The following is a 57,671-nucleotide window of genomic DNA, read 5'->3' as shown; positions in this document are numbered from 1 at the left end:
AGTTATCCCAATCTTACAGGCAGGTTACCCACGTGTTACTCACCCGTCCGCCGCTAACCTCAGGGAGCAAGCTCCCATTGGTTCGCTCGACTTGCATGTATTAGGCACGCCGCCAGCGTTCGTCCTGAGCCAGGATCAAACTCTCCAATAAAGAGTTGATGTAGCTCATAAAATTTGTACTATATAGTACGTTTTTTTGTTAATAAAAATTAACGTTGGCACGCTTGGTTTTGTTTAGTTTTCAAAGATCATTGTTTAACAACAACTTTTATATTATAACAAACTTCAAAACTTAAAGTCAACAGTTTTTTTATTTGTTATTTATGTGTTATCTGCCTGTTTCGCAGCAACGTATTCTAATATACCATCGTAAACAAACTTACGCAAGTACTTTTTTGAAAAATTTAAACCCCTGCGTTTTTTGCAGGGGTTCTTTCTTAACGATGTCTCATTTGCGGGAATAGCAATACATCACGAATAGAAGGAGAGTTCGTTAAAAGCATTACTAAACGATCAATTCCAATTCCTAATCCACCAGTTGGAGGCATTCCATATTCTAGAGCTTCAATAAAGTCTTCATCCATCATATGAGCCTCATCATTACCTTGCTCACGCTCTTTAAGTTGTGCTTCAAATCTTTCCTTTTGGTCAATTGGATCATTCAGCTCTGTGAAGGCATTTGCATGTTCACGAGCAACGATAAACAACTCAAAACGGTCAGTGAAACGATCATCATCATCGTTTTTCTTAGCTAAAGGAGAGATTTCAACCGGGTGACCGTAAATGAAAGTAGGTTGAATTAGTTTCTCCTCTACTTTCTGTTCAAAGAATTCATTTACAATGTGACCATATTGCATATGTTCAGCAATCTCTACATTATGTTCTTTTGCAAGACTTCTAGCTTCTTCAATCGTCATTTCCTTCCAGAAGTCAGCACCCGTATGTTCTTTAATGGCATCTACCATATGAAGTCTTGTCCATTTTGGTTCGAGATTTACTTCATACTCTCCATATTGTACAGTTGTTGTTCCTAAGACTTCTTTTGCACAATGAGCTATGACATTCTCAGTTAATGTCATGATATCTTGATAATCAGCATAAGCCTCGTAAAGTTCAATCATTGTAAATTCAGGGTTATGACGAGTAGATATTCCCTCATTCCTGAACACACGACCGATTTCATAAACTTTTTCTAATCCACCTACGATTAAACGCTTTAGATGCAATTCGATAGCGATACGCATGTATAACGGCATATCTAATGCGTTATGGTGTGTAATAAACGGGCGTGCAGAGGCACCACCTGGGATAGAGTGCATAGTTGGCGTTTCAACTTCTAAATATCCTTGGTCATCTAAATAACGTCGCATTGCTTGAATAATTTTACTACGTGTAATAAATGTTTTCTTGCTTTCAGGACTCATGATTAAATCTACATATCTTTGACGGTAACGTTGTTCAATATCTTTTAAACCATGGAATTTATCCGGTAGTGGACGTAATGCTTTTGTCAGCAATTCGAACGATTTCACTTTAATCGATAGCTCGCCAACCTTAGTTTTAAATACTACACCCGTTATTCCAATAATATCTCCTAGATCAGCCGTGTTGAAAATCTCATATGCTTCTTCACCAACTGCATCTTTTCGAACATAGATTTGAATTTGACCTGATAAGTCTTGGATATGAGCAAAGCCTGCTTTACCTTTACCACGCTTCGTCATAATTCTTCCCGCTATTGTAACTGTTACTTCTTTTTCATCTAGTTCTTCTTTTTCTAATCCTTCGTAGTTAGCAATGATATCTTCCGTTTGATGTGTTCTTTCAAATCGCTTACCGAATGGATCTAACCCTTTTTCTCTTAAATTATGTAATTTCTCACGTCTAACTTTGAGTTGGTCACTCAATTCTTCTTGATTCATTTCTTCCTGACTCATACTAACACTCCTATCTATACAAATTGAAAAGCAGAAAACTGCCAGGAATACTGGCAGTAAAAACAGCAAAACAATAGATACTACTAAACTGAATATTTAACCTGCTTGGCTAGCACTATCTTCTTTTGCTTCCATCTCTAAAACAAACTCATCTAATAGATTAACAAATTCATCTCTAGTGTTCATTAAATTGATGTCATTACGGACCTTTGCATTACCTCTAATACCCTTTAGGTACCAGGCAGCATGCTTTCTCATTTCTCGAACTGCTACATTTTCATTTTTTAACGATATTAGGCGATCTAGATGAAGCTTGCACACTTCCATCTTCTCACGCACATCAGGTTCATCCATCAATACGCCATTTTCTAAAAATTTAACCGTACGATAAATCATCCATGGATTCCCTAGTGCTGCACGACCGATCATAACACCATCAACACCTGTTTCATCTAACATGCGCTTAGCATCTTGAGGTGTTGTAACATCACCATTTCCTATTACAGGAATGTTAACAGATTCTTTTACTTCTTTAATGATATCCCAATTTGCTGTACCTTCATACATTTGTACTCTGGTACGACCATGAAGAGCCACTGCTTTACCACCTGCGCGCTCTATCGCTTGGGCATTTTGAACGGCATAAATATGATCATCATCCCAGCCCATGCGCATTTTAACTGTAACTGGCTTATCTACCGCTTCTACAACTGCCGATACCATGTCATAAATTTTGTTTGGATCTAAAAGCCATTTTGCCCCTGCATCACATTTTGTGATTTTCGGAACTGGACATCCCATGTTTATATCAATAATATCAGCTGTTGTATTTTTATCAACAAATTTAGCCGCTTCAACAAGTGTATCCTTTTCACCACCGAATATTTGTAAGCTTAGTGGCTTTTCACGTTCATCAATATATAGCATTCCCATTGTTCTTGCATTTTTTAAAAGGATAGCTTTATCACTTACCATTTCAGCACATACTAATCCAGCGCCAAACTCTTTAACTGTTAATCTAAAAGCTGCATTACATACTCCTGCCATTGGGGCTAAAACGACTCTGTTCTTTAATTCAATATCGCCAATCTTAAACATTCTGCATACCTCCTTTTGCTTGTAGTTTAGTTTGGGGTTAATTCCTCTACTGTTACATTAAGGGATTTTGCTACATCCTCTATAAACTCTTTGCTGGGTTCGCGATTTCCTCTTTCTATTTCGCCTAATACAGAAACAGAAACACCAAGATCCTTGGCAAAACTCTCTTGGGTGTATCCTTTTAATTTTCTAAAAGCGCGAATACGTCTACCCCATTTTTCTGCTTCCATATTCGTACTCCTTCTTTATCTTGTAATTGATCTATGATAGTTGAAATTGGTTTATCTAAAGTAGGAATGCTTATGTCTTTGTTTAATTCATACAAAGGGATAAGAACAAATGCTCGTTCATGCATTCTAGGATGAGGAACAATTAATTGTTCTGCTTCAATATTTTCATGATTATACAACAAAATGTCAAGGTCTAAAGTTCGTGGCCCCCACTTTACTTCCCTTTTTCGGTCAAGTAGTTTTTCAATTTCTTGGAGAGAAAGAAGAAGCTGATATGCTGTTAAATCAGTGTTAGCACGAATAACCATATTTAAAAATTGGTCTTGGTCTGTGAAGCCAATCGGATCTGTTTCATAGATCGAGGAAATATCTACCACACTTATAGAAGGATGTTGATTGATTTTCTTTATAGCATCGAGAAGATATCTTTCCCGATTCCCCATATTCGAACCAAGTGCTATATAAACATCATTTTTCATGTTCTTCCCCTTTTAATTTCAACAGCAACTTCCTTATAATGTCCAGGAATTGGAGGGTCTGGCTTAATCACTTTCACTTCACAAAAATGAATAAGCGGAAATTCTGTTAGTAATTTTTGTGCGATTTGTTCTGCCACAGATTCTACAAGCTTATAAGGCTTACCTTCAACTATTTCCTTGCAGCATTTATATAAAGATGCATAGTTCACACTATACTCTAATTCATCTGTTTCCCCAGCCTTTTTTAAGTCTAACTCAACAGCTAGGTCTACTCTAAACCGTTGACCCAGCTTATTTTCCTCTTGAAATACACCGTGGTATCCGTAAAAGTCCATCCCGTTTACATATATTTTATCGATTGTTTACTCCTCCCTTCCCAAGCATAACGTCCATCATTTTAGCCATTCTGGACATCTCTAACACATCATGTATTCTCACAATATGACATCCCTTTTGGATTCCTAAACAAACAGTTGCACCAGTTCCCTCCATACGTTCTGTTGGAGGAACATCCAGAATATGTCCTATAAACGATTTTCTTGAGGTACCTAACAACACAGGATATCCTAGTTGGACGAAAGCATCGAGATTTCTCATCACTTCAAGGTTATCATCCATTGTTTTCGCAAAACCGACCCCTGGGTCAAGAATGATTTTCTCATCCTTAACTCCCGCTTCTTTTGCAATCGCCACAGACTCCATTAAGTCTACAATCATATCAGGTATAAGCTGTTCATAATTCTTATTTGCTCGGTTATGCATAAGAATAATCGGTACATCGTATTCTGCAGCAACCTTTGCCATATTTGGATCTGCCTTCGCTCCCCAAACATCATTAATGATCGATGCTCCTGCTTCTATTGCTTGTTTAGCTACTTCCGCTTTATAAGTATCAATTGATATTGGAGCTTTAATGACTCGTGAAAGATTTTTTATAACAGGAATAACGCGATCTAACTCTTCCTCCTGAGTGACAGTACTAGCTCCAGGTCTAGTTGATTCTCCACCAATATCAATAATATCTGCACCATGTTGTAGCATTTCCTCTGCACGTTCAATCGCAAGGTCTATGCTGCTAAACTTTCCACCATCAGAAAATGAATCAGGTGTTATATTTAAGATCCCCATGATTAAGGTTTTATCATGATAATTAAGAGCATAGTCACCACATTCAATAATCTGTTGCTTCGTTAAAGTCTTCATTTTCCTCAATCCTTTATAACTCTTGTATACTTAATAGTTTGGTCTTATAGTGATTATACAAGTCAGTTAACTTCTTACTGTACTCCCCTTCATTCCCTTGGAAATATTGATCATCTATTTTTTTAACTGAAACAATCTCTTGAGAGGAATTTGTTAAGAACACCTCAGTAGATCCAAACAAATGTTCTTTATCGTAAAAACCTTCATATAAAGGTATTTCTAATTTCTCCAAACACTTGATGATAAACTGTCTTGTGATTCCATTTAAAATTCCTGTTTCTAATGTTGGTGTGTACAAAGTGCCTTTCTTCACCCAGAAAATATTAGAAACAACCCCTTCTGCCACGTACCCTTTTTCAGTTAGAAAAATACCTTCCAAATCTGGAGTTACTTGAAGTTCACGCTTTCCTAAAATATTGTTTAGGTAGTGATGGGATTTTAATCGTTCCCTTCCTTCAGGTGTGTTTCTTCTTAATTTAAGTATCGCCGCTTCCTTTTCGATCCTATTAACTGATGGAGCTTTTCTAATAAAACACATAATGGTTGGCTTATCATAATCCTGAAGTAGTTTCCCAACTTCTCCAATGCCAGCTGAGATGTTTAACCGAACTGTAACATCTTCATTTTGACAAGCGTTTATCCTTAAAAGCTCCTGAATCATCTCATACATTTCTTCATAATCAATTTGATATGTGATCCCTAATTCATCAACTGCATGTTGGAGCCTTGCTAAATGATCAAGTAGTAAAAAAGGAAAACCCTTATAAATTCTAAAGGTTTCAAAAACCCCTAATCCATAAAGAAAGCCATGATCAAATGGAGAAATCGTGGCTTCTGAATCTTTTATAAACTGTGAATTAATGTATATATACACACCTATTAGCTCTTTTCTACAGGTTTATATTGAGTAATAAAGTTTCTAAGAAGGTCTTTACCGAATGTTGTCATAATTGACTCAGGATGAAATTGCACCCCTTCAATTGGTAATGTTTTATGGCGGAGGGCCATAATTTCATTTTCATCCGTCCATGCTGTTACTTCTAAGCAATCCGGTAACGTTTCATTTTTTACAATTAATGAATGATAACGCGTAGCAGTAAATGGATTCTCCATTTCTTTAAAGATTGTCTCGCCGTTGTGATGCATCTCAGATGTTTTCCCATGCATCAAACGCTCGGCACGTACTACATCGCCACCGAATACTTGTGCAATTGACTGATGACCGAGGCACACTCCAAAGATAGGGATTTTCCCAGCGAAATATTCAATTGCTTCCATGCTAATACCAGCTTCGTTAGGGCTACATGGTCCAGGGGATATCATTAAAAATTGCGGATTCAACTCTTCAATTTCTGCGATCGTGATCTCGTCATTTCTCTTAACAACCAATTCTTCCCCTAATTCACCTAAATACTGTACTAAGTTAAATGTAAATGAATCATAATTATCAATCATTAAAATCACTATACTCACCTCAACCTAATATTTTCTCTTCTTTGCTCAACTCAATAGCTTGAACTAACGCTCTTGCCTTCTTTAAAGCTTCTTTATATTCATAATCTGGATTAGAATCAATAACAATCCCAGCACCAGATTGAACATACCCAAATCCATCTTTCGTGATCATTGTACGAATGACAATATTTAATTCCATATTTTCATCAAAGCCGATCCAACCTATTGAACCTGTATAAATTCCTCTTCTGGTTGGTTCAAGCTCTTCAATAATTTCCATTGTTCTTACTTTAGGTGCTCCTGTAATTGTACCACCTGGGAAGGTCGCTTTGATAACATCTGCATAATTTGCTTCTTTTTTTAATGTCCCTTTCACATTTGAAACAATATGCATCACATGTGAGTATTTTTCAATAACCATAAATTCATTTACATGAACAGAGCCATACTCACAAACTCTCCCAAGGTCATTGCGCTCCAAATCAACAAGCATCACATGTTCGGCTCTTTCTTTTTCATTTTCAACCAACTCATTTGCAAGTTTTAAATCCTCTTGTTCATCTTTCCCTCTTGAACGAGTACCTGCAATTGGTCGTGTACTTACAACATCACCTTGTCTTTTAACAAGTAATTCCGGGGAGCCACTTATTATTTGAAATTCAGGAAAATGTAAATAAGCCATATATGGAGACGGATTGACTTTACGCAATGTCTCATAAATTTTAAATGGATGGTTTTCCAATGCAAAATGCTGTCTTACAGACAAATTAACTTGGAAAACATCTCCTTGACTAATATAGGTTTTAATTGCTTCAACAGCTTCTTTAAATCCCTTTTCAGAGAATGTTATTGGGTTAGACGATGGTTCAATTACCATTGACTCTGGTTGTTTGATAATCTTCACTTCAGAGGTCCAACTATCCTTTATTTTCTGCAGTTTATTTTCTGCCTGCTGTTTTTCTTGTTCATGATAATAGTGAGTGATTAACCATAGCTTGGACGTTTGATGATCATAAACAGCTACATCATCAAAAAGAAGAAAATATATATCAGGTGTTTCTAAATCATCTACAGCTACAGCAGGTAATTTTTCAAAATGACGCACACAATCATAGCTAATAAAACCAATGGCACCACCTTGAAAATCTGGGAGATTAGGATCTGATTCAGTATAGTACTGTTTGAACCAATCTTTAAAAAGATCAAGAGGCTTCCCCTCTTTTACAATGGTTCCTTTTTCATTCGTTATCTTAAGCTGATCATTTTTTCCCATTACCGAGGCTATAGGCTTAATACCCGCAATACTATATCTTCCACCACGACCACTTTCTAGGATGGCATGCTGTTCTTCATCTTGTGTAAGGTATTTATATTGATTAAAGAAATCTTGTTCATAATCAAAATGTATACTTAACGATGCCCGTCTGTGTTGCATGACTAATCTCTCCTTTAAAACTCTTATATCCATTTTACATAATTGTGTGAAAGAAAACATAGTATTTTAGCTTTTTCTTATAAAATTAGTATGCTGCTTACCTAGAGGAAATATAAAAACACAACAAGCTTAGGGATCATTAAAATAAAAAAGGAGCTGACAAAGTCAACCCCTTCTATAAATTAAATTTATATTAATCAAATTGATATAAAGGTGTACTTAAGTAACGCTCACCATTACTTGGAATAACAGCTAATACTTTTTTACCTTTACCTAATTCTTTAGCTACCTTTAAAGCTGCAAAAATTGCTGCACCTGAAGAGATACCGCCAAGAATTCCCTCTTCTTTAGCTGCTCTTCTAGCTGTTTCAAATGCTTCTTCGTTTTTAACAGTGATGATTTCATCATAAACATTTGTATTTAAGATATCTGGTACGAATCCAGCACCAATACCTTGGATTTTATGTGGACCTGGTTTTCCGCCTGAAAGGACTGGAGAATCTGTAGGCTCAACTGCATAAATTTTAATAGATGAATAGTTTTCCTTTAAAACGGAACCAGCACCTGTGATTGTCCCACCTGTACCAATACCTGCGATAAATCCATCTAGTTGATCGCCCATTTGTTCAACAATCTCTTTACCAGTTGTTAAACGGTGTACTTCAGGGTTTGCTTCATTTTTAAATTGTTGAGGCATAAAGTAACCATGCTCTTTTGCAAGCTCTTCAGCTTTACGAATTGCTCCTCCCATACCTTCAGCTCCAGGAGTTAGCACTAATTCTGCTCCATATGCACGTAGCAGGTTTCTACGCTCTAAGCTCATTGTATCAGGCATAACTAAAATTGCCTTTATTCCCTTAGCTGCTGCTACCATCGCTAAACCGATTCCAGTGTTACCACTAGTAGGCTCAATGATTGTATCGCCAGGTTTTAAATCACCCTTCTTTTCAGCAGCTTCGATCATAGCAAGTCCAATACGATCTTTAACACTACTTCCAGGGTTCATAAACTCTAGTTTTAGGTATACATCTGCACTATTATCATCAACAAGTCTGTTTAACTTTACAACCGGTGTTTCACCAATTAATTCATGTATAGAATTTGCTACACGTGCCATACTATTCCTCCTCTATCCCGAGTAAATTTATTGGATTTATAAGAGTAATATATCAATTTAATTCAAAATTGTCAAAACCTTTTATGCTATTCGTACTATTTTTTTCCTATTTCATCTTCATAAAACCAAGATACACCAATCTCTTGCCACAATGGGTCTGCAGTCACAGACCCTTCCATTTGCTCAAGAGCTATTTGTCTGCGGATTTGGTCCTTTACCTCGTCATACGAATACGTTTTACCAACCAATTTTTCCTTCAAGAGTAGAACAGCATAACCCATATTCACCTTTATCGGTTGACTCCAGTCTCCTGCAGAAAGCTCAGGAGCAATTTCCAAGTATTCCTTCGAGACATAATCATTGTCTGTAGAGATAAAGCCGATATCTCCACCCTGATTTGCTGTGAATTCATCAATTGATGCCTCGATTGCCAAGGCTTCAAAGCTAGAACCTCCAGCAATTTCTTTGATAATGGCGTTTGCTTCTTCTTCTGTTTTGACAACAATATGTGATAAGTGATAGATATCTTTTATATCATAGAGTTCTTTATTATTTTCATAAAATGAGCGAAGATCTTCTTCAGGAACCTCAACATCCTTTGTTAAAAGCTCCTCTAATAAAATACTATATCGGATTTGCTCTTCCCAATTTTGCTCTTCGGAAAATTGTTCTTCATCTAGAGATGTATACATTGATTTGTAAAAAGTTAGTTCCCGTTCAATAACCTCATCAGATACTGATAGATCATACTTTTCAGCGAGTTCCTCAACAACTTTCAAGTTCACTAATTCTCTTAGTGTGTCTTTGCCATAGCGTGTTTCCATCTCGGCCATCCATTGCTCTCTTGTGATGGTTGTTTCACCAATCGTTGCAATGACTTCATCTTTCTGTTCATCACTATTAACAGGAAGCACTCCATAAGGATTAATAAAATATGCAACTGTTAAGCAATTTAGAATGACTAAGCTGAAAATAACACTCCACAATGTTTTCCCGCTCACTCTCTCCAACTCCCGATAAAACTTATCGTTATTGACTTGCGGCTTTCTTTAATTCCTCTAAGTCCTCTCTTGTAAGCAGGTAAGTTTCATTACAAAAATGACACTGTGCTTCAGCTTGACCTTCATCATCAATCATTGACTGAATCTCGTCTACTCCCAAACTAACGATCGCATTTTCAATTCTTTCTTTTGAACACTGACAATGGAATGTAACAGGTTGTTTTTCGAGAATCTTTACATTTCCTTTACCAAGCACTTCATCTAAAATCTCTTCAGGTGTTAAACCTCTTTGGATTAACTTAGAGATTGGCTCAATACTGTTTAATCTATTTTCTATTTCAGTAATTGTTTCATCATCCGTTCCTGGGAGTAACTGAATAATAAATCCACCTGAAGCCAGGATTGTATTATCAGGATTAACTAAAACTCCTACTCCTACAGAGGAAGGAACTTGTTCAGATGTAACAAGATAATATGTAAAGTCTTCTCCTAATTCACCAGAAACAATTGGTACTTGTCCAGAAAAATTATCCTTTAATCCAAGATCCTTCACGACTGTTAGCATTCCATCCGTTCCAACAGCTCTTGCAACATCAAGCTTACCCTGAGCATTTAACTCAAAATGAGTTTGAGGGTTTGTCACATATCCCCTTACTTCACCTTTTGAATTGCTATCTACAAGGATAACGCCAATCGGGCCTTTTCCTTCAACCTTAATGGTCAGCTTTGCGTTACCTTTTAACATAGATCCCATCATAACTCCTGCCGTCATAGCACGTCCTAGAGCTGCAGATGCTGTAGGCCATGTTTGATGTCTTCTTTGAGCTTCGGCAACTGTTTCTGTCGTTCTTGTTGCATATGCCCTTACTTGATTGTTATATCCCATGGCTTTTATTAAATAGTCGTTCATAGTTAACTCCCTTCTTTTTGTACCCTGTAACGGCACCTTAGAAAAAATACTTATGCTTGAACATTACGTTCATAAATTAGTTGCAAACCTCTTAATGTTAAAAATGGATCAACAATATCAATACAATCAGATTCCTTAGCAATTAAGGAAGCAAGTCCTCCAGTCGCAATAACTTTAGGTACCTTATTAGATTGTTCTTTCATCCGTTTAACAATACCTTCAACTTGACCAACATATCCATATAAAATACCTGCTTGCATAGCACTTACTGTATTTTTCCCAATGATATGATCAGGTCGCGTAATTTCTATTCTTGGAAGCTTAGCTGCTCTTGAATAGAGAGCCTCTGTGGAAATATTTATTCCCGGCGCTATAGCACCACCCATGTATTGCTTTTCCTCATTCACATAGCAGTATGTAGTAGCTGTTCCAAAATCAACAATAATAAGGGGGCTTCCATAATCCTGAATGCCAGCAACAGCATTGACAATTCTGTCAGCTCCAACCTCGCGGGGATTTTCATATTTTATGTTTAAACCTGTTTTAATCCCTGGACCAACAACAAGCGGTTTTATTTCAAAATATTTACTACACATTCTTTCTAGCGCAAACATAATCGGTGGTACAACCGATGAAATAATAATACCTTCAATTTGCTTGAAGGATATATTCACATGTTCAAATAGGTTCTTTATCAACATACCAAACTCATCTTCTGTTTTGTTTCGACTCGTTTCTATTCTCCAATGGTGCTTTAAAGCATCCTGTTCATACACACCCAAAACAGTATTTGTATTTCCTACATCCAATACAAGAATCAAAAGGATCACCACTTTATCTGTTCTATTTTATATTGACATTCCTGTTATATTTTATCATAAAGTTACTCTACTTCCATATTTGAGACTACCGTGAATAGGTAAGAATAGCAAAAATGTATATAGGTTAGTAGGTTAAGCTTCTTATTCATTTTTTAAAACACAAAAAAGATCGACAACAGTATTTGTCATCGACCTTTTTTTATTATTTCTCAGAAGATTGCTCATCTTCTTTTTTACTGTTAATATTCACTTTTACATCTTCTGAACTTTCACCATTTTCCTGGTTACTTGTTACCGGACGATCTGGAAGCTTGCCTTTTTCAACAAGACTTGAGATTTGAGCTGCATCAAGTGTTTCAACCTCTAATAATGTTTGAGCAACCAATTCAAGTTTCTCACGATTATCAGTAAGTATTTGTCTTGCACGCTCATAACTTTCCTTGATGAAACGTTGAATTTCCATATCGATTTCATGTGCTATAGCATCACTATAGTTTTGCTCATTATGGATATCGCGTCCCAAGAACACTTGACCACCCTGAGATTGACCAAATTGCAATGGACCAAGTTTTTCACTCATTCCATATTCAGTAACCATTTTACGAGCAATGTTGGTAGCTCTTTGGAAGTCATTATGTGCTCCTGTACTTACTTCACCGAAGATAATTTCCTCAGCTACACGACCACCTAGTAAACCAGTGATTTTATCAAGTAATTCAGGTTTTGTCATAAAGTAACGATCTTCTTTAGGTAGCATAACCGCATAGCCACCTGCTTGACCACGAGGGACAATGGTTACTTTATGAACCATATCTGCTTCATCTAACACGACACCAATTATTGTATGTCCTGCTTCATGATAAGCAACAATATTACGTTCTTTTTTAGAAATAACACGAGTCTTTTTAGCAGGACCAGCAATTACTCGGTCTGTTGCTTCATCAAGATCTGTGTTGTCAATTTTCTTTTTATCCTGTCTTGCTGCAACAAGTGCTGCTTCATTTAACAGGTTCTCTAAATCTGCACCCGAGAATCCAGGTGTACGAGCAGCGATTGCTTTTAAATCAACTGACTCATCTAACGGTTTATTACGAGCATGAACTTTAAGTACTGCCTCACGACCAATTACATCTGGACGGTCAACCGTAATTTGACGGTCAAAACGACCTGGACGTAATAACGCAGGGTCAAGAATATCAGGTCTGTTTGTAGCGGCAATAATGATAATACCTTCATTAGCTCCGAAACCATCCATCTCAACTAGTAATTGGTTAAGGGTTTGTTCACGTTCATCGTGCCCTCCACCTAAACCAGCACCACGTTGACGACCAACAGCATCAATTTCATCAATAAAGATAATACATGGAGCATTTTTCTTCGCATTCTCAAATAAATCACGAACACGTGAAGCCCCGACACCGACAAACATCTCAACGAAATCCGAACCACTAATTGAGAAGAACGGCACTCCCGCTTCACCTGCAACTGCTCTTGCAAGCAATGTTTTACCTGTACCTGGAGGTCCTACTAATAGAACACCTTTAGGAATTCTTGCGCCTAGCTCGGCGAATTTACGAGGATCTTTTAAGAATTCAACAACCTCGACTAGTTCTTGCTTTTCTTCATCAGCACCCGCTACATCTTTAAATTTAACCTTTTTCTTTTCCTCACTGTAAAGCTTGGCTTTACTTTTACCGAAGTTCATAACACGGCTACCACCGCCCTGAGCCTGGTTAAGTAAGAAGAAGAATAAAATAAAGATAATGACGAATGGAATGATGGATGTGAAAAATGTAACCCATCCACTTGTTTCTTCAGCTGGCGCAACATCCAATTTGCTTACATTGTTTGCTTCAGCAGCTTTATCAACACGATCCAATCCTTGTTCGGTTGGTATGTACGTTAGAAAGGTTTCGTCTTCTGAATAACCTTTCATTTTACCTCTTACTTCAAATACACCTCGAACCGGTTGTACAGTCATTTCTGTTACATTTCCATTATTTAAGTCAGAAATGAATTCATTATACGTTATTTGCTCCGTTTTAGGATTAGCACCTGTAAAGAAGCTAACAACTCCAATGATGACTAAAAATATTAGTAAATAAAATATGGTATTACGGAAGATCCGATTCATTCCTTACCTCCTCCCACAGTAAACACGACTATTTTAAATAGTATCATAGAAAATCATGGTAATACAACAAATTAGAAATTGAGATTATTTTTGATAAATCTCAGGCTTTAACACCCCGATATATGGAAGATTTCGATATTTTTCCACATAGTCTAATCCATACCCTACAACAAATGCGTCTGGTACTTCAAAGCCTACATAGTCTGCGTTAATATCAGCTTTTCTTCCAGTTGGTTTGTCAAGCAGTGTAACAATCTTGATTGATTTTGCTTTACGATAGCGGAATAGTTTAACAAGATAGCTTAGTGTTAAACCACTATCAATGATATCTTCAATGATCAGGATATCTCTTCCCTCAACTGAAGTATCTAAGTCCTTGATAATTTTTACTTCTCCAGAAGAAACTGTTGATGTTCCATAACTTGAAACATCCATAAAATCCATTTCCAAATATGTATCAATATTCTTTAATAGGTCGCCCATAAAAGGCATTGCCCCTTTTAGAACACCTATTGCAAGTGGAAATGAGTCCTTATAATCCTCTGTTAGGATCGCTCCAAGCTCTTTTACCTTTTCTTGGATTTGCTCAGATGTAACTAAAATTTCTTCAATGTCTTGTCTCATTAATGTGTGCCCCCTAGAAGATTAGCTCCTAAATTGTAATACAATACATCCATCCCCTTCTATATTCTCAGCCTCATAACTAGACTTTTTTAGACCAGGAATCCAAAGGATGTTCCCTTTTCCATCTTCTACGATTGGCCATGAATGCCGGCTATGTAATGGGATTTTCTCATCAATAAATATATCTTTTACCTTTTTTGTACCGTTCATGCCTTTCAATTTCATTTTATCTCCCTGTTTTCGTGTTCGTACGATTAAAGGTTCATATAGATCCTGACTATTAAGTAGAAAAATGTCGTTGCCCTTTGCCTGAACCCCAGCTTCACTAACAAAACTGCAGGATATGCTGCCATTTCCGTTTGGGATTGACAAAACAGAAGGGATAGTAAGATCTAAGCAATATTCTGTTGCTTCTTTATGTTCAAAAGTAAACAAACACATATGATATGACTTTATCACTTTTAAACCGTCTGGGTAATCCAGTGAACCTGAAGGGTGATTCTGCGAGAGCAGCGCCTGCAAACTCTCAATATGTATAGAAGAAAGGGAAGATGGAATATTTACATATAGATAGTTTAATATTAGTTTAATCCCTCTTCTTTGTAAAGGCAAAGGTAGGCTTAAGAACCTTTTGATATCCATTTCAACAGCCGATTTTTCTTTTCTTTTGATTACTTTATTCATGCTTTCCTCGGTTAATACCTGTAAATACGATTCATCCTCTAATAAGGTTTCACTAAAATAACGAAATCTTTCATGAACAAGCGGATTTTCTTGTTTTAAAAAGGAAAGAACATGCTTTCTAAATCGATTTCTAGTGTAATCACTTTTCTCATTACTTGGATCAAATCTTGGCATTAACTCATTTTCTTTACAATAGTTAAGAATTTGCTGCTTAGAATAGGCTAAAAGAGGTCTTATTAGAAACCCATTATGATATGGTCGCTTCATTTTCATACCAGCTAATGCCTCACCTGTACTACCTCTTACCATTCTCATTAATATGGTTTCCACCTGGTCATCTCCATGATGACCAAGCGCTAGATAGTCGGCTTGATATTTATCTAAGACTTCTGTAAAAAAATGATAACGACATTCCCTAGCAGCAACTTGAGCACTTATCTTTTTTGTTTTAGCATAAGCAGAAACATTGATTCTTGTTGCTTCACAGGTTATTTGATATGTCTTACAGAAGTTGATAACAAAATGCATCTCATCTTCAGATTGCTTGCCCCTAAACATATGATCAACATGTGCTGCCACAATATTAAGGTTCATTTTTTCTCTAACTTGATAGAGCAAATGAAGCAATGCTAGAGAGTCAGGACCACCAGAAACACCTACTACAATTGTTGATCCAGTCTCAAACAATTGCTGTTTTTGAATAATGGCCTCAAAATTTTTCACCATTTTCCCCTCATTTAACGAATTGCTATGGTTTTAACCTATAATAATCCTACCACTTTTCTGGTAAGAAAAACAAAAAAGAAAGGACTCGTTCACATATTCAACATATTTTTACTACAAATTAACATTTTTACATTAGAACATGGTAAACATAAAGTGAATAGACAACAAAAACACCTATTAAAATAACTAGTGTCTCAAGAACATGACTTCTTTTCTTCTGTTTCTTTTTATTCTGTTTCACTTGTGTTCTAGAATGTTGGGGTTGAGGTTGCGTTTTTTTATTTGATTGCCTTCCTTTTGGAGGGCTTTGTTGTTGCTTGGATACCCTTGTTTGGTACGACTGTGAACGAGGTTTATCTTTACTAGCTTTATTAGATAATAACTGAATAAAGCCTGACTTCATTTCCCGTGCATTAGTGTATTTCCCTAATAATGCTTGTTGTAAAACATCTCTATGTTGATTTAGAAAAGGATGCTGATTGATTTTCTCCATTAACTGAGCTTGTCCATCGCGATCACTCATTTTCTTAAATCGTTTCGGATAGGCAGCATTAATGATAATCATTGCAACCGAGAACAAGTCATATGTTGGCTCTGCTTTACGGTTACCCATTCCCCAATAGCCTCTATCAAAAAACTCTGTGAACTCTTTAATAGATCGCCCTTGCTGGGTTGTGCCTCCAACATCAATACATCTTATTTTAGGTGGTGGACCTGACACAATTAAATTTTCAGGTTTTAAGTCTCCAAATACCCAGCCTTCCTGATGAAGTTTTTCCAAATTGGTAAGTAACTGAAGTGTGAGTACAGTAGACCACTCTATTCCTCTTTGTTCAACAAATTCAAGAAAGTTTTTTCCTTGTACATATTCCATTACATAAAATGATATTAATTTTTGGGAATGATTTTTCCAATCATCTACATCAAGCAAAGAAGGCCCAAGTGAAGTACCTTGGACCTTAGAAAAATGTTTTAGCACATTTACCTCAGAAGTAATTGCCATGCTATTTTCACTAAGCTTAATTGCTACTTTACCTTGTCTACTATCACCTAAGTAAACATTGCCTGTTGCACCTTGTCCAAGCGCTTTTATAATGGTGTAACTCTCCCCATTCCATTTTCCAACAATCGTTGTTCCTGGTGAAAGATTACATGCCTGATTCATCGTAGTAATCTTCTTCGTTTCTTAATAAACTTTTTAGGGAGCGTTTTTTCTTAAAGTGCTGAATGGCTTCTCTTATTGCTGGGCCAGTCGGCGTAATACCACCTGTAGATAATTTCGGAAAAATAGATGATAAAGACTCTAATTTTGGTGTCCAATCTAGCACTTTTTCAACCTCATCCTTTTTCCCAGGAAATATTAGCACAGCATAACGATTATCACCTATTCTAGAATTCAGACTTATTGATAAATCTAATAATGCTTCCTTTACAGTTGGTAACTTCGGTTTCATACTAGCACTTGTATCAACTAAAATGAGAATTTCTAAACTAGCCTTCTCACCTAGTTCATCCACTACCTCCATAACTTCACCACGTTTTTCTGGTGGCAGCTCTTCCATTGAGGTACTCTTACCTAAAATTTGCTGAAGTTCTTTATTCACAACACCTTGAAGTGTTTGAGTCATAGCCTTTCTTGTTACATGTTGAACAGTTTGTGAAAGCTGGTGTGCATAAACAATTTGGTGTACTCCTCCACCAGACATCGCAATCCCTTCAACTTCTTGGAGTGATTCTTGGTCGATTACATTTTCCTCTAATACACCAATTACATTAACTGTAATTCCTTGTTCATTAGCTAATGCTGCCATTGCAATTGGATCTTCCCCATGATTTGAGCAACCATCAGTGATTAATAAAATTTGTTTTAGATGACCTTTCTCCATGTTTACCCTCCTAGAGAGATGATTTTCATTCTCCAAAATTTTTCCCTTTGCTTAACAGAAAAATAGACTATTACCATACTCGCCAGAAGGGGCTTATTTTATACTCTATGATTATCCTATTTTCTTTGAAGAAACAGGGATGCTTGCCCATTTAGGTGTATTATGCTCAATAGATGAAACAACAACTGTCATATCATCCTCTATTTTGCCTGATCTTGTTCTAATCACCTCTTCCATAATCAAATCAGCTATTTCCTGCGGATCAGTTGTTTTCATTTCACTAATTTTACGCTTCATCCATAGGTCATAATTTTCAACATGTTTAGGACCTTCAAAAATTCCATCACTCATCATAATCAACAAATCTCCCGCTTTAAGCTTCTCGCCAACAACATCAACATCAAAATCCTCAATAATGCCCATAGGTAGATTACTAGCTTGAATTTTTATAATCTTATCCCCACGTTTGATAAAGCTTGGTGTAGAACCAATTTTCAAGAATTTACTGCTACCATCCTGTAAATCAATAATCGCTAGATCCAAAGTAGAGAAAATTTCATCTGTTGTTCTTAAACTTAAAATGGAGTTGATTGTTTTAATTGCCACTTTTTCTTCAATACCAGACTGTAATATTTTCTGAAGCAGCTTAATCGTTTCATTGCTTTCAAAATGAGCTCTAACACCATTTCCCATTCCATCACTTATTGCAACAGCAAACTTCCCAACTCCAAGATCAATCATGGAATAACTATCTCCGGATACTAATCCGCCTCCCTTTGCTGCATGAGCAACACCGGTTTCAATTCGGTATCTTTTAGCTGATCCAAATGAAACATGACAATAACCGTTTGGATAGTTTGCACATTCCTCTTTTTTAACGATAATGGATTCCTCCAAAATATCAGATAACATTGGAGCTATAATTTTTTCACATTCTCCATGTCCATTACAGAAAGGAATACTCATCTCTATATCAACATTTCCTTGTTCTACGCTATAAATATCAACGTTTACAATTTCAATGCCAAAGTTCTGCAATGCATCCAAAATCTGTTCTTCCTGAACAAAATGATTTTCTCTTTCTCTTTTAATTTCCTTTGAAAGATCTCCCATCACATTTGATACACCTAATAACTGTTCAGCAACTAATCTGCGACTTTCCTGAACCTCTTTTTTCAGCTTTTGATTTGCCTGAAAATAGTTGATTTCCTGATCAATCGCTTCTTCTACTCTACTTGCCTTAGAACAATGTCGATCAAACTCTTTCTTTAATTTCATATTATTCTGGTACGTATTTTGCTTATTTTCATGCATAATGTTTTGCATTAAATCATATGTTTTATCAAAGTTTTCCACCCAGCATTTTTCTTTTTTAAAGCAATGCTGACAAGTACTCTCTGTAATCCTACTTAAAAACAGATCTGTTTCTCGTTGTTCTGTGTCTTCATATTCATCTTTATCATAAAAGGTAGTAAAGCTTTCGGATAAAGCATTAAAAACTTGAGAAAATTGTTCAACACGATGCGCTGTTACATCACGAATTTTCCTCACATATTGCTGTTGCTCATGCGCATGTTCATTTGTGCCAGGAATATGCTTAGCCAATCGACCAGTTACTACTTTGGGAGTAATTAAAAATAAGAGAATCGCAATCATTGATTCAATTAATGTCGTCATTAAGTCAGCAGAACCTTGTCCATATAAGGAAATAAGAACTGAACCAACCAAAAGTCCAATTGAGGTTCCTAGTTTATTTCCTTCACGTAATAATCCACCTAACAATCCGGAAAAGGCGAGAAGGCTCATATGATAAAGGTTTCCTACATTGGCCAAGCTTAAAATTAACCCCGTTACTACACCAACGGTACAACCAATGCTAGATCCTCCAATAAATGCAAACAAGAGAACAATATATCTAGAGAAAATATGTTCAGCTTGCAGGTTTTGAAAAGAAACTCCTACCATTCCTGTCATCACCGAGGCTAAAAGGATCATAATGCAAATAATCTCTTCAATTTTTAGTGATTGTTTATACTTTCGTGCCGATATCAATGGAATACTCTGAAGAAAAATTAACGTTAATATAAATGATAAGCCTGATTCGACTCCAGCCATCATATAATCATATAAAGTTAGCGACGATTTAATTGCAAAAGAGTAGGCAATTCTTGTCAGAGCCACCGTACTAAAGATAACAAATGGTAATATCTTTAACTGATCCTTAAAAAGATAGGATGCTAAACGATTCAGAACAAGAAAACCAATGATAGATACTGTGATAACTAAAGCAACCTCAAAAGAAACCGTTAAACCCCCAGCAATCAACGAAAGCCCCGCTAATGCTACTTTATCCCGCTTCATAAGAAAAATAGCGCCGAAGAATGGAAGAGCAAAAGGTAATACCTCCGACAAAATAATAGCTCGTCCCAATAAAAATCCGATCAAGGCATAAATGATTCCTTTATGTAAGAGGAAAAGCTGCAGCTTAGATGAAAATCGGTGAAAGATTCGATTGAACACTTGTTGGGTTTTGTCCATTCCCAAATCAGATATCGGCTCCATTAACCTTCTTTCTACTTTTTCCATTTTTCATTCCCCCACTTATTCATATTGGTGCTATTATATCGAAGGTCTATTCAGGAATTTGTCAAAAGAAGGGTAACTATTCCAAAAACCGTTCGACTGTTTTTGAAGTATGCGACAAATATCTAATTCTTCTAGAGTATTTTGCTTATGCTATTCGTCAAATTGTTGTGAATTGTGTTGTATGAGGTCAAGAATAGTCTAAAGAATGTTTTGATGAGTTTTTTAGGCATAGAGTTTCTGTGTTATGGGGTGTTTTCCTATTATTAATTAGGATCATTCATTGTCTTAATGGAGGATGTGCTGCGTTTTTGTTCCTGTTAGTTTGTCTTTATGGATATGAACGACATTTCGCTTCCTTCTCCCATTGGGTTTGTCGTTCATCCGGTTTATGAACGACTTTCTGCTCTTTTTCCCAGTGGGTTTGTCGTTCATCGGCCTTATGAACGACATTCCACTTCTCATCCTTATCAATTTTGTCGTTCACTAACCAAAATTTATATAACTTCCTTTTTTAAAGAGTCTAAACTAGTTAAAAAACACAAAAAAACTAGCTACATTTCTGCAACTAGTTTTTTAAAAATATGACCCATACGGGATTCGAACCCGTGTTACCGCCGTGAAAGGGCGGTGTCTTAACCGTTTGACCAATGGGCCTTAGTATTATGTTGTTATATGGTAGCGGCGGAGGGAATCGAACCCACGACCTCACGGGTATGAACCGTACGCTCTAGCCAGCTGAGCTACACCGCCATAATTATCAAAACGCTCCTTGGTTAAACCGTGCTCGTCATGTCTCTTGTCAGACACATTCCTCGCAAGCCTACAAAGGAGATGATTCAGGATGTTTACGGCTCGCTCTAGCCAGCTGAGCTACACCGCCATACTGTTCCTCTATTAGGCACAAATAATATAATACAATTCAAATCATCTTTCGTCAATATGAAAATAATTTAGTATAAAAAAGAGAAAACAATTATAATGTTTTCTCTTTTTAAATAATGTATATGAAAGCAGCAAGCTATCCTCTTCTAGCTCCACGACCACCACGTTTTGATTCTGTATTGCGTTTTAATGAAGCTAAACGATCTTCACTATCTTTTAAGAAACGATTCATTTTTTGTTCAAAGTTTTCTTTATTATTGCTGTTGTTGCGGAAATCATTTCCTCTTGATCTTGGGCGATCTGAATTTCTTGGACGTTCCTGACGTTGTGGACGCTCTGGACGCTCTGGGCGTTCTGGACGATCGATTGCCTTTTTAATTGATAAGCCAATCTTTCCGTCATTTTCTACATTGATTACCTTAACTGTTACTTCATCTCCGACTTTTAAGTGATCGTTAATATCTTTCACATAATTATCGGCTACTTCACTGATGTGAACAAGTCCTGTTGAACCACCCGGTAACTCCACAAACGCTCCAAAATTCGTAATGCCCGTTACCTTTCCCTGTAACTTGCTGCCAACTTCAATCGACATAAAAATAATGCTCCTCCTTAAACAGATAAAAAATCATTCAAAGCTTTATTATATTATACATAAATAAAAAATCCAGTGTCAACAAGGCTAATCTTTTATATTAAAGATGATCTCATTGTCGTCTGACAAGAAATAGTCTCTTCTTGCAATCTTAGCAATATACTCATCATCATTAAGCTTCACTATTTCTTCTCTTAATATTTTTTCTTCCTTTTGTAAACTTGTGAGTTCTTCTTCAAGCTTATTCTGTTGCTCAAGCTTTTCATCAATTGCAACTGATTGCTTATATAAGGTGGTTATAATAATGGAGGAAGTGATAATAGCTAATAGTCCTAACACGAATAATCGTCTGAATAAGCCTCTTTTTCGTCTGTTTGAAATTTGCTGTTGTCTCTCTTGCTCCATTGCATATTGTGATTGTAGCTCTGTAATTTTCTTCGATCTCTCGAGACTCATACTAGTCCTCCTTACTTCTTCCTAAATCGTTGCCACCAGGTTTTCATCTTATTAGTTGTATTCTTGACTTTTTTGAAATTTCCTGCCATATTGGCAATATTTCTTATAAGGAAATTTCTTATCCCTCTAGGAACAAGTTTCCACAAAAGGATAAAAATCCATCTTAGGGGTGCTAATAAGATTTTAACCAATGAATATAGGAATTGAAAGACCCATTTTATAATACTCCAAAGAACTTTTAACGTTCCTAATAAAATAACGATAATTAGTTGAATGAGTCCTTTTATTGGTCTAACAATCATCGCTCGTCCAATATTAACCAAAACCCTATATAATCTTATGCTTGTCTGTATTATTCGCTCTAAAAGGCTTAAATATATTTTCTTGAAAAGACTTTGATAAGCTGCATATCCACAAAGCACCGCTAGGAATATATAAATCCTAAGTTCACCTTCATTTACAAGTAACAAAAGATAAAATAGGATCAGTCCTTGAACGACCCAAAACATAAAGTCATTTATGAAGACAACCCACCTGGCTCTTAATGGCCGCTTTAAAAAGCGACCATATGTATCCAGAGCTGCTCCAATCCAACTTCCCATTCCTACCATTGCTAGCATTGTATAAAACTGTGTTGATAAACTCATTTAAATAACTTGCTAAAGAGTCCTTTAGCTTTCTCCGCATGCTGCTCATCTAGATAAATCAGATCAAAGATTCTGCTTCCTTTAATGGAAACAATCCCTTTATCAACATCTAAATTTTTCATTTGAAGGTTTTGTCCGCGGATTGCTAGTGCACCCATGACTGTGTCTAATAAAAATTCCTCATTATCAAAGCTTTCTACCTGTTTTACACCTGTAATTTCTAATAATTTTCTCCCTCGCATGATTACATCATGCTCTTGAATTGTTCCTTTATGGACAGACGCATTATTTTCATAGTACTGACTCATATTCTACCTCCGAATTCTAATAAAGGATTTTCTTTTACATGTGTATGTCATTAGAATTCGGTTTAGAACAAGCCATATGAAAAGCGAATGATGTATAAAACATAGCAACAATAAGCCGACATCGAGTTAGGAAAAACCCCCGGTCGTTACCCTTTAAAATATGTTACATATCGAACGGTTCTTGATTAATTTTCTCTTCCTTTACTACGCGATAAAGATTTGTTGCTTCTTCTTTTTTTGTCGTTTCTTTTAGCTCTTCAATAACAACTGTAACTAGTTTTTGACCAAAACGAATAACAAGTTCATCCCCGATTTTAACAATTGAACTCGCTTTACCTGGAGTACCATTAATGGCAATTCGGCCTTGATCAGCAATTTCTTTTGCTAATGTTCTTCTTTTTATTAATCTTGAAACCTTTAGAAATTTATCAAGTCTCATTGTTCATCCCTCTTTTTATCTAAAGTCTTTGCTTCATTCCAGAGTTCGTCCATTTCTTCTAATGTCATCTTCTCTAGTTCCTTACCAATTAGCTTGGCTTGTTTCTCAATATAATTAAAACGATCAGTAAACTTAACATTTGTAGAGGATAAGGCTTCTTCTGACTCTATTTTATAGTGTCTTCCTACGTTAACTAAAGCAAATAATAGATCTCCAAATTCCTTCATAATAAGTTGCTGATCTCTTTTTAATGAGATTTCTTCTTCAAATTCCCTTATTTCCTCTTTCACTTTTTCCCAAGTACCATCAATAGAAGGCCAATCAAAGCCAATTTTTGCAGCTTTTTTCTGCAAATGATATGCCTTAGATAAAGCAGGTAATGATCCAGCTACAGAATCTAAAATTGATTGTGTTTCTGAGGATCCTTTTTCGTTCTTTTTTATTTCATCCCAGTTTGCCAAAACCTCATCTGTACTATTTACTGCTGTTTCTCCAAATACATGAGGATGCCTTCTTACCATTTTTTCTGAAATTCCGGAAATAACGTCATCAATACTAAACATACCTTCATCTTCACCAATTTGAGCATGAAGAACAACCTGTAAAAGCACATCACCAAGCTCTTCGATCATATGGTCAATATCATCTTTATCAATTGCTTCAATTAATTCATAACACTCTTCAATTAAATACTTCTTTAAAGATTGATGTGTTTGCTCCTTATCCCAAGGACACCCATTTGGTCCTCGTAACTGAGCAATGATCTTTCTGAACGTTGGAAATTGGTGATAAACAATTTTTTCTTCTGCTATTGGTGGAACATATACACTGGTTAGATTATGAACATTTGTTTCCCGATCCAACTCGTATAGCTCAACTTCTTTCAATTCTTGTTGACTGCTTCCCGCTGCAGTAACGATCATCACTTTATAATCATCAGGCAACTGTTCCATCAATGTTAGCTTTACTTCAGAAGCAATTAATTGATCATATACTTGTGTAATAATAATATGACCTTGTAGCTGTAACTGTTCACTGCTTAAAGTCATTGCATCTACTAACTGAAATCCTTCAATCGGATCTATTTCCAGAGCCTGAAAGGTTGCATCCAGAAAGCTTTGTCCACCTTCAACCGTTACAATATACCCTTTTTCTCTACCTTCTGTTAGCAAAAGCTGTACCGTTTTTTCTGCAACAAGAGGATGTCCAGGTACTGCATAAACGATATCTGTATTCTCCGCCTGCTGTAAAAGGGTCTCAACAATATTGAGGTACACTCTGTCAAAGTCCTCATTTTCTTCATAAATAGAATCAAAAGACTCATAACGAATTGAGCTATCCAATTCATGAATAACAGGATGCTCCTTTGTTCGTAAAAAAAGATGCTCTGCTTTTGTTAGTAGCTGATATACACCAAATGGTAACTGATTAAGATCGCCAGCTCCTAAGCCGACTATTGTAATTTTTTTCGCCATTTATGTACCTCTCTATTTTATAATTTTATTTATAACCGGGATACTTTGCATTTCCTCTTTCGTAAAGACTTTACATTTAATAATTGCTATCCCATAAACAAGGGCACCAATTACCACTCCTATTAAAGCAGTTATAGTTGAATAAGTACGACTATGAATATTGAAATAACTATTCATTTCTAGAGCTAGAAATAATACTCCAAGCATAATAATCAAGGATAGACCTATTTTATATAAGCTCTTATTACCCCTAAAGGAATACCCCTTACTTATTAGATAAAACATCATAATAATTGATATGAACATATAGGCTATCAATGTAGATATTGCTGCTCCGGTAATCCCGAAATATTTTATGAATAGCTCATTACCAATAAATTTTATTCCAGCTCCAACAAGAACAGCAACGGCTGGAACGAATGTATGTCCTAATCCTTGTAAGATTGCAAATAAAGTTAAACATATGGATGTAAATAAAACGGAACCACTTAGAATCATTAAAACTTCAGTACCTGATGAATTTCTGAACAACATTGTATTAATAGACTTCATTAAGACTATTAGTCCTCCAGAGGCACCTGCGCCTATAACAAAGCATAGCTTTAATGAAAGCCTTAATTTTTCACGGATAAATCCTTCATCATTATTAACCTTAGCATTGGCAATTGCCGGTACTAAAGATAAAGCAAAGGAAGTAGCTACTACGGTTCCTAATTGTATTAAAGGCTGTCCTCTGTCATATACACCCTTTAATGTCTTTGCGGCTTCTTCCTCCATACCTCCATTTACTAAGAGAGAATACAAATTTAATGCATCTATTAACTGAATAAGGATAAGCAATAAACTACTTATTCCAATTGTTAAACTGTATGTAAGTAAAGTTTTTACTATTTTCCAGGTTGAAACAGGAGCAGTAAGGTTCCAACTAAATCGATAACCCTTTTTCACCCAAATATAAATTAGTATTAATAACCCAGCTAAGCTGCCGATAATGGAAGAAAGGATAGCACCTTGACCTACAATATATAAATCAAAGCCTTCTCTAATTAAAAAGTATGAGCTTAATAAAATAAAGGATACTCTAATACCTTGTTCAACCACTTGAGAAGTAGCTGTTGGATTCATGTTTTGATCAGCTTGAAAATGTCCTCGTAACAATGAAACAAAGGGAACAATTAAAAATGAAACAGAAGCTAATTGAATCAATGGTTCTAAATGTATGTCTCCCATAAAAATGGATAAGGGGGCTGATAATATGTATAAGAAAATTGATAAAGTCATGCCAAAGGCAATAAGGTACAAGAGAGTAATTGTCATTATTTTTGAGCGGACCTTTATAGAATGACCATATCCATAATCACTCATTACCTTTGAGATCATCACCGGAAAGCCGGAAGTTGCTAAAATCACACTCATTCCATAAAAGGGATACACTTGTTGATAAATATAAAAACCAATATCCCCGACGATATTTTGATATGGGACTCGGTAAGCTGCACTGAAGATTTTTGTAAGCAAACCCGCTAAAGTCAAAATCATTGCACCTTGCATGGCCTTGTTTATATGGTTTTTCTGACTATTCATTCCGTCTCCTCTCCAAATCCTCTATCCGATTATAGCATATTTGAATAGCCTTCTTAATAAAGCAAAAGGGGTGGCAATATTGCCACCCCTTTTCTAGCTTATTGTTCCATTTGGCGAGCTAAAAATCCTGCAGCTGTTTCTACAGCCTTATGCTCAACTTCACCAATTGATTGCTCTTTGGAAAGAATAATGACTGCTCCAATTGGGTCACCATTGGCCACAATTGGTCCAATCGTATATGATTTAATATCTTCATTTAATCCTTCTACGACCTGAATTTCTCCAGCATCTGCTTTTAAAACAGAGTTTCTTTCCTCCATAACCTGCTCGACAACTTCACCGATGTTCTTATTAAGGTATTCCTTTTTTGAACCACCAGATACAGCAATGAATGTGTCTCTATCACAGATTAAAACTGGATGACCTAAACTATCATATAGGGCATCTGCATATTCCTTAGAAAAGTCGCTAAGCTCACTGATTGGCGAATATTTCTTTAAAATGACCTCACCATCACGATCCACAAATATTTCTAATGGATCTCCTTCTCTAATTCGTAATGTCCTACGAATTTCCTTTGGAATTACTACGCGACCTAAATCATCAATGCGACGAACAATACCAGTTGCTTTCATCTTACGTTGCCTCACTTTCATCGGATGATAGGAAATTGACGATTGTTGATCCTGCATACAACATAAATAATAATTAAAACCTCTTATTAAACAGGAGCTTTTTTCTATGTAACAATCATCGTTTGTTAAAAATAGTATCCTTCACCATTCGAGTAATATACATCCTTTACCGGATTTTTTAAGATAAAAGTGATAAGCAACTATTAATAATATCCTTTATGCGCACTTATTAAACCTATTTTATTGAAGAATTTCTTCCTTTTTCACTTGAGATAACCCATTTAAAAGTTCAGTCGTAATACCAAGCCATTTCTCAACAGCTAATCCTTTTGTATTAACTGTTAGCTTTAATTTACTGCCTTCCATTCCTAAACCAACGATTCGCTGATATTTATTACTTAAATCAAACAGTTTTTGACCATCAATTAAATTGCTGGCTTCTTCTTCTATGAGAATTGTGATGACTTCTTTATCCTGCTTAATTAACTCAACTCGTTCTTGGATAGCAAAAACCTTCAATTTGGCAATTTGGAACAGATAATCTACTTCTACTGGATATTCTCCAAAGCGATCCATCATTTCTTCTTGCAACTCTACTAGCTCTTGTAATTCAGTAATTGACCTAAAGCGTTTATACATATCGATCTTCTGACGGCCATCTGTAATATATGATTCCGGTAAATATGCATCCACTTGAAGATCAATTTCAACATCGATTGTTTTTCGTTTCGGCTTATCAGTTTGTCTTTCTTCAATAGCTTCTTTCAGCATTTGTGAATACAAGTCAAAACCAACAGAATCAATGAATCCATGCTGCTGGGCTCCCAATAGATTACCTGCTCCCCTTATGGAAAGGTCCCTCATTGCAATCTTAAAGCCTGAGCCTAATTCGGTAAATTCCTTAATAGCTTGTAACCTTTTTTCAGCAACTTCTGTAAGCACCTTATCTTTGCGATACGTAAAATACGCATAAGCTACCCGGTTGGATCGACCTACTCGTCCTCTCAGCTGATAAAGCTGTGATAGTCCCATCTTATCTGCATCATTAACAATAAGCGTGTTAACGTTAGGAATATCTACACCGGTTTCAATAATCGTTGTGCTTACTAACACATCATATTCTCCCTCAAGGAAGCTTAACATGACAGATTCTAACTCATTTTCAGTCATTTTCCCGTGTGCATATGTGACCCTTGCATCAGGTACTAGCATAGAAATTTCCTCTGCTTTTCTTTCAATATCCTCTACCCGGTTATATAGAAAGAAAACTTGACCTCCACGAGACATTTCTCTTTCAATTGATTCTCGAACGAGTGCACCATTGTATTCAACAACATATGTTTGAACCGGAAAACGATTTTCTGGTGGCGTTTCAATTACAGATAAATCCCTTACTCCTAACATGGACATGTGTAAGGTTCTTGGAATTGGAGTAGCTGTTAACGTAAGCACATCTACATTCGCCTTTAATTGTTTGATCTTTTCCTTATGTGTAACACCGAAACGTTGCTCTTCATCAATGATTAGCAATCCTAGGTCCTTATATTTTATATCCTTAGACAGAAGGCGATGTGTCCCAATAACCATATCAACGGTACCGTTACCTAATCCCTTTGTTGTTTCTGTAATTTCTTTTCTAGTTCTAAAACGGCTTAAGAGACCAACGTTAATAGGATAGTCTTGAAAACGTTCTCTAACGGTTTCAAAGTGTTGTTGAGCTAAAATAGTGGTTGGAACTAGCAGTGCAACTTGTTTACCATCTGCAATAGCTTTAAATGCTGCACGGATCGCAACCTCTGTTTTTCCATATCCAACATCTCCACATAAAAGACGGTCCATTGGACGAAGACGCTCCATATCCTTCTTAATTTCTTGTATTGAACGCATCTGATCTTCTGTTTCTTGATATGGAAAGGCCAATTCGAATTCTTTCTGCATTTCACCGTCTGGTGAGAATGCATATCCTTCACTTGCTTCACGTTCAGCATATAATTTGATTAAATCATCTGCAATGTCTTGAACCGAAGACTCAACCTTCTTCTTAACCCTGCGCCAGTCATTTCCTCCAAGCTTGTAAATCTTAGGTTCCTTGCCTTCAGAACCAACATATTTTTGCACTTGGTCAATCTGTTCAACTGGTACATAGAGCTGATCACTGCCCTGATATCTTATATTTAAATAATCCTTGTGAATCCCGTTTATTTCAAGTGTTTCAATACCAAGATATTTACCAATCCCATGATTAACATGAACAACATAATCGCCAATTTCTAGTTCTGAATAGCTTTTTATTCGCTCTGCATTCGAAAGCTTTTGCCTTCTAACCTGCTTTTTCACACGTTTCTTAAAAAGCTCTTCCTCCGTGATCACAGCAAGCTTTTGCATTGGTAGTTCAAATCCTGTTTGTAAATCTCCTTGAACAATTGAAATTTGACCAGCGATTAATGGATCGTTTTGCCCCAATATTTTTGCCTGAATTTCATAGTCCTCTAATACATCCTCAAGCTTTTTTGTTCTTTCATCATTTACACCTAAGAACACAACAGAATATTGAGCTTTTTGAAAGCGTTCAAGTTCATTCTTTAAAACATGCATCTGACCATGGAAATTTTGCATTTGTTTACAAGATATATTTAATATATTTTGTGGACTTGTATGTGGCACATGTCTTAAGAAAAGTGAAAGATAGATAGAAGGATGTTTACTTTTTGTCATTACATCCATATACGAATGTGAAACCTTTATATCCTGTAAAATCCTTCCTTCTTCAAGTAAGCCGGTAAACCACTCTGCCTCTTCCCGTTCCAATTGATCATATGTTTCGTGAATCCTACTGATTTCATCCAAAATTACGATTGAATCAGTAGGAAAATAATCTAGTAAACTAGTAGGCTGCTCATATAGGAGAGAAGAATACTTAAATAGATCGTGACTAAACTGATTATTACGCAGGCGCTCCAAATCATATTGAATATGCTCAAGAAGCATTTCCTTCTGTTGCTCATTTTTTAGCTTTTTTAAATTCTTCGCTAAGCCCGCTTCAATACCTTCTATGCTTCGATTTCTTGCTTCTGCATCTATTAGTATTTCAACAGCAGGCCCAATCGTTATCATTTTTAACATTTCTACTGATCTTTGATCATCTATATTAAAAGAACGTATAGAGTCAATTTCAGTATCAAACAGTTCAATTCGAATTGCATTTTCTTCAGTTAAAGGATATATATCAAGAATTCCACCACGAACACTAAATTCCCCTGGAGAGCTGACCATGTCTACTCTTTCATATCCTAAAGCAATAAAATCTTGGATATAGTTATCGAGCTCGATATCTTGTCCTAATGATAAGTTGAATTGCTTTTGCTTCCATAGCTGTTTCGGTGGAAGCAATCTTCTCACACCAGCTACCGGTGCAACTACAATAGAATGTTTACCCTCTGACAGTCGATTAAGAACTTCTATTCTTTGTGATTTTAATTCAGGGCTTGCAATAGCTACCTCTGATGCAATTAAATCATTAACAGGATACAGGTACACATCCTCTTTAATTAGGTTTAGCAAATCCTCATAGACTTTTTGAGCCTGGAAGAGGTTATGTGTCACAATCAAGATTGACTTATTTAGTTCATGATACAGTGATGCTGTAAAAACAGTTCTTGCCGAACCGGATAGGCCCGCAACAAGCTGTTCTTTTAGTCCTTCCTCAATACCAGATACAACGGTTTTGAAATCATCATTATGATAAAAATATTGCTGCAAACTATTCAAGCTAGAGCCCCCCTCTCAATTGATCAATTAGTTAAACTGTAATATATATTTGATTTTAGTTCATAAATGGTAAGGTACTTTACCATAGACATGTTGAATTGAGGACTCACCACATCAAAACAGAAAAATGCCTTGGGTATCACCCAAAGCCCTTACTGAATCAAATTATCCACTTGGTGAAGATCAGGGTTTCTATGTAGTGCATCCTGGCAGTCCTCGCAAATTGTTTTAACATGCATATCTCCATTTTGTTGGTAGGTAATCATTTCTTGACGTTCGTCATTGGTTAAAGAATCAAATCCTAGCTGCTGACTAGAAAGTGATTGATTATCAAGGCTTCCAACCTTCACACCACAGTGTCTACAATAATAATGCAAAGCCATGTTTAGCCTCCTGAAAGGTATGTTTTTACTGATAGTATGGACCTTCGTTCAGGAGGTTATACATGATAAAGGCTAAAAACCCATCACGTACCCGGTTAACTAATTATATTCATTCATTACTTGTACAAATGGTTGTTGAATCCAGCTTTCACATGCTTTTGCAGAATAACTGATTGCCTCATTAATGCCTTGCAAATCAGCCTCCGTAAATTGGCCAAGCACATAATCTGAAATCTTCATTCCATTTGTTGGTCGGTCAATTCCAACTCGAATTCTGTTAAATTCTTGGGTTCCCAAGTGCTGAATCATCGATTTTATCCCATTATGACCACCAGCACTTCCTTTGGCTCGCAGTCGTATTTTACCAACAGGTAAATCTAGATCGTCATATATCACAACTAAATCCTCAACATTCATATCATAAAAATCCATTAAGGGCCGTATACATTCTCCAGATAAATTCATGTAGGTGAGTGGTTTTAATAATATGACTTTCTCTCCTGAAATATGTCCTATTCCATAAATGCCATTATACTTTTGGCGATCAAGAGGGATTGATAAATCCTCAGAAAGTTGATCAATTACTTTAAATCCTACATTATGTCTTGTATTTTCATACTGCCTACCCGGATTTCCTAGCCCGACGATGAGTTTCATATATACCCTCCTAACCACATCAAATCATCTATTTCAATATCGCGTGTTCAAGTTTTCACTAATATTTTATTCTATTCATCTTATTTAGCATATTCATTCTCTGAACAAAAGTAAAGTGCCAGCTTTCCATTTTCCTTTAAGTCGATATAAAGGATGAAAAACTGACACTTTTAGACTTTATTTGCACCTAAGCTAACTGGAAATTATTCCTCGTTATGCTCTCGGCCTTCTTCATTTGTTGGAGTTCCTGGTTCTTGTTCTTCACCACTATCAATTTCTTCTTCCTGCTGAGGAGGTAAGATTGACGCAACAACCTGTTCCTCATCCTGTACAAATTGATATTGACCGCTTGATGTTAAGTCCTTTATATAAAGGGCATCATTTACAGCTAAATTTGCAATATCAATATCAATTGTTTGTGGAATTTGTCCTGGTTTTGCGCTTATTGTAACTTCATGTAAAGATTGTTGAAGAACGCCTCCGTCCTTTACTCCTTGAGCTTCACCAGTCAAATGAAGAGGTACTTCTACCTCTACGTCTGCCTGCATGTCTACTATATGAAAGTCAGCATGAACAATTTCATTCTTTAAAGGATCTGTTTGCATATCATATAGCATAACAGCATGTGATGAGCCATCTACATCTAGATTAATTACTGTATTTTTTCCTTCTTCTCGTAATGTTTTAATAAGTTCAATGCTATCTAAAGCTACTGGCTTACTTTCAACTTTTTTACCATAAATAATTGCTGGAATTTGCCCCGATTCACGTACCTTTCTTTTTGCAGAATTAGTGAATTCAGTTCTTTTAACTGCTTGTAGTGTTGTCATAGTTTACACCTTCCTAACGAAATTCGTTCTTATATATTGTTTGCCCATAATGTGAAAGGTATAAACATTTTTTGCAAAAACTTGTCGATAAATACAAAAGCGCAAGGCGCCCGCCTATCTATGAAAAGCATAATTCAACAAGGAATAGAAGATGTTCTGTACCTTCAATTCCTAGTCGAATTATGACCTCGAGCCGATGGCGCCTGGAGTGACATTCTATAATTTACAGCAATAAAAAAACCTATCCAAATCATAATGACTTGAATAGGTTTTAGTTCTATTAATCAAAAAGTAAACTTACTGATTGCTTTTCATGAACACGAATAATTGCTTCTCCAATTAAAGGTGCTACTGAAAGTTCAACTAGTTTATCAATTCTTTTTTCTTCAGGCAGAAGAATTGAGTTTGTTACAACTAATTCTTTTATTTTTGAGTTAGCAATACGTTCAATAGCAGGTCCAGATAAAACAGGGTGGGTACAGCAAGCATAAACTTCTTTTGCACCGTTTTCTTCTAGTGCATTGGCAGCTAATGTAATAGTACCAGCTGTATCGATAATATCGTCAATCAAAATTGCTGTTTTCCCTTCAATATTACCAACAATGTTCATAACTTCTGCCACATTTGGTCTTGGACGTCTTTTGTCAATAATCGCAATTGGAGCTTTTAGTTTATCAGCTAATTTACGAGTTCTTGTCACGCCACCATGATCAGGAGAAACAATGACAATATCCTCTAAATTCTTCCCTAAGAAATACTCACCTAAAATTGGTACCCCCATTAGATGATCAATCGGAATATCAAAGAATCCTTGAATCTGTGGTGCATGAAGATCCAGTGTAATAACACGAGTAGAACCGGCAGTCTCTAAAAGATTCGCTACAAGCTTAGCTGTAATTGGCTCCCTTGCTCTTGCCTTACGATCTTGTCTCGCATAACCATAGTAAGGGATAACAATGTTAATTGTTTTTGCTGATGCACGCTTTAAGGCATCGATCATAATTAACAATTCCATTAAGTGCTCATTTACAGGATCACTTGTTGATTGAATAACATAAACGTCACAACCACGAATACTTTCTTCAATATTTATTTGAATTTCTCCATCACTAAAACGGGTAACAGAGCTTTTACCTAAATCAACACCAACAATATCCGCTATTTCTTTTGCGAGAGCCGGGTTGGAATTGAGTGCAAATATTTTTAAATTAGAATCTCCATAGCGATTTGACATGGTAAAGTGAAAACCTCCATTAGGAATTTTTATTATTTAATCGGTCGACATAATTCTCTTTATTTACTTGTCTTGACCGTGCAACTGACAATGCTTTTTCTGGTACATCATTTGTTACTGTTGAACCAGCAGCAACATATGCACCTTTTCCAATCGTAACAGGTGCAATTAGGTTTGAGTTACAGCCAATGAATGCACCGTCTTCTATTTTCGTTAGATATTTATTTTTTCCATCATAGTTAACAGTTATTGATCCACATCCAAGGTTTACGTCAGCACCAACCTCTGCATCTCCAATATAGCTTAGATGTGATGCTTTGCTGCCTTTGCCCATTTTAGATTTTTTCACTTCAACAAAATTACCAATTTTCACTTCATCAGATATTGTCGAAAGTGGGCGTATATGTGCGAAAGGACCAATTGAAACGGAAGCACCTATTTCACTATCATGAGCAACCGAATGCTTAATTGATGTTGCATTGTTAATGTGGCAGTCTTTTATTTCTGTATTTGGTCCGATGATACAATCTTCACCAATAACTGTTTTCCCAATAATCATTGTCCCTGGATAAATCACGGTATCTTTACCAATAGATGTCTCAGCAGAAATATATGTTGAATCAGGATCTATCAATGTTACCCCGTTTTTCATATGTTCTTTATTAATGCGTTGCTTCATTATTTTTTCTGCTTGTGATAAAGCAATTCGGTCGTTTACACCTAATGTTTCATCAAAAGATGAAGTTTGATAAGCAGAAACAATTTTCCCTTCTTTTTGTAGGATCTCAATCACATCTGGAAGATAATATTCACCTTGGACGTTATCGTTTGATACATGGCTTAAGGCTTCAAATAATTCCTTATTATCAAAGCAATATGTACCGGTATTAATTTCTGTTAGTTCTCGTTCTATTTCACTCGCATCTTTATGCTCAACTATCTTTTCTACCGTTCCCTTATCGTTACGAACTATACGCCCATATCCAGTTGGATCTTCCGCTTTAGCTGTCAAAACTGTTGCCTTTGCTTGTGACTCTTGATGATGTGACAAAAGAGCAGCCATTGTTTCTGATGTTATTAACGGTGTATCGCCACAAATAACAATGGTTGTTCCTTCTTCATTTTCTAAAAACGGAGCAGCCTGCATAACAGCATGTGCTGTTCCTAGTTGTTCACTTTGCAAAGCATATTCTGTTTGGTCACCTAACTGAGACTTTACCTTTTCTGCTCCGTGACCAACAATCGTTACAATTTTAGATAAAGTTAGTTGTGACACTTGATCTAAAACATGCTGGACCATAGGCTTTCCGCAAACAGGATGTAATACTTTATATAAAGAAGATTTCATTCTTGTGCCTTGACCTGCAGCTAGAATTACTGCATACCGTTTATCCATTATTTAGGCCCCCAATTAGAAGTAATCTATAGAATGTTTATAATAGTACACCTTTTTATCCATAAAAAATATATCTTAAAATAAGTCCTATTTCAAGACAACAAAAAAAAGTACACGATATTTCTAATTTTAGCATAAGTTTTGCTTTTCGCACGTTTGTGACAGGAAAGTTCATTATTTTTAAAAAGTCTGAAAAGTAGATGGTAAGTGGGATAATGGAGAGGTTGGTTGTTCTTAACTTGTGATAATGACAAATTAAAAAGAACTTTGCCCAATTAGGCAAAGTCCTTATCTTTATTTTATGAAGCACCTGCTTCTTCAAATTCTACTTCTAACTCACCTAAACGATGATATTCTGCTAATACAGCATCTTGAATTTTTCCGCGTGTACTAGAATTAATAGGGTGTGCAATATCTCTGAATTCACCGTCAGGAGTGCGCTTACTTGGCATCGCAACAAAGAGACCGTTATTACCATCAATTACGCGAATATCATGTACAACAAACTCATGATCTAACGTAATAGAGGCAATTGCTCTCATACGTCCTTCGGTATTTACGCGGCGTAATCTTACGTCTGTAACTTCCATTCTGTTCACCACCTTTTCCCCCATATGAAAAACTTTAGTTACTTAATTCAACGTTTTTTTTATTATTCCTCCCTTATTTTGAAATTTTTTTATTTTTGGGCAAATTTATTGACAAAAAATAGTGAAAACCAACAATTTCTTCCTTCATCTAAAAAGAATACCAATTTTATAAAGAAATTTTTATCGACATTTTCTTGTTTGAACCTGTTAATTTCCGCTCCAATCATCTTCATTGATAGAACCTATTAACTATTCTCAAAACAAAAAAACCAATCACAGTTTGTGATTGGCAAAAGATATTATTTAATTAACGCAATAACTTCTATTTCAACTAATGCATCTTTAGGTAGTCTTGCTACTTCGACACATGAACGGGCTGGTTTATGCTCCGAGAAGTATTGACCATAAACTTCATTAAACGGAACAAATGAATTCATATCCTGAAGAAAGACTGTTGCTTTAATAACCGTTTCTAAAGAAGCACCTGCTTCCTCAAGTACAGCCTTCAGATTTTGAAACACTTGATGTGTTTGTTCAACAACATCACCTGTCACCATTTCTCCCTCAGCTGTTAACGGTATTTGACCTGAGCTGTAGAATACGTTATTAACAATAATTCCTTGTGAATATGGTCCAATTGCTGCTGGTGCATTGCTTGTACTAACTGTTCTCATTCAAATCCTCTCCAATCTTTTCTTCATTAACAATTTGGAAGTAACTTCCGTCTGTTACTTGGATATTTCGTTCACGAACGTCGACATCAGCTAATTTCACTAGTGAAACATATTGATCCACCAACCGCTCTTCAACGCCCTCTGTCTCGACTAAAACACCGATCCCTGCTACCTTTGCCTTAAACTCCTCAAGAAGGCTTACCATCCCATTTATGGTGCCTCCTGCTTTCATGAAGTCATCTATGATTAATACATTAGATCCCTCTTTTAAGCTTCGTTTAGCTAGCAGCATGGTTTGTATACGCTTAGATGAGCCTGAAACATAATTAATACTTACAGTTGATCCTTCTGTTACCTTACTGTCTTTCCTTACAATAACCACCGGTACATCCAGTTGTGCTGCTACTGCATAAGCCAATGGAATCCCTTTTGTTGCAACAGTCATAACAACATCGATCTTCCTGTTACTAAAAACAGTTGCAAAAAGCCGGCCTATTTTATTAACAATAGAAGGAGTGCCTAATAAATCAGTTAAGTATAAGTATCCACCCGGCAGTAGCCTCTCCGGCTTTGCAATAAATTCACAAAGTTCTTCAATAAATTGCTTTGCTTCACTTATCGCAACCTTTGGTATGAATTTGACTCCACCAGCTGCACCAGGAACTGTTAACAACGTTCCTATTCCTTGCTGCTCAAAAGTTTCTTTAATAATGGTTAAGTCTTCACTTATAGAGGATTTAGCAGATTGATACTTTTCAGAAAAATGGGTTAACGGCACTAAAGAATGTGGATGATGAAGCAAGTAGTTTGTCATATCAACAAGTCGACCACTACGACGAAATTTCATGAACTGGCAACCTCCAAAATCCGAATATTATTATTGTAAATATAACTTAATATCCGTATTTAATCAAGGATGTTTCGTTCACCAAGCATTCTTACTGCAAAAACCTGATCACAAAAACCCCTTAATCCATTGTAAACTCGTGGCAAACGCGATTCATATTGAACCAAGCCAAAGACTGTTGGTCCACTTCCACTCATTAATACGGCATCTGCGCCAAACCTTTTCATTTGATCCTTTATGTTAGCCACCTCCGGATGCATTCGTAAAGTAACACTTTCTAATACATTTCCCATAAGTGTACAAATTTGATCATAGTCATTTTTATGTAAAGCATCTATCATTCCCTCAACATTAGGATGCTTTATTTTTTGGAGATTTAGATTCTTATAAACATCAGCTGTTGAAACCCCTATCGTTGGTTTCGCCAACACAACCCAGCAATGTGGAGGTGGATCTATATGATGAATAATCTCTCCTCTACCTGTTGCTAAGGCCGTTCCTCCGTATACACAGAATGAAACATCAGAACCAATTTCCGCACCAAGAGTAGCCAATTCATCAAGAGTCAGCCCAAGACTCCATAGCTTATTTAAGCCACGTAAAGTTGCTGCAGCATCACTGCTTCCACCTGCTAACCCTGCTGCAACAGGAATTGTTTTTGTTATAGATATGGAAACACCTCTATTAACTTGATAGCGCTCCTTCAAAAGTCGTGCAGCTTGATAGGCTAAGTTCCTTTGATCGTCTGGCACAAAACGATTATGTGATACAATTCGAATTTCATTGTAAGGTAGATCAATAAGTTCAACCCGATCAGCTAAATCTATTGTTGTCATAATCATTTTAACTTCATGAAAGCCATCGTCACGTTTCTTTAGTACATCAAGTGACAAATTTATTTTCGCTGGTGCTTTTTCTAATACACGCATTGTCATCACCTACTTAAACGATCTAAAAATTGTATCAACATTGTACCACAAAAGCAGGTATTGTATTGCCTTTTTCGACAATTCCAGTTGAAATGAAACAGTTTTCACTATCATTGACCACGATTATGTCACTAATTCAAAAAAGCTAGAATTTATAGTAAATTTCATATAGAAAGAAAGGGCTGACCAAAACCTCACTTATCAAACTGAATAAGTGAGTAATTTTAGCCAGCCCCGCCGCTATCATTACTGATTTACATTATTTTGTTGGGCAAGCTGTTGTTGTGCTAATTCAATTGCACGCTTTACCATATTACCAGCATCCCGTGATCGAATAGCTCCCCAGCCTTCTTCTTTTACTGTATCGTAAAAACCTAAGTCTTTTGCTAACTCATATTTAAAGTCTTCCGACATCATTCCACGACGACGTCTGCCCATGTCGACCACACCTTTCAAAGGATAAGCTTGGAATGTAAAAGAAAGAGATAGTACTGCGGCATTATTTAGTATTTGCATAAAACAAAAGATATATGTAATGAAGACGTTAATAAGATCACTTTTAGACAAAAGAAAAAACAGTAAACATTGATGTCTACTGTCCACTAACTGCAAACGAACCTGTTGTATCTTCAAAAAATGTTAATTGCACTGTTTCGGTTAATACATCGGCATAGCTGTAAGATACTCGTTCAAATGAATTTTCATCTTGATCAAGCTCAATAACAAAGACAGATGGATAGGTTTCTGCTAGCACACCACAGCGTTCTATCGTTTTTCTACGACCACCATTAGCTTTAAGAGTTAGTCGTCTGCCAAGATTACCATCCAAGGACTTTTTAATATCCGTTAGAGTTTTTCCCATTGCATCCACCTCACTAATATGATTATACAACCTTCCGCCTATGTAAGTCAAATAAAATTAAAATTATAACAGTAATTTTTCACTACTGTCAATAAAATGTTTTCAACAAAATTCTCACTTTGTTATGGTTAGTTTGAACAATCATTCCCTCTTTTATGTATGAAAATGAATGTTTTTTATAATTTTCTTTTCAAACGTTCATTTTTTATCTCATTTCCCTCTGTGTACGGGTTATTTTTATAGAAAAATCTTAAAAAATACTGAATATCAAATAATGACCTCCATTAAAAATCTTATAGAATTTTATCAAAAAATTTCTTGAAGATTCATCATTTCAATCTCCTTAAAAACCACATTGAGCCCCACAAACAACAGGACGTTTTACAGAAACAGAAAAAGCCACTTACATATGATACGTAAGCGGCGCAAGTTTATTGTGTTGTTGGCTTTCTATACGGCATTCCTGTCCTTAATACTCCTCTTGTTTCCACACCACCAAGACCTTTTTCCCTTGTTAATGTGTTACGAAGGACTTCCCATACATTTATTCTTTCTACAAAAGGAGTAAAGCTTATTTTAGCAACAATATATACAGGATCTAGTGCATGAATGTTTACTCTTGAAGGAGAGCTTGCAAAATTAGCCCCTGCACGTATCAAAGATTCAAAGTGAGACTGACATGCCCCAGCAAAGATTACAAGCTGATCAAGGTGTGGTACCTTATTTCTTGCATTACGGACAGTTTGAACAAAATGCTTGGAATGTCTATAGGCGTTGATATCGTCAATGTTTCCCTTATGTTTTGAGTATGCATCATGTCCGGTCACAACTAATATATCAGGTCGATATTTTGATAGGAGCTCTGTGATTTTTTCCGGCATCTCTTTTTCATTAAGGTGAACACCATTAACCGGTACACCAATCTTCTCATATAAAGCCAAGCACTTTTGTAAATAAAGTGGATCTCCATCAACATGCAGGACTCTCCCCGGCATATGGAAAAACTCTTCATTATGGCTATAGCTGGATGTTGCATAGTACTCCTGCTTTTCCCTTAGAAGCTGATAATCCTGCCTAAATAAATGATAAGATTGATCAATTCGTTCTTTTTCTCTCTGCTTTCGGGAATTTCTCTCTGCCTCATCTACAAGAACTAAATCACTACAGTCAGCATCAGCTATTAATCTCACTTCATCACCATGTAAAATTGCAATCTGCTCTCCTGAAGCAGATGAAATGACATCAATCACTCTAAATAACAAATCTAAGTTATAGGATTTTCTTACTACAACATCTCCAATTTTTACTTGCATGTTATATCACTCCAATGAATGATTCACCTGAACACTTTATTTACCCATTAATCAGGCTTCAAGATCTCTTATACACTTCAAGTAATCTTTTACCATGTATAAAATGTATCCTTTTCTAGCCTATGTAGTTTTTTGCTTTTGGTGATTTATATCATGGGGATATAAACAAAGTAAAAAGCAGGAGATCGAGACTTATGTTGCCTGGATCTTCTGCTTTTTTATTTATTTTACAACCTTTGCTAATGCATCACTTAATTTGGCGAATTCCTCAATAGAAAGAGACTCTCCTCTCCTTTTTCCGTCAACCTCAACATGCTCCAATGTTTCTTCGATCTTTGCTTTTAATTCCTTGCCATTTGGAATAAAATGAACAAGGTTATTTAAAAGAGTTTTTCTTCGTTGTGCAAAACTCGCTCTTACAATTTTGAAAAAGAAGTCTTCATCTTCCACTTCTACAGTAGGCTTGTCTCTTACTAACAATCGGATAATAGCTGAATCTACATTAGGTTGCGGAACAAACACTGTCTTAGGCACTGTCATAACGGTCTTAGCCTCTGTATAGTATTGAACAGCAATCGAAAGTGATCCATACTCCTTTGTTGATGGAGCGGCTGATATTCTGTCTGCTACCTCCTTTTGAAGCATAACAACAATTCCCTTGAGAGGAAGCTTATCTTCTAGCAATTTCATAATGATTGGTGTTGTTACATAGTAAGGGAGATTTGCCACAACCATAATCTCTTCACAATCGCTAAAATTTTCTTCAATTGCTTTTTTCAAATCAGCTTCCAATACATCCTGATGAATAACTGTTATATTTTCATATGGGCTTAATGTTTCATTTAAGATCGGAAGAAGGCGTTTGTCTATTTCAAAGGCTACTACCTTCTTAGCTCTTCGTGCAAGCTGCTCAGTTAATGCACCAATTCCAGGACCTATCTCTATAACCCCTGTTTTTTCTGTCACATTAGCATGATCTACAATTCTTGAAAGGACATTTGGTTCAATTAAGAAATTTTGACCTAAGCTTTTTTTAAAAGAAAATCCATACTTTTCTAAAATGGCTTTTGTTCTTACTGGAGTTGCGATATCTTTTATCATTATTTAGTTTCCTCCTGTAGAATCTTCTTTACTGCATGAATGAATTCCGCTTTACTGATTTGAAACATCTGCAGCCTTTTATGAAGTTGTTTTCCATTTGTATAACCAATTTTTAATAGTATCCCTAGTCTTTCTCGTCGATCTTTTGCTTGATTCCCGCCTATTAAGCCTGCATCTAATAAATCCTCAAACTCAATCTCACTTACAAATTCTGTCATCTCTTCCTTCACAGATTCAAGTGCCTGTTGGATGGCATCGATGGAAGCATGTTCTACTCCAATGCCCTTTCCTCGCTTTGGTCTTGCTTCATTCTTTGGTAAAAATGCATGCTTACATCCTGGAACAAGCTCAGCAATTGTTTTTCTAATTTTCTCCCCTGGAAAATCGGGATCTGTGAATAAAATAACGCCTCTCGTTTGTTGTGCGAGCTTTATTTGCTCAATGACAGCATCTCCAATCGATGAGCCATTTGTTTCTATTGTATCGGCATCAACTGCTCGTTTAATGGCTGTTGTATCATCTTTTCCTTCAACAACAATAATTTCTTTTATTTTCATTATTTCCTCCAAAAAACTTGAAACTTTTTTAACTGCTATTACGTCTTATGTAGTGAAGAACTTCATTGTTAGTATCTATTCTTACCTAAAGAGAATATAAACAGTATACAATGCTCAGAGTTTGAACAAAAGGTTTACAGCTAAGTAATAAAAAATAAAAAACAGAGGACTAAACATCCTCTGTTATGATCTATTCTAAAATTTTTATTTTTACTCTCTTCGAACCCCATCGATAGGCAGCTGATTTTGAAGGGAAGAATACATCAATCTTATTCCCTTTAATAGCGGAACCTGTATCTCCAGCAACTGCATATCCATAGCCTTCGACGTAAACCTTAGTTCCTAATGGAATCACATTAGGATCAACTGCAATTACCTTAGCGTTAGGATTGGCACGTAAATTAATACCTGTAGCTGTTGTACCTGAACAGCCATTACAGCTTGCTGTATATGCTGTTGAACTTACATAAAATTCCCTTGCAACAGAATCATTTCCGCGAGATACAGTGCTTGTTTGTTGCACTACCTTTGTACCTAAGGCAACCACACGATCTTCACTTTCTTGGACTGTTTCTGTTTTAAGTAGTTTCCTAGAAATTTCTTTTCCATTTTCCAAAATGACTTCAAAATGTTTCTCTTGCTTTCCTTCTTTACCGGACTCAAGCACTTTCTGACTTCCTTTTTCGATGTTGTTATCTTTTTTCGTTACAACATCAAAGGCTATTGGTTCTTCCACTACATCGGTGACTTTTTCTACCCGTGTAACCGTAATATCTCTCTTTTCAGCTACTTCTTCTGTCAGAGCCGGTTCAACTTTATCTAATTCATTCAATTTAACGTTTTGATTTTTTAAAAAGTCAGCGACAGTAGTCGAAGTCGTCCATACTTGTTGTTTTTCTCCGCCAACATTTAGTGTAATCTGAAATGCTTTATCAATTGTTAATGACAAATCGCTTTCTATTACTGTATCTAAAGCTGGTTTAATTTGATCATGCTCTGTGACATCCAGGTTTTCTTGTTGTATCAGTTCTTTTACTGTATCCGCTGTTGTCCAAATTGTCCTTCGTTCATCACCCATTGCAACTTTAATTGGCTTTGCTGCTTTATAGGTGATTTCCATATTATCTTTAATCTTTTGATTGACTGAAGGTAATATGTCATCTTCCTTCCTTGTATCTATATCTCTTTCTTCTAGCAAATCATTTACAGTTTCTGCATGAGTACGAACTCTCTCCTCTTTACCGTTTACGGTAAGTAAGACTGTTTCTTTCGTCATCTCGTATGTACCAAATGCAGTACCTGTTCCCAATACTAGTAAACTAGTAGCGGAAAGGACAAATTTGTTTTTTAAGACTTTCTCGGAAAACAGCTTTTTTACATTTTTGCTTAAAATGAAAACCGCCTCCTTCTTCCTCGTGGATTATATAGAGTATCTTTCTTCTTGTCAACCCTTCTGACGTTGTCTCATTTTTCCAACGTAATCATAATTATGCTTAAAATTATGAAAAAAGTGAAGCAAGAGTTATCGACAAAGATATACTATGAGGAAAAATAGACATGTAGAACTGATTGATTTATCCTTTAAGTGGACAAGCTCCTCCATAACTCGACAACGTTCGTTATCGAGTTATGCCGAATACTTTCATTGCATTGTCGGACGTTTTTCCTGCAACTTCTTCAAAACTTACTCCTCTTAACTCAGAAATCTGTTCAGCCACATATCTCACATAACTCGGCTCATTACGTTTTCCTCTGTATGGGTGGGGAGTTAAATAAGGGCAATCTGTTTCAATTAATAACCGGTCCATTGGAATTTCTTTGACTACTTCCTTTGGTTTCTTTGCATTCTTAAACGTCACTGGTCCACCAAATGAAATGTAGAAATTCATCTCCATACACTGTTTTGCAACCTCTAAACTACCTGTGAAACAGTGCATAATTCCTCCAACTTCACTAGCGTTTTCCTCCTGTAATATCTTCACAACATCCTCAGTTGCATCACGGTTATGAATAATAATTGGCAGATTCACTTCTTTTGCTAGCTGAATTTGCTTTCTAAATACTTCTTTTTGTATCTCTTTTGGCGATTTATCCCAATAGTAATCTAATCCCATTTCTCCAATAGCAACTACTTTAGGATGCTGTGATAAATCCCTAATCCAACTTAGATCTTCTTCGGTCATATCTATTGCATCTACTGGATGCCAACCGATTGCAGCATACATCATATCATACTGTTCTATTAACTCCATTGCTCTTTTAATCGTTTCATGATCAAAACCTACAACAACAATATGTGAAACACCCTCACTCTTTGCACGTTCGATAACCTCTTCTAAATCTTCCTCAAATTGCACAGCATTTAAATGTGCATGTGTATCAAAAAGCACGATAACTAACTCCCTTTCTCATTCTATTCGACAAAACAAAAAGGTGTTCAACAAATTGTTACACGTGGAACACCCATTTTTTTTCTTTTTAGACAAATATCATGTTTATTCGAGAATGAAACATCCTTAGGGAGAAAACAGCTCTTGGGCTGTATACCTCCCTTTGTGCTATCCACAGGATATTTCAACTATTACTTCATTATTAAGCATTTTTTAATGTAAACTTATTATTTTACCCTCGAACCATTAGGAAGATCAGCATCAACTGTAGCTACTGAGAGCATATCACCTTGTGAACCGGCCAAGATCATACCTTGAGAAAGCTCACCACGTAGTTTTACTGGCTTTAAGTTCACAACACAAATCACCTTTTTACCAATTAAATCTTCTGGCTTATAGTGTTTTGCAATTCCAGATACTACTTGCCTTTTTTCATAGCCTAAATCTAATTGAATTTTTAATAAACGATCGGCCTTTTTCACAGGTTCAGCATGAATGACCTCTGCTACACGAAGATCAACCTTCATAAAGTCATCAATTGTGATTTCCTCCATTGTTTCAGGAGCTGCTACTTCTTCTTTCTTCTCTTCCACTGGTGCAGAACCTTTCATTTGCTCCTTAATATAGGCAACTTCCTCCTCTACTTCAAGTCGAGGGAAAATTGGAGCTTGTTTATTCACTTTTGTTCCTTTTATTTGTCCAAATGAAGTAAGGCTATCCCAATTTTGAAGATCCTGATCCTCTATACCAAGCTGACTAAAAATCTTCACTGGTGTTTCAGTTAAGAATGGCTTTAATAGTACAGCAATGACTCGTAATGATTCTGCAAGATGAACCATGACAGAACCTAATTTTTCACGATCTTCTTCGTTTTTGGCCAATACCCATGGTTGCGTTTCATCAATATATTTATTTGTTCGGCTAACAAATTGCCATAAAGATGAAAGGGCAATAGAGAATTCCATTCTTTCCATTGAATCTTCATACTTCTTAAGCATATCTTGTGATGCTTTCACTAGAGGTTCATCATACTCTGTTTGATAACCATTATATGTTGGAACTTTACCTTCAAAGTATTTATCAATCATTGCTACTGTTCGATTTAGTAAGTTTCCTAAATCATTTGCTAAATCATAATTAACACGATCTATAAATCCTTCCGGAGTAAAGACTCCATCAGATCCAAAAGGTACTTCCCTTAGAAGATAATAACGAAGTGCATCTAAGCCATATTTATCAATTAAGGTAACAGGATCAACAACATTACCTTTTGATTTTGACATTTTACCGTCTTTCATTAGCAACCAACCATGAGCAAATACTTTTTTAGGAAGAGGTAAATCTAGTGCCATTAACATAATTGGCCAATAAATTGTATGGAAGCGTACAATTTCTTTTCCTACTATATGAACGTTAGCCGGCCAATATTTTTTATATTTCTCTTCATTCTCTGTACCATAACCAAGAGCTGTAATGTAATTAGAAAGTGCATCTATCCAAACATATATAACATGCTTTGGATCGCCAGGTACCTTTACTCCCCAATCAAATGTTGTACGAGATACAGCTAAGTCTTCTAGACCCGGTTTAATGAAGTTATTAACCATTTCATTCTTCCTTGATTCTGGTTGAATGAATTCAGGGTTTTCTTCATAATAAGCTAACAAGCGGTCTGCATACTTACTCATTTTAAAGAAGTAAGATTCTTCTTTAACTAATTCGACTGGATGACCACTATCCGGACTTTTACCACCAACAATTTTCCCATTTTCCTTAATTGGGTCCACTAACTGCAGTTCTGTATAAAACGTTTCATCCGGAACTGAGTACCAGCCCTCATACTCATCTAAATAAATATCACCTTGTTCAACAAGTTTAGAAAATATTTTTTCAACAACAACCTTATGACGTTCTTCAGTAGTACGAATAAAATCGTCGTATGAAATGTCCATTTTATTCCAAAGATCTTTAATTCCTGATACAATTCCATCTACATATGCTTGAGGTGTAATATTACTTTCTTCTGCTTTTCGTTGAATCTTTTGACCATGCTCGTCCGTTCCTGTTAAATACATAACATCAAAGCCTCGCATACGCTTATAACGCGCCATTGCATCTCCTGCTACTGTTGTATAAGCATGTCCAATGTGCAGTTTTCCACTCGGATAATAAATAGGAGTGGTAATATAAAATGTTTTTTGATTATTTTCCATTATGTAACCTCCTTAAAACTAAATAACTATTATGTAGTATTTCTAGCAAAAACGCCCTCGCCCCTAAGGACGAGAGCGATTTAGTATGGTTTATTCAACATAATATTCATTTGATCAAGTCCTGTGATTTCATTAGGTTTTTTATGTACTCAGGTAGGTTGACAATACTAACCTATCCACCTCAAACTTTTTCATACTCTTTATGATACCATCTTAGCCCTTAATATCAAGAATATATACCTAAAGTTTTTCTATTTCCCTCATTCGACATGTGCCTATTGAATTTTGTCGAAAACATAAAGGACTTTGTCGAAACACCAACTGAGAAATCGTGCTTTTTGTAACAAATTGTATATCAATTATATTCCATTTATAGGTTTTAATTACATATTTTCTGGGTATTTAATTAGATAAACCCTGTTATATCAGTTTTCTGAAAAGATTCCCCTATATTTTTACATGGAAATATAATAAAAATGATTGACGTTTATTGGAAACACTGATATGCTTAATTCAAATCATTTTTTGTCGAATATTGACGAAGTTTATCAAAAATATAGAGCATATATAGATTGAGAGGAGATCATTAAAATGAAATCTACAGGAATTGTACGTAAAGTTGACGAATTAGGGCGTGTTGTTATCCCTATCGAGCTTCGCCGCACACTTGGAATTGCAGAAAAGGATGCATTAGAAATTTATGTTGATGATGATAAAATCATCTTAAAGAAATACAAACCAAATATGACTTGCCAAATTACTGGTGAAGTTTCTGATGATAACCTAGCGTTAGCTAATGGTAAATTAGTTTTAAGCCGTGAAGGTGCTGAACTAATTTTATCTGAAATTCAAAACCAATTAATTAATAATAAATAATTCTAATCTTTAGATTAAGATTTATATATAATCAGATAAGTAACTTTGTTAATACACTTAGTTTTTAATCCTGATAGTAAAAAGGGGATCATGATTGATCCCTTTTTTATTCTACATGAAATGCTTGATAAACATCTCTCTTCTGAATCTTTCTTTCAGTTGCAACCTTTTTAATCGCATCTTTAGATGATAAACCCTCGTTTATATAATGTTCAACATGTTCTTTCATAGACAGTGAATCCCACCAAATGTCTTCCTCAATAAGTATCTCTTCACTAGTGCCTTCAATAATGATACAAAACTCTCCGCGGATTTCTGTTTCCTCTGTCCACATCATTACATCCTCTATGCTTCCGCGTATAAATTCTTCAAATTTCTTAGTTAATTCTCTCGATAAACAGATTGTACGATTTCCTAAGCTTTCATGCATAAGCTGTAATGTTTCTTTTAGGCGATGCGGGGACTCGTATAAAATAATCGTTTCTTTTCGAATACGTAGTGACTCTAATTGATTTCTTTTTTCTCTTTTTTGTCGATCTAAAAAGCCAAAAAAGAAAAACGGTTGAGGTGTAATACCTGATGCAATTAGAGCTGTTAATGCTGCGTTAGCACCCGGTAATGGGATCACCTTTCCTCCTATTTCCAGGACTTGTTTCACCAATTCACTTCCAGGATCTGAAATGGTTGGCATTCCCGCATCACTAATTAAAGCTATATTCTTATTTTGCTGTAAATACTCAATGACACGATTTCCACTAGTTTCTTTATTATGTTCATGATAGCTAAAAATAGGTGTAGAGATCTCAAAGTGATTACATAATTTTTTTGATTGTCTTGTATCTTCAGCTGCAATTAAATCTACTTCTTTTAACACCTTAATAGCTCGAAATGTCATATCCTCAAGATTTCCAATCGGAGTCGGTACTAAATACAAGTTTCCGATTTCACTTTCTTCTTGTTGAAAGCTTTTTTGAGTTTTTATCATATTTATTACCTGCTCTCTATGTATCGTTTCTTTTTTTCCTTTGTTAACTTTTTAAAACTAATTTCCATCCTTAGTGCATCGCCTTTGGAGTCATACTCCTCAGAATATAAAAGTTTCACAGGAGTTCTTCCTCTCGTATACTTTGCACCTTTTCCATCATTATGTTTTTGAATTCGTTTTTCTAAATCAACTGTATATCCAGTATAATAGCTTCCATCACTGCACTCTAACACATAAAAATAATGGTTGCCCATTTACCCTTCTCCTTAGTGTTAACCGTTCTCAGATCCATATAATATTTTCTTTATAACCGGCGTATATTCATGATTCTCATCATACACAAAGATCGGAGGCATTAACTTCAAGTCTGCTTGTCCACCTTTTATTCCTTCAATTAAGAGTGTATTTGCTTCTTTTCCTTGTTTTGGATAAACAAATTGTATCCGTTTCGGCTCTACCCCATATTTTCTCATTAGCTCTGTTATGTCAACTAATCTCCCTGGTCTATGAACTATTGAAACTTTTCCACCTTGTTTTACAAGTTGACTACATACTCTTATCACATCTTCTAATGTACATAAAATTTCATGTCTTGCAATGGCGAGATGCTCATTAAGATTTTGTTTATCTTTAGCAGGAGTTTTAAAATAAGGAGGGTTGCATGTCACAACATCAAACTTTCCATATCCAAGTTCATTTGGCATGTCTTTTAAATCACCATGGATTAGCTTAATTTGATTTTCTAACTTATTGTATTCAACACTTCTTATAGCCATTTGATAAAGTCTTTCTTGAATCTCAACACCTACGATATTTCCTTTTGTTCTTGTACTAAGAATAAGCGGGACAATCCCATTACCCGTACATAAATCAATGATCTTTCCTTTTTGAATAGGCATATATGCAAATCTAGAAAGTAATACAGCATCCAATGAAAAGGAAAAAACTGTTGGACTTTGGATAATTCTTAGATTTTCAGCTAATAAATAATCCAATCTTTCGTCACCTATTAACTTAACCATCTTTCTCTATGCTCCTTTTTAAGCGCTCTATTGTGTGCTTTATATAAAGTTGGCTCAACTCCAAGCCATTATGATGATAGCCTTCACTTTTCTATACTTTCTAATAGTAAAAAAAAGACTGACACATAATCAATATGAGTCAGTTTATTATTTCTTATTTAAGAATGATAAGCAAAATAAACAATCACCATCTTTGCGAATGCTTCCATAATGTAAATTACAAATATGAAAGCCCTCTTGATACAGTCTTGCTAAATTATCATACCCTTCACCTATATCAACTGAATTCTGCTTTTTTTGCTGTTTTTCTTTTGATTTTGCCTTTTTTGTTTTTACCGTACTTTTTGTATTTGTTATTGTTGAATCTAAGCGTCGGCGCAGGTTCTCATTTTCTATTTGTAAATGATGATTTTCCTCAATAAGTTCAGCCAGATGCTGCTTTAATTCACCTAATTGAGTATATAGAGATCCGATTTGCTCTTCCATACTGCTGACAGATTCAAATATCTCCTTCTTATCCACTTGTGCCACCTCATTAATCTGTGGATTGCATTGGAACTACGCCTTCTTTCTGCAATTCATCCCAAGTGTATTCAACCACGCGTTCTTGTTCCACTAGGTTTACCTGTAATATTTTCTCTAATATATTTAAACCAACGACTTTACCTTGTCCATTAGGTGTTTCAATCATTTCTCCTAAATCCGGAAGCTGTTCTTTTGCCGATTCATATTCATCATTTTCATACTTTAAACAGCACATAAGACGACCACATAGACCAGATATTTTCGTCGGATTTAAAGATAAATTTTGATCCTTTGCCATTTTAATAGAGACTGGTTCAAAGTCCCCTAGAAAAGTAGAACAACACAGCATACGCCCGCAAGGCCCTATGCCACCAAGCATTTTTGCCTCGTCACGTACACCAATTTGTCGAAGTTCAATTCTGGTTTTAAAAATAGCTGCTAAGTCTTTTACTAATTCTCTAAAGTCAACACGACCATCTGCAGTGAAGTAGAAGATGACCTTATTGCGATCAAATGTATATTCAACATCAACTAGCTTCATATCTAGTCCATGTTCTGACACTTTTTTCTGACACACATGATAGGCTTCTGATGCTGCTTCTTGATTTTCCTGAACCATTAAACGGTCCTTTTCATCAGCAAGACGAATCACCTTTTTTAAAGGCAAAACAACATCATTTTCTTCTACCTTTTTATTATTTAAAACAACTTTTCCATATTCAATTCCTCGAATTGTCTCAACAATGACAAAATCATCATCATCTATATGAAGACCATTAGGGTCAAAATAATATATTTTGCCCGCCTTTTTAAAGCGAACACCTACAACATTATACAAACTTATCCCTCCTGCAATGTTAAAACCAATTGCTCCATAAGTAATTGTGGATTCACATTGGCATGAAGCCTTTTTTTAGCTTCTAATATAGAAGTAATCTTCTCTGTTACACTTCTTTGGGTCATTTGAAGGGCATGCTGTTTTATTTGCTGAATGATGTCATGATAAATAATGTTTTCTTCATTACCTATTTGTATAGATAAGACATCTTTATATAAATATAATAGCAAGTCTAACCCTGTATCTTGCTTATCTTTATCATTAAAGTGGTTCATCCACTCCGTGTGTATATATAATGGCGCCTGTCCTTTTTGAGTGATAAGGACCTCATACAATTTTATCACTTTCAATCTAGCCTGCGCAAACCAATCATCTTTTGTTAAGTCCAATGCAGCATTAAGATCATTTGTTAGTTGCGACACTAATGCGGCAATATGCTTCGCTACTCCTGACTTCTCAAGGGTTTCTTGGATTGCAATAGGCTGTAGTGGGTGAAAGGATAATAGCTGACACCTTGAAAGAATTGTATTTAATATTTTATGATACTGTTCAGTTATTAGAATGGCAATTGTGTTTGCGTTAGGCTCTTCTAAAAACTTTAATAAGCTGTTAGCTGCATTAACAGTCATTTTATCAGCATGGATAATCATATAAAGCTTTTTATTGGACTCTACTCCAGACTTAGAAAACTCTTCTTGCAAAGCTTGAATTTGTCCCTTTTTTATTGATAATCCATCTGGTTCTACAATATGAACATCAGGATGATTTCCTGAATCTATTCTTCTACAGTTTTTACAGTTATCACATGGTTCATAGGTTTGAAGATTTTCACAAAAGAAACTTTTTGCTAAAAGAATTCCAGCATCTTTCTTGCCTGTCCCTTTCTTTCCTTCAAACAAATAGGCATGTGCTAACCGTTGTTTTTGAATACTATTTGCTAATAACTTCATCACACGCGGTTGATATGTGACTAGTTCTTGCCAGTTTTTGTCCATATTACTCATCACTCTCTACGTATAGAGGTTAACAAGTAAGCCTTTAACCTCGCCTATTTTTGCAAGAATATCAATTGATGAACTTTCTTTACTCATCATTTCATCTGTAAGATTTATTAATAACTCATCAACCTGTTCAATAATTTTTAAAGAACGGCTGTTTCCATTATAATCCCAGCTTCTTGACTGCTTCATATTCATTCCGTATTCAACAGCCTCATGAATAAACTTTTTAACTAAAAGCTTGTACTTTGACAAATCACTGAAGTTTCTTGACTTTCCTAACCTTCGACCTGCATCATCTATATTTGCCAACAATTTCGTTAGCTGATCATTTTGTAGCTTATTACCTTGCTTGACAATGAGGTCTTGGAAGCCCTTTGAAGATGCTTGAGCTACCTTCTGTTCCATTCCTCTTTTATCCAAGGTAGATCTTATATCCTGACTTATCTTCATCATATACCTCCATGGCTTATAAGGCCATATAGACATTATCTAAATCAATCTTAAAATTGATGAAATTGTTCAACAGGTAGAACGAAAACAGTTGCTCCTCCAACCTCTACTTCAACAGGGTATGGAATAAATGAGTCGGCATTTCCACCCATTGGTGAAACTGGTGCCACAAGCTGATCTCTCGACTTACAATTATCCTTAACAATTTGCAATGCTTTATCAACTCTAATATCCTCAGTACCAATCATAAATGTTGTATTACCGGATTTAAGAAATCCACCTGAACTTGATAGTTTTGTAACACGGAAATTATGCTCAGTAAGTGCATTTAAGAGTTTATTACTATCTTGGTCCTGTACAACAACAATAATTAACTTCATATATAGAAGCCTCCCTTTATTGTAACATGTCCATCTATGTGAATCATTGCTTGTTTAATGGTAATTTCATGATAGCTTATGCTTAAAAAGAAATCACCCTTTTTAATGCTGTTTTTACGTCATTTACTACTTCACCAATTGATTTTTCAGCATCAATCACAATTATACGGTCTGGAAATCTTTCTAGAACTTTTTGATATCCTTCCTGTACTTTCCGATGAAACGATATATTTTCTAAGTCCAAACGATTTTTTTCTCTTTCTGAACTTTTTGATATTCTCTGAAGCCCTACCTCAGGGTCAATTTTAAAGTAAAAAGTTAGATCAGGCATCAATCCATTAATTGCAAATTCATTTATTGAAAACACTTCATCAATTCCTAATCCTCTTGCATACCCTTGATACGCCAATGAACTATCGATAAATCGATCACAAAAAACGACTTTACCGGACTCGATTGCAGGAATAACCTTTTCAACTAAATGTTGCCTTCTCGCTGCAGCATAAAGCAGGGCTTCTGTTCGAGGATCCATTTCAGTATGATCTTTATGTAAGATAACCTCTCTTATTTTCTCAGCAATATGGATACCACCAGGCTCCCTTGTAAAAACAGCTTCTGTCTCGATAACTTTTATGTCTTTCATCAATTCCTCAAGGACAGATGTTTTTCCTGCTCCCTCTGGACCTTCAAATGTAATAAATTTGCCTTTCAAACAATGTCACCTCTTATAGATACTTATTTTGCCTTGTTTAATATTACTGTCACCTTGAATGTTTACACCTGATTGGAGTAGTTCTTTTAAGCGATCTATCAAATCAGCTGTAATCGTTTGTCCTATCATAATAAAAGGAATACCTGGCGGATATGGAATGATTGACTCCGCAGAAAAATGTCCAACTGCTTCCTCTAACATAACTGTTTGCTTTTCACATTTTTTTAAATATGAATAAGATCTTTCTAATCTATGTATGCCAATTTCCTCAAACTCTCTCCAAACTTTTTGATTCATGTTCGACTTTGCATTGTTTGGTGGAGGTTGGATTGATGCTAACTTTTCACCTAATAAACAATCACTTGCAAGTGGCAAAACAAATAAAACATGATCAGGATTAGCTAACTCTGTAAATATCCCATGATGCTCTAAATAACTCTGTAGCTCGTAACCTGATAATCCATTTGTAGAGCGAATTGTGACTTTCAAAGGATCTGAATGTATAAGTTTATCATTCGTTTCAATCACGTCCAAATAATTCAGTGCCTTAATCTGCTGTTTTATTATTTCTGTAGATTTTATAATATCAACTTGTGCTTCCTCTTTTATGGTTCTTTCTAGATAAGCTCGAGCCATATCCAATGATGCCATGATAGGATATGACGGACTACTACTTTGTAGCATCGATAAATAAAATTCTATCTTTTCTCTATCTATAAGCTTGCTATTAAAGTGTAGATACGACCCCATTGTCATTGCCGGTAAAGTTTTATGAGCAGAATGAATAACAACATCAGCACCAGCCTCTATCGCTGACATCGGAAATCCATTTCCAGCTATAAAGTGGGCGCCATGTGCCTCATCCACTAGTACAGGAATATGATATTTATGTGCAAATTCTATAACTTCTTTTAAATGAACTGTTAATCCATAATAGTTAGGATTCGTTATGATTAAGGCCTTCGCATTTGGATAAAGGGAGATTGCCTTCTTTACCCTGTCGCATTCAATATAACTAGGAACTTGATAATCTTCATCCACTTTTGGTGATAAAAATATAGGGGTAGCTCCAGCAAGCTGAATGCCATGTATAATTGATTTATGTGAATTGCGTTGGACTAGAACTTCCTCACCTTCTAGACAAGATCCTAGTATCATCGCCAGATTTCCAACGGTTGATCCATTAACTAAAAAATAAGACCTTTCAACTCCATATAACTCTGCCGTTAACTGTTGTGCCTCAGCTATGACTCCTTTAGCATCATGTAAATCATCCAAACCAGTTAACTCAGTTACATCATAACGTAAAATATCCTTATAAACCTGCTCCATTTGTTTTAACATTACTGTCCCGTTTTTATGTCCCGGCACATGCAATGATAAAGAATTCCTCTCAGCATGCTTCTGCAAAGCCGAATAAAGAGGCATTTTCATATTATAATCATCGTCCTTTATTATCTATAAACTAATTATAACAATACTTAACTTCCTTATCGACCGAAGAAAATATGTACAGCTATACTTTTTAAAAAATCAATGATTAACAATCACAGATAAGCGCCCAATACATATTATACGGATAACAAAAATAATTAAATTCATAATTGTGTATACAATAATAAACTTTTGGTCAAAATAAAAGGTATGGAGGTGGAGAATATGAATTCTACTAGTTTACAACATTTAAATGGGGAAACTTGCATTATATGTGACAAGGAAAAGGAAACAGGAATTCATCTCTATACGAGTTTCATATGTGTAGAATGTGAAAAAAACATAACAAACACACAAACATCTGACCCTAAATACCAATACTACTTAGAAAAATTAAGAAGAGTGAAAAACCCGCCGCTTTATTCTTAGAGGTGGAGAGGTGGTGCCTGTCACTTCCCGGATTTTGTAGAATAATGTTGGTTAGAAATAAAGTTGATACGCAAGGTGAATAGATGAAGGGCATATTCTTTGTGATATGCTCTTTTTTTGTTTTTTACAGAGTTTTCTTTGTTATTTTGAAATTTTTAGCTTCATTTAGCTTGTGATTACTGTGTAAACACAGGTTTTCTGCTTAAGGCTAGAGCTACAGGTTCACTTCCATAGACAATTTAGATGTGGTTTATATGTTTATCTTCAATTCTGAATACTTTATCTTCGATTATTAAGGTTTTATCTTCGATTCTGGGTACTTTATCTACGATTATTAAGGTTTTATCTTCGATTCTACAGATTTCTACAACCCTCAACATTTCATTTTATAACTTCACAAAAAAAGACCAGTATCTCTACTGATCTTTTCTCATCTTACTTGGCGACGTCCTACTCTCACAGGGGGAAACCCCCAACTACCATCGGCGCTGAAGAGCTTAACTTCCGTGTTCGGCATGGGAACGGGTGTGACCTCTTCGCCATCATCACCAAATAATATTTAGTTTGAAGGATGTTCCTTCAAAACTAGATAACGATTCACAATTCAACTTCACTCTACTGAGTTTATGCTCTTACTTTGTCCAGCTCCAGAAGCCAAATCCTACGGTAATTTCACTCTCTCGAAGAAGTCAAAGAATGACTTCATCTCGATCGCTCCAATTCCCTATGGATTTAAGCGGGCTTCTTCCGCTTTCCTTATAGGTTAAGTCCTCGATCGATTAGTATCAGTCAGCTCCACACGTCACCGCGCTTCCACCTCTGACCTATCAACCTGATCATCTTTCAGGGATCTTACTCACTAATGTGATGGGAAATCTCATCTTGAGGGGGGCTTCATGCTTAGATGCTTTCAGCACTTATCCCTTCCGCACATAGCTACCCAGCTATGCCTTTGGCAAGACAACTGGTACACCAGCGGTGCGTCCATCCCGGTCCTCTCGTACTAAGGACAGCTCCTCTCAAATTTCCTACGCCCACGACGGATAGGGACCGAACTGTCTCACGACGTTCTGAACCCAGCTCGCGTACCGCTTTAATGGGCGAACAGCCCAACCCTTGGGACCGACTACAGCCCCAGGATGCGATGAGCCGACATCGAGGTGCCAAACCTCCCCGTCGATGTGGACTCTTGGGGGAGATAAGCCTGTTATCCCCGGGGTAGCTTTTATCCGTTGAGCGATGGCCCTTCCATGCGGAACCACCGGATCACTAAGCCCGACTTTCGTCCCTGCTCGACTTGTAGGTCTCGCAGTCAAGCTCCCTTGTGCCTTTACACTCTACGAATGATTTCCAACCATTCTGAGGGAACCTTTGGGCGCCTCCGTTACATTTTAGGAGGCGACCGCCCCAGTCAAACTGCCCACCTGACACTGTCTCCCAGCCCGATCAGGGCTGTGGGTTAGAATTTCAATACAGCCAGGGTAGTATCCCACCGACGCCTCCACCGAAGCTAGCGCTCCGGCTTCTCAGGCTCCTACCTATCCTGTACAAGCTGTACCAAAATTCAATATCAGGCTACAGTAAAGCTCCACGGGGTCTTTCCGTCCTGTCGCGGGTAACCTGCATCTTCACAGGTACTATAATTTCACCGAGTCTCTCGTTGAGACAGTGCCCAGATCGTTACGCCTTTCGTGCGGGTCGGAACTTACCCGACAAGGAATTTCGCTACCTTAGGACCGTTATAGTTACGGCCGCCGTTTACTGGGGCTTCGGTTCAAAGCTTCGCTTGCGCTAACCTCTCCCCTTAACCTTCCAGCACCGGGCAGGCGTCAGCCCCTATACTTCGCCTTGCGGCTTCGCAGAGACCTGTGTTTTTGCTAAACAGTCGCCTGGGCCTATTCACTGCGGCTTTTCCGGGCTATTCACCC

At 36.2% G+C, this 57,671-nt stretch carries 57 protein-coding genes, 2 tRNA genes and 3 rRNA genes (2 of these 62 only partly in view); 2 read left to right on the top strand and 60 right to left on the bottom strand.

The features are described 5' to 3' along the window. From D9842_RS20740 to metG, 48 genes are all read right to left on the bottom strand, one after another. Positions 1–151: ribosomal RNA gene (locus D9842_RS20740) — 16S ribosomal RNA — on the bottom strand; it reaches 1,400 nt to the left of the window's first position. Positions 152–437: 286 nt separating this feature from the next. Then, positions 438–1,937 carry a lysine--tRNA ligase gene (lysS, locus tag D9842_RS20735; protein ID WP_162987522.1) on the bottom strand — a complete coding sequence of 500 codons (1,500 nt, stop codon included), beginning with the start codon at positions 1,935–1,937 and terminating at the stop codon, positions 438–440. Positions 1,938–2,033: 96 nt separating this feature from the next. Beyond that, positions 2,034–3,035: a tRNA dihydrouridine synthase DusB gene (dusB, locus tag D9842_RS20730; protein ID WP_121664155.1), complete on the bottom strand. Its 1,002-nt coding sequence runs from the start codon at positions 3,033–3,035 to the stop codon at positions 2,034–2,036. Positions 3,036–3,061: 26 nt separating this feature from the next. Then, positions 3,062–3,265, bottom strand: a complete 204-nt coding sequence (locus D9842_RS20725; protein ID WP_098795071.1) for a helix-turn-helix domain-containing protein — start codon at positions 3,263–3,265, stop codon at positions 3,062–3,064. Then, positions 3,217–3,744 carry a 2-amino-4-hydroxy-6-hydroxymethyldihydropteridine diphosphokinase gene (folK, locus tag D9842_RS20720; protein ID WP_121664154.1) on the bottom strand — a complete coding sequence of 176 codons (528 nt, stop codon included), beginning with the start codon at positions 3,742–3,744 and terminating at the stop codon, positions 3,217–3,219. Before folK ends, D9842_RS20725 begins: the two co-directional genes overlap by 49 nt. Next, on the bottom strand, positions 3,741–4,103 hold the full coding sequence (folB, locus tag D9842_RS20715; RefSeq protein ID WP_121664153.1) for a dihydroneopterin aldolase: 363 nt from the start codon (positions 4,101–4,103) through the stop codon (positions 3,741–3,743). Before folB ends, folK begins: the two co-directional genes overlap by 4 nt. After that, on the bottom strand, positions 4,096–4,947 hold the full coding sequence (gene folP / locus D9842_RS20710) for a dihydropteroate synthase (RefSeq protein ID WP_121664152.1): 852 nt from the start codon (positions 4,945–4,947) through the stop codon (positions 4,096–4,098). The genes folB and folP overlap by 8 nt, the downstream gene beginning before the upstream one ends. Before the next feature lie 13 nt (positions 4,948–4,960). Then, complete coding sequence (pabC, locus tag D9842_RS20705) at positions 4,961–5,821, bottom strand: aminodeoxychorismate lyase (protein ID WP_121664151.1); 861 nt, start codon at positions 5,819–5,821, stop codon at positions 4,961–4,963. A gap of 5 nt (positions 5,822–5,826) precedes the next feature. Beyond that, positions 5,827–6,411: an aminodeoxychorismate/anthranilate synthase component II gene (gene pabA, locus D9842_RS20700; RefSeq protein ID WP_121664150.1), complete on the bottom strand. Its 585-nt coding sequence runs from the start codon at positions 6,409–6,411 to the stop codon at positions 5,827–5,829. 10 nt (positions 6,412–6,421) lie between these two features. Further along, entirely contained in the window at positions 6,422–7,837 is a 1,416-nt protein-coding gene (gene trpE / locus D9842_RS20695; RefSeq protein ID WP_121664149.1) for an anthranilate synthase component I, read from the bottom strand. Between the two features lie 193 nt (positions 7,838–8,030). Beyond that, on the bottom strand, positions 8,031–8,954 hold the full coding sequence (gene cysK / locus D9842_RS20690) for a cysteine synthase A (protein WP_121664148.1): 924 nt from the start codon (positions 8,952–8,954) through the stop codon (positions 8,031–8,033). Between the two features lie 95 nt (positions 8,955–9,049). Further along, a complete protein-coding gene (locus tag D9842_RS20685) occupies positions 9,050–9,955 on the bottom strand; it encodes a peptidyl-prolyl cis-trans isomerase (RefSeq protein WP_121664147.1) in 906 nt (301 codons plus the stop codon). A 28-nt stretch (positions 9,956–9,983) separates the two neighbouring features. Beyond that, complete coding sequence (gene hslO, locus D9842_RS20680; protein ID WP_121664146.1) at positions 9,984–10,865, bottom strand: Hsp33 family molecular chaperone HslO; 882 nt, start codon at positions 10,863–10,865, stop codon at positions 9,984–9,986. A 50-nt stretch (positions 10,866–10,915) separates the two neighbouring features. Beyond that, on the bottom strand, positions 10,916–11,686 hold the full coding sequence (locus D9842_RS20675) for a type III pantothenate kinase (protein WP_121664145.1): 771 nt from the start codon (positions 11,684–11,686) through the stop codon (positions 10,916–10,918). 202 nt (positions 11,687–11,888) lie between these two features. Then, a complete protein-coding gene (gene ftsH / locus D9842_RS20670; RefSeq protein WP_121664144.1) occupies positions 11,889–13,820 on the bottom strand; it encodes an ATP-dependent zinc metalloprotease FtsH in 1,932 nt (643 codons plus the stop codon). 84 nt (positions 13,821–13,904) lie between these two features. Then, positions 13,905–14,444, bottom strand: a complete 540-nt coding sequence (gene hpt / locus D9842_RS20665; protein ID WP_098795083.1) for a hypoxanthine phosphoribosyltransferase — start codon at positions 14,442–14,444, stop codon at positions 13,905–13,907. A gap of 21 nt (positions 14,445–14,465) precedes the next feature. Then, complete coding sequence (gene tilS / locus D9842_RS20660; protein WP_121664143.1) at positions 14,466–15,854, bottom strand: tRNA lysidine(34) synthetase TilS; 1,389 nt, start codon at positions 15,852–15,854, stop codon at positions 14,466–14,468. A gap of 127 nt (positions 15,855–15,981) precedes the next feature. Continuing rightward, entirely contained in the window at positions 15,982–17,019 is a 1,038-nt protein-coding gene (locus D9842_RS20655) for a protein kinase domain-containing protein (RefSeq protein ID WP_121664142.1), read from the bottom strand. After that, the gene (locus D9842_RS20650; RefSeq protein WP_257535932.1) at positions 17,003–17,776 is read right to left on the bottom strand and encodes a VWA domain-containing protein; all 774 of its coding nucleotides are present in this window, start codon (positions 17,774–17,776) and stop codon (positions 17,003–17,005) included. The genes D9842_RS20655 and D9842_RS20650 overlap by 17 nt, the downstream gene beginning before the upstream one ends. A gap of 75 nt (positions 17,777–17,851) precedes the next feature. Continuing rightward, complete coding sequence (gene spoIIE / locus D9842_RS20645; protein ID WP_121664140.1) at positions 17,852–20,326, bottom strand: stage II sporulation protein E; 2,475 nt, start codon at positions 20,324–20,326, stop codon at positions 17,852–17,854. Between the two features lie 582 nt (positions 20,327–20,908). Next, positions 20,909–20,980 (bottom strand) — tRNA-Glu (locus D9842_RS20640). A gap of 19 nt (positions 20,981–20,999) precedes the next feature. Beyond that, a tRNA-Met gene (locus D9842_RS20635) sits at positions 21,000–21,076 on the bottom strand. A gap of 268 nt (positions 21,077–21,344) precedes the next feature. Then, positions 21,345–21,803 (bottom strand): S1 domain-containing RNA-binding protein, encoded by a 459-nt coding sequence (locus D9842_RS20630; RefSeq protein ID WP_121664139.1) that lies wholly within the window; start codon positions 21,801–21,803, stop codon positions 21,345–21,347. An 87-nt stretch (positions 21,804–21,890) separates the two neighbouring features. Next, the gene (locus tag D9842_RS20625; protein WP_098795089.1) at positions 21,891–22,259 is read right to left on the bottom strand and encodes an FtsB family cell division protein; all 369 of its coding nucleotides are present in this window, start codon (positions 22,257–22,259) and stop codon (positions 21,891–21,893) included. Positions 22,260–22,270: 11 nt separating this feature from the next. Then, on the bottom strand, positions 22,271–22,906 hold the full coding sequence (gene yabQ / locus D9842_RS20620; RefSeq protein ID WP_121664138.1) for a spore cortex biosynthesis protein YabQ: 636 nt from the start codon (positions 22,904–22,906) through the stop codon (positions 22,271–22,273). Further along, positions 22,903–23,214 carry a sporulation protein YabP gene (gene yabP, locus D9842_RS20615; protein WP_098795091.1) on the bottom strand — a complete coding sequence of 104 codons (312 nt, stop codon included), beginning with the start codon at positions 23,212–23,214 and terminating at the stop codon, positions 22,903–22,905. Before yabP ends, yabQ begins: the two co-directional genes overlap by 4 nt. A gap of 163 nt (positions 23,215–23,377) precedes the next feature. Further along, on the bottom strand, positions 23,378–23,653 hold the full coding sequence (locus tag D9842_RS20610; protein WP_121664137.1) for an RNA-binding S4 domain-containing protein: 276 nt from the start codon (positions 23,651–23,653) through the stop codon (positions 23,378–23,380). After that, entirely contained in the window at positions 23,650–25,128 is a 1,479-nt protein-coding gene (mazG, locus tag D9842_RS20605; protein WP_121664136.1) for a bifunctional methyltransferase/pyrophosphohydrolase YabN, read from the bottom strand. The genes D9842_RS20610 and mazG overlap by 4 nt, the downstream gene beginning before the upstream one ends. Positions 25,129–25,140: 12 nt before the next feature. Further along, complete coding sequence (locus D9842_RS20600; RefSeq protein WP_121664135.1) at positions 25,141–26,712, bottom strand: putative polysaccharide biosynthesis protein; 1,572 nt, start codon at positions 26,710–26,712, stop codon at positions 25,141–25,143. Between the two features lie 98 nt (positions 26,713–26,810). Next, positions 26,811–27,347: a stage V sporulation protein T gene (spoVT, locus tag D9842_RS20595; protein ID WP_121664134.1), complete on the bottom strand. Its 537-nt coding sequence runs from the start codon at positions 27,345–27,347 to the stop codon at positions 26,811–26,813. 240 nt (positions 27,348–27,587) lie between these two features. Then, positions 27,588–31,115 (bottom strand): transcription-repair coupling factor, encoded by a 3,528-nt coding sequence (mfd, locus tag D9842_RS20590; protein ID WP_121664133.1) that lies wholly within the window; start codon positions 31,113–31,115, stop codon positions 27,588–27,590. Positions 31,116–31,267: 152 nt separating this feature from the next. After that, the gene (locus D9842_RS20585) at positions 31,268–31,498 is read right to left on the bottom strand and encodes an anti-sigma-F factor Fin (RefSeq protein WP_121664132.1); all 231 of its coding nucleotides are present in this window, start codon (positions 31,496–31,498) and stop codon (positions 31,268–31,270) included. A 99-nt stretch (positions 31,499–31,597) separates the two neighbouring features. Next, positions 31,598–32,155 carry an aminoacyl-tRNA hydrolase gene (gene pth, locus D9842_RS20580; protein ID WP_121664131.1) on the bottom strand — a complete coding sequence of 186 codons (558 nt, stop codon included), beginning with the start codon at positions 32,153–32,155 and terminating at the stop codon, positions 31,598–31,600. A gap of 203 nt (positions 32,156–32,358) precedes the next feature. After that, positions 32,359–32,985: a 50S ribosomal protein L25/general stress protein Ctc gene (locus tag D9842_RS20575; protein ID WP_121664130.1), complete on the bottom strand. Its 627-nt coding sequence runs from the start codon at positions 32,983–32,985 to the stop codon at positions 32,359–32,361. 280 nt (positions 32,986–33,265) lie between these two features. Further along, positions 33,266–34,219 (bottom strand): ribose-phosphate diphosphokinase, encoded by a 954-nt coding sequence (locus D9842_RS20570; RefSeq protein WP_098795100.1) that lies wholly within the window; start codon positions 34,217–34,219, stop codon positions 33,266–33,268. A gap of 19 nt (positions 34,220–34,238) precedes the next feature. Next, complete coding sequence (glmU, locus tag D9842_RS20565; RefSeq protein ID WP_121664129.1) at positions 34,239–35,615, bottom strand: bifunctional UDP-N-acetylglucosamine diphosphorylase/glucosamine-1-phosphate N-acetyltransferase GlmU; 1,377 nt, start codon at positions 35,613–35,615, stop codon at positions 34,239–34,241. Between the two features lie 299 nt (positions 35,616–35,914). Then, a complete protein-coding gene (gene spoVG, locus D9842_RS20560; RefSeq protein ID WP_026562422.1) occupies positions 35,915–36,205 on the bottom strand; it encodes a septation regulator SpoVG in 291 nt (96 codons plus the stop codon). A gap of 299 nt (positions 36,206–36,504) precedes the next feature. Next, positions 36,505–36,879, bottom strand: coding sequence for a 2-iminobutanoate/2-iminopropanoate deaminase (gene ridA, locus D9842_RS20555; RefSeq protein ID WP_121664128.1), 375 nt, complete (start codon positions 36,877–36,879; stop codon positions 36,505–36,507). Then, complete coding sequence (purR, locus tag D9842_RS20550; protein WP_121664127.1) at positions 36,866–37,726, bottom strand: pur operon repressor; 861 nt, start codon at positions 37,724–37,726, stop codon at positions 36,866–36,868. Before purR ends, ridA begins: the two co-directional genes overlap by 14 nt. A 59-nt stretch (positions 37,727–37,785) precedes the next feature. Further along, entirely contained in the window at positions 37,786–38,655 is an 870-nt protein-coding gene (gene ispE, locus D9842_RS20545; protein WP_121664126.1) for a 4-(cytidine 5'-diphospho)-2-C-methyl-D-erythritol kinase, read from the bottom strand. A 246-nt stretch (positions 38,656–38,901) separates the two neighbouring features. After that, the gene (locus D9842_RS20540; protein ID WP_098795105.1) at positions 38,902–39,093 is read right to left on the bottom strand and encodes a small, acid-soluble spore protein, alpha/beta type; all 192 of its coding nucleotides are present in this window, start codon (positions 39,091–39,093) and stop codon (positions 38,902–38,904) included. A gap of 154 nt (positions 39,094–39,247) precedes the next feature. Then, positions 39,248–39,517: a biofilm formation stimulator Veg gene (gene veg / locus D9842_RS20535; protein ID WP_026562427.1), complete on the bottom strand. Its 270-nt coding sequence runs from the start codon at positions 39,515–39,517 to the stop codon at positions 39,248–39,250. Between the two features lie 431 nt (positions 39,518–39,948). Beyond that, on the bottom strand, positions 39,949–40,830 hold the full coding sequence (gene yabG / locus D9842_RS20530; RefSeq protein WP_121664125.1) for a sporulation peptidase YabG: 882 nt from the start codon (positions 40,828–40,830) through the stop codon (positions 39,949–39,951). Positions 40,831–41,052: 222 nt separating this feature from the next. Beyond that, positions 41,053–41,931, bottom strand: coding sequence for a 16S rRNA (adenine(1518)-N(6)/adenine(1519)-N(6))-dimethyltransferase RsmA (gene rsmA, locus D9842_RS20525; protein ID WP_121664124.1), 879 nt, complete (start codon positions 41,929–41,931; stop codon positions 41,053–41,055). Continuing rightward, a complete protein-coding gene (rnmV, locus tag D9842_RS20520; protein ID WP_121664123.1) occupies positions 41,931–42,488 on the bottom strand; it encodes a ribonuclease M5 in 558 nt (185 codons plus the stop codon). The genes rsmA and rnmV overlap by 1 nt, the downstream gene beginning before the upstream one ends. 190 nt (positions 42,489–42,678) lie before the next feature. Next, positions 42,679–43,764, bottom strand: a complete 1,086-nt coding sequence (locus D9842_RS20515; RefSeq protein ID WP_257535931.1) for a G5 and 3D domain-containing protein — start codon at positions 43,762–43,764, stop codon at positions 42,679–42,681. A 343-nt stretch (positions 43,765–44,107) separates the two neighbouring features. Beyond that, positions 44,108–44,878 (bottom strand): TatD family hydrolase, encoded by a 771-nt coding sequence (locus D9842_RS20510; protein ID WP_121664121.1) that lies wholly within the window; start codon positions 44,876–44,878, stop codon positions 44,108–44,110. 227 nt (positions 44,879–45,105) lie between these two features. Next, positions 45,106–47,091: a methionine--tRNA ligase gene (metG, locus tag D9842_RS20505; RefSeq protein ID WP_121664120.1), complete on the bottom strand. Its 1,986-nt coding sequence runs from the start codon at positions 47,089–47,091 to the stop codon at positions 45,106–45,108. 585 nt (positions 47,092–47,676) lie between these two features. On the opposite strand from metG, the gene D9842_RS20500 reads away from it, so the two are divergent. Further along, on the top strand, positions 47,677–47,967 hold the full coding sequence (locus D9842_RS20500) for a transition state genes transcriptional regulator AbrB (RefSeq protein WP_121664119.1): 291 nt from the start codon (positions 47,677–47,679) through the stop codon (positions 47,965–47,967). 106 nt (positions 47,968–48,073) lie between these two features. Here D9842_RS20500 and rsmI read toward each other — a convergent pair whose 3' ends face one another. The 10 genes from rsmI to D9842_RS20450 all read right to left on the bottom strand — a co-directional run bounded on the left by rsmI (position 48,074) and on the right by D9842_RS20450 (position 55,314). Beyond that, positions 48,074–48,952, bottom strand: a complete 879-nt coding sequence (gene rsmI / locus D9842_RS20495; RefSeq protein ID WP_121664118.1) for a 16S rRNA (cytidine(1402)-2'-O)-methyltransferase — start codon at positions 48,950–48,952, stop codon at positions 48,074–48,076. 5 nt (positions 48,953–48,957) lie between these two features. Beyond that, positions 48,958–49,206, bottom strand: coding sequence for a GIY-YIG nuclease family protein (locus tag D9842_RS20490; protein WP_121664117.1), 249 nt, complete (start codon positions 49,204–49,206; stop codon positions 48,958–48,960). A gap of 18 nt (positions 49,207–49,224) precedes the next feature. Beyond that, the gene (locus D9842_RS20485) at positions 49,225–49,974 is read right to left on the bottom strand and encodes a tRNA1(Val) (adenine(37)-N6)-methyltransferase (protein WP_121664116.1); all 750 of its coding nucleotides are present in this window, start codon (positions 49,972–49,974) and stop codon (positions 49,225–49,227) included. Between the two features lie 147 nt (positions 49,975–50,121). Next, positions 50,122–50,496, bottom strand: coding sequence for a DNA replication initiation control protein YabA (gene yabA / locus D9842_RS20480; RefSeq protein WP_121664115.1), 375 nt, complete (start codon positions 50,494–50,496; stop codon positions 50,122–50,124). Positions 50,497–50,509: 13 nt separating this feature from the next. Then, on the bottom strand, positions 50,510–51,337 hold the full coding sequence (locus tag D9842_RS20475) for a competence/sporulation regulator complex protein RicT (RefSeq protein WP_098795117.1): 828 nt from the start codon (positions 51,335–51,337) through the stop codon (positions 50,510–50,512). 2 nt (positions 51,338–51,339) lie between these two features. After that, the gene (gene holB, locus D9842_RS20470; RefSeq protein ID WP_121664114.1) at positions 51,340–52,332 is read right to left on the bottom strand and encodes a DNA polymerase III subunit delta'; all 993 of its coding nucleotides are present in this window, start codon (positions 52,330–52,332) and stop codon (positions 51,340–51,342) included. A 15-nt stretch (positions 52,333–52,347) separates the two neighbouring features. Beyond that, on the bottom strand, positions 52,348–52,788 hold the full coding sequence (locus D9842_RS20465) for a YaaR family protein (RefSeq protein ID WP_121664113.1): 441 nt from the start codon (positions 52,786–52,788) through the stop codon (positions 52,348–52,350). Between the two features lie 50 nt (positions 52,789–52,838). After that, the gene (locus D9842_RS20460; RefSeq protein ID WP_121664112.1) at positions 52,839–53,168 is read right to left on the bottom strand and encodes a cyclic-di-AMP receptor; all 330 of its coding nucleotides are present in this window, start codon (positions 53,166–53,168) and stop codon (positions 52,839–52,841) included. 82 nt (positions 53,169–53,250) lie between these two features. Beyond that, positions 53,251–53,880 carry a dTMP kinase gene (gene tmk / locus D9842_RS20455; RefSeq protein WP_121664111.1) on the bottom strand — a complete coding sequence of 210 codons (630 nt, stop codon included), beginning with the start codon at positions 53,878–53,880 and terminating at the stop codon, positions 53,251–53,253. Between the two features lie 6 nt (positions 53,881–53,886). Next, positions 53,887–55,314 (bottom strand): aminotransferase class I/II-fold pyridoxal phosphate-dependent enzyme, encoded by a 1,428-nt coding sequence (locus tag D9842_RS20450; protein WP_121664110.1) that lies wholly within the window; start codon positions 55,312–55,314, stop codon positions 53,887–53,889. Positions 55,315–55,524: 210 nt separating this feature from the next. On the opposite strand from D9842_RS20450, the gene D9842_RS20445 reads away from it, so the two are divergent. Beyond that, on the top strand, positions 55,525–55,743 hold the full coding sequence (locus D9842_RS20445) for a sigma factor G inhibitor Gin (RefSeq protein ID WP_373995079.1): 219 nt from the start codon (positions 55,525–55,527) through the stop codon (positions 55,741–55,743). Between the two features lie 437 nt (positions 55,744–56,180). On the opposite strand, the gene rrf is transcribed toward D9842_RS20445, so the two are convergent. Together rrf and D9842_RS20435 are read right to left on the bottom strand one after the other, a co-directional pair. Next, positions 56,181–56,296: ribosomal RNA gene (gene rrf / locus D9842_RS20440) — 5S ribosomal RNA — on the bottom strand. A 206-nt stretch (positions 56,297–56,502) separates the two neighbouring features. Next, positions 56,503–57,671, bottom strand: a 23S ribosomal RNA gene (locus tag D9842_RS20435) (it continues 1,760 nt past the right edge of the window).

This window comes from Metabacillus litoralis, assembly GCF_003667825.1.
Lineage (GTDB): Bacteria > Bacillota > Bacilli > Bacillales > Bacillaceae > Metabacillus > Metabacillus litoralis_B.
This window is presented reverse-complemented; position numbering and strand designations above follow the sequence as displayed.

Bases quoted from the DNA above. Each gene is read 5' to 3' on its own strand.
- tilS (WP_121664143.1), bottom strand. From the start codon at position 15,854: ATGGTGAAAAATTTTGAGGCCATTATTCAAAAACAGCAATTGTTTGAG.
- glmU (WP_121664129.1), bottom strand. From the start codon at position 35,615: ATGGATAAACGGTATGCAGTAATTCTAGCTGCAGGTCAAGGCACAAGA.
- spoVG (WP_026562422.1), bottom strand. From the start codon at position 36,205: ATGGAAGTTACAGACGTAAGATTACGCCGCGTAAATACCGAAGGACGT.
- hslO (WP_121664146.1), bottom strand. From the start codon at position 10,865: ATGAACGACTATTTAATAAAAGCCATGGGATATAACAATCAAGTAAGG.
- D9842_RS20450 (WP_121664110.1), bottom strand. From the start codon at position 55,314: ATGAAAATGCCTCTTTATTCGGCTTTGCAGAAGCATGCTGAGAGGAAT.
- ftsH (WP_121664144.1), bottom strand. From the start codon at position 13,820: ATGAATCGGATCTTCCGTAATACCATATTTTATTTACTAATATTTTTA.
- D9842_RS20625 (WP_098795089.1), bottom strand. From the start codon at position 22,259: ATGAGTCTCGAGAGATCGAAGAAAATTACAGAGCTACAATCACAATAT.
- hpt (WP_098795083.1), bottom strand. From the start codon at position 14,444: ATGAGACAAGACATTGAAGAAATTTTAGTTACATCTGAGCAAATCCAA.
- D9842_RS20610 (WP_121664137.1), bottom strand. From the start codon at position 23,653: ATGAGACTTGATAAATTTCTAAAGGTTTCAAGATTAATAAAAAGAAGA.
- yabQ (WP_121664138.1), bottom strand. From the start codon at position 22,906: ATGAGTTTATCAACACAGTTTTATACAATGCTAGCAATGGTAGGAATG.
- D9842_RS20575 (WP_121664130.1), bottom strand. From the start codon at position 32,985: ATGACAACACTACAAGCAGTTAAAAGAACTGAATTCACTAATTCTGCA.
- rsmA (WP_121664124.1), bottom strand. From the start codon at position 41,931: ATGATAAAAGATATCGCAACTCCAGTAAGAACAAAAGCCATTTTAGAA.
- D9842_RS20725 (WP_098795071.1), bottom strand. From the start codon at position 3,265: ATGGAAGCAGAAAAATGGGGTAGACGTATTCGCGCTTTTAGAAAATTA.
- D9842_RS20460 (WP_121664112.1), bottom strand. From the start codon at position 53,168: ATGAAGTTAATTATTGTTGTTGTACAGGACCAAGATAGTAATAAACTC.
- yabP (WP_098795091.1), bottom strand. From the start codon at position 23,214: ATGAGTCAGTACTATGAAAATAATGCGTCTGTCCATAAAGGAACAATT.
- D9842_RS20655 (WP_121664142.1), bottom strand. From the start codon at position 17,019: ATGAATCAGGCATGTAATCTTTCACCAGGAACAACGATTGTTGGAAAA.
- metG (WP_121664120.1), bottom strand. From the start codon at position 47,091: ATGGAAAATAATCAAAAAACATTTTATATTACCACTCCTATTTATTAT.
- D9842_RS20515 (WP_257535931.1), bottom strand. From the start codon at position 43,764: ATGACGAAAGAAACAGTCTTACTTACCGTAAACGGTAAAGAGGAGAGA.
- ridA (WP_121664128.1), bottom strand. From the start codon at position 36,879: ATGAGAACAGTTAGTACAAGCAATGCACCAGCAGCAATTGGACCATAT.
- folP (WP_121664152.1), bottom strand. From the start codon at position 4,947: ATGAAGACTTTAACGAAGCAACAGATTATTGAATGTGGTGACTATGCT.
- D9842_RS20630 (WP_121664139.1), bottom strand. From the start codon at position 21,803: ATGTCGATTGAAGTTGGCAGCAAGTTACAGGGAAAGGTAACGGGCATT.
- D9842_RS20485 (WP_121664116.1), bottom strand. From the start codon at position 49,974: ATGGTTAAGTTAATAGGTGACGAAAGATTGGATTATTTATTAGCTGAA.
- purR (WP_121664127.1), bottom strand. From the start codon at position 37,726: ATGAAATTTCGTCGTAGTGGTCGACTTGTTGATATGACAAACTACTTG.
- holB (WP_121664114.1), bottom strand. From the start codon at position 52,332: ATGGACAAAAACTGGCAAGAACTAGTCACATATCAACCGCGTGTGATG.
- D9842_RS20540 (WP_098795105.1), bottom strand. From the start codon at position 39,093: ATGGGCAGACGTCGTCGTGGAATGATGTCGGAAGACTTTAAATATGAG.
- D9842_RS20570 (WP_098795100.1), bottom strand. From the start codon at position 34,219: ATGTCAAATCGCTATGGAGATTCTAATTTAAAAATATTTGCACTCAAT.
- yabG (WP_121664125.1), bottom strand. From the start codon at position 40,830: ATGCAAGTAAAAATTGGAGATGTTGTAGTAAGAAAATCCTATAACTTA.
- ispE (WP_121664126.1), bottom strand. From the start codon at position 38,655: ATGCGTGTATTAGAAAAAGCACCAGCGAAAATAAATTTGTCACTTGAT.
- lysS (WP_162987522.1), bottom strand. From the start codon at position 1,937: ATGAGTCAGGAAGAAATGAATCAAGAAGAATTGAGTGACCAACTCAAA.
- D9842_RS20585 (WP_121664132.1), bottom strand. From the start codon at position 31,498: ATGGCTTTGCATTATTATTGTAGACACTGTGGTGTGAAGGTTGGAAGC.
- D9842_RS20445 (WP_373995079.1), top strand. From the start codon at position 55,525: ATGGAGGTGGAGAATATGAATTCTACTAGTTTACAACATTTAAATGGG.
- folK (WP_121664154.1), bottom strand. From the start codon at position 3,744: ATGAAAAATGATGTTTATATAGCACTTGGTTCGAATATGGGGAATCGG.
- mazG (WP_121664136.1), bottom strand. From the start codon at position 25,128: ATGGCGAAAAAAATTACAATAGTCGGCTTAGGAGCTGGCGATCTTAAT.
- dusB (WP_121664155.1), bottom strand. From the start codon at position 3,035: ATGTTTAAGATTGGCGATATTGAATTAAAGAACAGAGTCGTTTTAGCC.
- D9842_RS20465 (WP_121664113.1), bottom strand. From the start codon at position 52,788: ATGAAGATAAGTCAGGATATAAGATCTACCTTGGATAAAAGAGGAATG.
- veg (WP_026562427.1), bottom strand. From the start codon at position 39,517: ATGGGAAAAACTCTAACGGATATTAAAAAGTCCTTGGATGGTAATCTT.
- spoIIE (WP_121664140.1), bottom strand. From the start codon at position 20,326: ATGGAAAAAGTAGAAAGAAGGTTAATGGAGCCGATATCTGATTTGGGA.
- spoVT (WP_121664134.1), bottom strand. From the start codon at position 27,347: ATGAAAGCAACTGGTATTGTTCGTCGCATTGATGATTTAGGTCGCGTA.
- cysK (WP_121664148.1), bottom strand. From the start codon at position 8,954: ATGGCACGTGTAGCAAATTCTATACATGAATTAATTGGTGAAACACCG.
- rsmI (WP_121664118.1), bottom strand. From the start codon at position 48,952: ATGATAAAAACTCAAAAAAGCTTTCAACAAGAAGAAAGTGAAATCGGA.
- D9842_RS20490 (WP_121664117.1), bottom strand. From the start codon at position 49,206: ATGGGCAACCATTATTTTTATGTGTTAGAGTGCAGTGATGGAAGCTAT.
- pth (WP_121664131.1), bottom strand. From the start codon at position 32,155: ATGAAACTCATCGTCGGGCTAGGAAATCCGGGTAGGCAGTATGAAAAT.
- D9842_RS20600 (WP_121664135.1), bottom strand. From the start codon at position 26,712: ATGAATAGTCAGAAAAACCATATAAACAAGGCCATGCAAGGTGCAATG.
- trpE (WP_121664149.1), bottom strand. From the start codon at position 7,837: ATGCAACACAGACGGGCATCGTTAAGTATACATTTTGATTATGAACAA.
- rnmV (WP_121664123.1), bottom strand. From the start codon at position 42,488: ATGAAAATAAAAGAAATTATTGTTGTTGAAGGAAAAGATGATACAACA.